Genomic DNA, 40,807 nt, shown 5'->3' on the forward strand with positions numbered 1-40,807 from the left:
GAGGCCGGCCGGGCGCAGGAGGCACTGACCACGCAGCAGGCGGCGCTGGCGGGTGCCGAGAGCCGGGCACAGGCTCTTCGCGACATGATCGCGGCCGCCGAGGCCGAGCTTGCGGCGCGTCAGAATGCCATAGCTCAGGCAGATGCGCGGCTGGGTGAGGTGAACACCCGATTGGCCGCGGCGGAGCAAGGTGCGGCCGAGGCAGCCCGTCGCGCCACCGAGGTCGAGGGACGCGCGACGGCGCTGCGCACCCAGGTGAGCGAGGCCGAGGCGGCGCTGGCCGGTCGGCAGCAGGCGCTGGGCGAGGCGGAACAGCGGCTGGCATCGCTACGCGACGCGACGAGCGCTGCCGAGACCGAGCTTGCCGCCCGCCGCTCCGAAGCGGAGGCCGCGGTGACCCGCAGCGCCGAGGCAGGCCGCGGTGTCGAGGAAGCAACCGCCCGTGTCCGTGCCCTGGAGGGTCGTGCCACGGCGCTGGAGGCCGACGTCGCGAGCAGTGGGCTGGAGCGCCTGCGGGCCGAAGCGGCGGAACTGGAGCAGCAGGTCGCCCAGCGGCGTCAGGCGCTCGCTGCCCTGGAAGCCGAACTGGCCCGCCAGCGTGCCACGCCTGAAGGCCAGGGCGCGGCCGGCGCACAGAGCAGGTAGTCCTCCGCCAGGCGCTGCATTCGGCGGCGGTGAGGTGAAGGGCCTCTAGTGTCCTGATCGCGAAATTCCCAAGATCATGGGAATGGTGGTAGGAGGCAGCGATGGGCAAACCTGCGGTGTCGGCAGTGGGCTGGAACGCCTGCGGGCCGAAGCGGCGGAACTGGAGCAGCAGGTCGCCCAGCGGCGTCAGGCGCTCGCTGCCCTGGAGGCCGAACTGGCCCGCCTGCGTGCCACGCCCGAAGGTCAGGGCGCGGCTGGCGGCGCGCCCAACAGGTAGTCCTAGCCGGCAGTGCAGGCGGTGGCGGTGGGTGAAGAGCCTGTGGGTTCCAGCCCCGAGAACTAAGAACTTCGCTTCGGCGCCGAGGTCTTGACCAGGCGCCGCACCGTAAATTCGAATCTCACCCGCTCCGCCAGTTCCCTGCGGCGTCCCGCTCTCCTTCAGACCTACCGCCGCGCTGAGTGGCAGGTTTCCTGGGGTTTTCAGGCTGGACCTGTTGACCAGCCCGAGGCGGAGGCTGCCGAAAATTGCTCTCCGGAGGCCATTTCTCTCCGTACCTCCTGACTTCGCCGATCCAGTACGGCTCGAAAAACGTCGCTTTTGCAATGACTTATACATTCAACGTTGCCGGGCAGTCCGGATTTCGTGCGCCACCCAAGCAGAACTGCAAATCAAGCATCGATCGGTGTACGCCTGCCGATCGGAGTCACTTGCGACCGCCTTAGGCCCAGACGTTCTTGGAAGCGCGCGTCCAGGGCCTCCCGCACCGCGATGAAGTCGCGGGAGGAACGCTCCTCCGGCGTCAGCGCGATCCACAGGGTCATCTGTGCTACGAGCCGCTCCAGAATGGGAACGAGTGCTGATAGAGACGGCACGCAACGGGAAGCCGCTAGGGCCGTCTCACCGGCCCATATGCACGTCGCCCAAGTTTCCAGGACGTCGGTCGGCAGACGGTCATGGACCGCCTCGAGCTCCAACCGCCGCACCGCGGGTTCGCGTCCGCCAAAAAAGGCATTGAGCGCACGTCCCATAAGGCGCGGCCAGGCCTCTGCAGAGCCACTTGCCGCTGTAGGTAGCACTTGGACAGCAGTCGGTTTCCGCGTCGCCTCGCCGAAGCCGGCGATCGCGATTGCTGTCAGCAAAGCGCGCAGGCGAAGAAGATCCTTCGCGCCGATCTCCTTCGCGTCGACTATGCGCTTGCCGAAGGCGTTCACAGCATCGCCGAACGCCCGCGCGTCAGCCAAACGCCGCAGTGCCGGATGCGCGGTCTTGGCGCGTAGCCCCGCCGTCTGTCCGAGTTCCAGCCCACCTTCGATAGCGGAGGCGCCGTCGGAAACCTCGTCACCGGTATCGAGCGCCCTCAGGATTTCACGATCATCATCCGGGCGACTTTCTGCCTCGGCGCCGGCCAGCGTCACGCCAAGTGCGCGGTTCAGGAACGCGCGCACCCGGGAGGAAGCGCTCCCCGCCAAGCTGTTCCGCTCCCTTTCGCCCGGCTCGACCCGCCGCCGCCGTCCGGCCAGGAAGGCGGCGTAGTCCAGCATCTGCGGCTGCCCTGTCCCCCGATCCGGGACGCGAGGCCCACGCGGCACCATGGCGTCCGACGGCGGATGAGTTCCGGCACCGCGGTCGGCCGCTTCGAGATCGTCGAGGATCTCTAGCAGCCAGAGACCTTCCTCCTGCGCGTCGTCCAGCGCCGCAGCTGCCTTCTCGCCCCGGGAGCCCATCGGCTCGCGAGTCTCCGACCGCAGCTCGCCCACGCAGGCGACCACTGCCGCTCCGGAACGCCGGCCATCCTGGAAGCGGACGCGGGCAAGCCTGGGACGCGCCGCGCCGGCTGGTATTGAGAATGCGAGTGGAGACGTGTCCGGGGTAGCCGCAGCTTCGAGCGGTACATCGAAGATAGCGTCGTCGTTGGCAATCAGCTCGACAATGGCCGACCCGCGAGCGACGTCAGTCCCAAGCGCGGGCGAAGACGGCCACCAGCGCAACCGGTCGAACACGGCCTCGAAGGTCCCGGGGTCGCTGGCGCGCGCGTCGTCGAGCGGCAGCTCCTCCCCGGGGTCGTAGGCCGGGATGTCGGCAACATCCACCGTGCGCCCGCCATTTGCGACCACCGTTAGGCCCAGCTCGTCCAAGACCCGGCCGGCAGGCACACGCCGATAGAGGCACGCTTCCTCGTTGATGCCGGGCTCGTCTCCGCGCCCCAGAGCTGCCAGGGTGCAGTTCGCGCTGCCGACCAGCACGTGATCGGTATCTCCCGTGGTCGCGACGATCAGCTTCGCATGGACAAACCGCGAGTTGCGCTTCGGGAAGCGTCGCTCATCGAAGCCGGCAAGCTCGCCCACCCGGACCGCGCGCCCGTTCCGCAGCGCGTCCGTCGGGAACAGGCCCTGGGCGGTGTCGATCAGCGCCGCCGTGTCCGCTGCGTCGAGGCGTTCCTGGAGCTGCCTGAGCGCGGCGAGCCTCTCATCCCAGTAAGGCGAAAGCACGATCAACCGGTCCGCGGACACATCTCCGACCATCCGGCAAAAACGGGCGCCGATCCCCCCGGAGACGCCGGACGCGATAAATGCCGCTTGAGTGCCGTCCACTAGCGTCTCAAGGCCTTCTGCTGGGCGTGCACGCAAGAGCCAGGGCGTCCGGGCCCGAGCCCAGTCCATCTTGTCCGCCACAGCCTGCTGCCGCTCATCGAGGAAGCGCCTCAGGAACGCCCATCCAGCGGCGATGAGGCGTTGCTCGCCGGAATCCTCCCCTCCACACTCGATGAGGCTCGCAAGCTCCAGATTCCCTGCCAATCCAGCACCCGTTGCGTTAGCCGAGGCGACGATCATCCGCCCACCCTTGCGGCCTAGCTGGTGGAAAATCTTGGGATGAAACACGCCGCCGCTCGCCGACGCCTTCACAAGCAGGTAGTGCGCGCCAGCAGAGCGCGGCGGGGGCGAGCCGCCATTTAGCGCCAGTCCCACCATCGCCGCATCGGCGATGAGCACGACGTTGCGACAGCCTGCGCCGCGGAGCCTGCTCAGCGCGATCGTCTCGAACGCCTCGAAGTCGATCCCAAAGCTGCTGATGATCGCCGTGTGGTACCCTGTGTCTCCCAGGCGCTCGTAGAGCCTCATGTCGCCGCCGCCAGCTCGCGTCCGAGCTCGGTCAGCCCGGAAGGACCTAGGAGGTGGATGTCGCGCAGAAACGTAAGAGCATTGCCGAGCCTGGGATTCGTCAGCACCGGGCCGTCTTTTGCGCGCACGCGGATCTTCCCGTCGTCGGCCTCAAGCAGGAAGGTGTAGTCGCCCTGATGTCGCAGCTTTTGCATGGCGACCCAGAGATGCCGATCCAGCACGCGCTCTCGCATGAGCTGGACCAGAGTCTGGTCGAGGGGCGCATCCTGGCGGGCGTCTAGGAAGGCCAGCTCAGATGCGAGCGACCGGAAGGCCGCGCCATCGATCCCCTCGCCACCGAGCTCCGCCGCGAGCAAAGCGCGGCTCGGCGCGCAGCGCTGGTGCAATACAGCCAGCAACTCGATAGCAGCCCGAGCGCTGGCGACGTCTGCTCGCTCTTCGCTCCTCCCCGCATCCAAGACGGCCTCGGAAAGGGCGCGCTCCGATCTCCGTTCCGCGCGCGACTGTGAATTCGCGGCCGTCGGCAACGCAGCGACCAGCTGCCGCCACGTCCGCGGCCATCCCGCGCCCGCAGCATCGAGCGCGTCTACGGCCTCGGCAACCGCACGCCCCGGCTCAATCCCTGTGGTATGCGATTCGACGGTGTCGAGAAGCCACTTCAGCAGAGCCTCAAAGGCGATGCGGCCAAGATCGCCAGCCTGGTAGGCCCACCAGCGCCACCGATGCGCCTCTAGCTCGTCGCCAAGATGGGCAATCGGCTGTCCGCTGGGCGTAGCTCCTGCATAACATGCCCAGCGAAGGGCATCCGCGCTCGCTTCGCTGTCGATCGCGCCCGTGAGCCGGAGAGCAAGCCGGAGGGAGCGCTGGCGCGCGATGTCGCTGGGCGTCGGATCCTCGAAAGCGGCGAAGAGGAGCCGCTGATAGGCTTCTCGCTCAGCAGTGCTTTCTCCGATGCCCGACGGGAGAACCGGCCTCAGAGCCGCGAGATCGGTCTTGCTGACGCGGCCCTCCTGCGCGAAGGCAAAGAATACGTCGGCTAAGGGACCGATCGCCTCAGCGAATCCGTCTGCGAGCACGTCGCCAAGGCCCGGCGCCGGTACTGGAATTTCGTGCTGATCGGCTTCTCCGAAAACGCCTGCCTCGTAGAGCTGACTGGCATAGGCAGCCCCGTAGGCACCCCACGCCTGCTTCAGGTAAGGCGTGCCGGCGCCGCCCGGATCGGTGTCCGGCCTGAAGTCGATCAGGCCCTCGCCATGCTCGCCGAGACGGCGACCGGCCCAGAGAACACCCGCCACACCACCATTGCCATCTTCGTTGACGGCATTGGCGGCGACGAGCGCGAGCAAGGCCTCTGCTCGCCGGACCGTTTGCTTCCAGGTCTCCAGGCCTGTGTCACCGATCCGCTCCGCATAGGTGCGGCAGAGCCACGCATAGAACCCGTAGTAGCGGATACGGAGGGTGACATTACTGATGCCGGGAACGAGCCGCTGGTAGAGATTGATGGAAGCGGCCTGCATGCCGAGCGGATCGAGGCCACTCTTTTGCCGCAGGTCCGTCCATTCGGGCAGGGCCGCAAGCTGCGGCAGCGCCGCCGACATCGTTCAGGTCGCCTCGGGAGAAGCCGCGAGCGGGGCGCTAACCGACATCGCTATGCCGCCCTCGCAAACTGGCCATTCATTGCCTGTTGCCAGACGTGAGCATAGACATTGGTCGCGACCCGCTTCTTCTCCTCCGCCGTGAAGGGCGGCGTCGGCAGCTTCGCAAAGACATCGTCGAGGATGAAGACTTCGACCTCGGCCTTCGTCTGCTCCTTCTCCCAGAAGCGATCGAGTTCACTAAGCCGGGCCTTGATCGCCGCGAGCAGATCCCGGCTTGCCTGCTTCACCCGCTCGCGCGCGGCCTTGTCCAGGCCCTCCTTCTGCAGGAGATCGAAGAGAGCGAGCTCATCTTGCTGGAGGCCTTCGCGAGTCGCGCGCATCTGCTCCTCGTCCAGGTTGTTCACCAGCTCGACGAGTCGGCGGAACGTATCCTCGATCGTCGTGCGATCCTTCTCGCGATTGTAGTCCGCGACGATCTCCTCGTACTTTCGCTGGTAATCCATGCGCATGGGATTTCGTGCCAGCATTTCCGCGAGCTTCTGCTCGACGACATCCCTGATGTCCTGGAGTGCGGTTGCTTTGCGGCGAACCTTCTTCGCAAACTCATCCCGAAGACGCTCGAGGTCGATCTGGCTGAGGTCGAAGGTGAGGTGTTGATTGCCACTGAGAACCGGGTTCTCCCGCATTTCCCGTGCTGCTGGCTGGCAGGCACAGCGCCTGAGACGCAGATGAGGCGCCGTCGCCGCCAAGTGAAAACCGCCATGCCCAAGCATCTGCTGCCTCTTATCCCAACAGGCTTGCTGGTCCGGCAGATCCTGCCGGCAGCAGGCGGCCTCATCATCGTGGCTGCCTCTCGCGGCAGAACAGCGGCCTGTCCGGACTGTGGCGTTCCGTCGGCAGCGGTACACAGCCGGTATGACCGCCGCCTGCAGGACCTACCCTGGCAGGGTCACCCGGTGACCCTGCTGATCCAGGCGCGGCGCCTGCGATGCCGCAATCCAGAGTGTCGGCGTCAAACTTTTGCCGAACGCCTGGCTGAGGGCGCCGCCACTGCGGCACGCCGCACCCTGCGGCTGGCCGATCTGCAACGCCATCTCGGCCTCGCCCTGGGCGGTGAGGCCGGCGCACGGCTCGCGGCGCGGCTGGCCATCACCATCAGCGCCGACACGCTGATCCGCATGGCCCGCCGGCAAAGCCTGCCACCGGAGACCAGGCTGCCGGTGCGCGTACTCGGGGTGGATGACTGGGCGTGGCGCCGCGGCCACCGCTACGGAACCATCCTCGTCGACCTGGAGCGCAATCGGGTGCTCGATCTCCTGCCCGACCGGCAGGCAGAGACCCTGAGTGGCTGGCTGCGCCGGCATCCTGGCATCGAGGTCATCGCCCGCGACCGGGCCTGCGCCTATGCCGATGGCGCTCGCCAGGGCGCGCCCAGCGCTGTGCAGGTTGCCGACCGCTGGCATCTGCTCCGCAACCTCGGCGATGCCGTCCAGGCGGTGGTGGAGCGCCACCATGCTATCATTCGACGGGTCGGGAGGGACGTGGTGGCTGATGGCGTCATCAGAACGGCGGCAGCTGTTGCCACCCTGGCCATTCCCTCCGCGGCCCAGCAGCGCAAAGCGTCCGGACAGTCGTGGCGGCAGGCGCGCTACGAGGAAGCCGCCCGAATGCACGCGGCTGGCGCATCTATCAGCTACGTGGCCCGCCAGCTTGGCGCCGATCGCAAGACGCTCCGTCGCTGGCTGCGGGCCGGAGCTGCCCCAAGCTGGCGCATGCCGCGACGAGGCAGCATCCTTGACCGATACCACGCCACCCTTGAGCGGCGCTGGGCGGAGGGCTGCCGCAACGCGGCCCGGCTGTGGCGGGAACTGGTGCGCGCTGGCTTTGCAGGTCGTCCCTCCGTTGTCAGGGCCTGGGCTACCGAGCGGCGTCGGCACGAGCCTGCAGCATCGCCGGCCGGAGCAGCCGGAGGGCAGAGCTGGCAGCAGCCGCCATTTCGACGCACGACGCGCCTGCTCATGGCAGGCAGCGAGTTGCTAGCCGACCCAGACCGTACATTCGTCACACGCCTGCTGGAGAAAGCACCGGCGCTGCAGGCAACGATAGGTGCCGCAAAGCGCATCATCCGCCTGCTGCGGCGGCAAAGTGACGACAGGCTCGATGAGGCGCTGGACGACGCTGCCGCCACCCCTCTCGCAAGCTTCGTCGCCGAGTTGCGCAAAGACATCGCGGCTGTGCAAGCCGCACTTGATCTGCCCTGGAGTACCAGCCCTGTCGAAGGGCAGATCAACCGGCTCAAGATGATCAAGCGTACCATGTACGGCCACGCGGGCTTCGAACTCCTCCGCGCCCGCGTCCTCCATGCCACATGACATCGAACAGCAGCACGGGAAATGCGGGAGAACCCGGCTCTCAGTGGCAATCAACACCGAGACGCCGAACAGGCCATCGGCCGCTACATCGATGGTTTCTACAACCCTGTCCGGCGCCACTCCGCGCTCGACTTCACAAGCCCGGCCCAGTTCGAGAAGATGGCCACCAACTGATCCAACGCCTCTCCACTAAACCGAAGCAAGTCCATGTCGGGGATGGCCGCTTGGAAGGTCGGCGTAAAGACGGCCGAGCCAGTCTGCAAAACGAAGATCAGCTCATAGATCTGCCAGATCTCAGTCACGAAGGCAGCGCCAGCGCGACCGTGGCGCGCAGCAGGTCGTGTGCCACCAGCAGGCTGCGCCGCAGCACCAGGTGTACCCCGAGCTTGGCCTATTTGCCGCTGATCCAGGCGCCGACCTACAATGCCACCGAGGCGGCGCTCCACTCCTACACGGTCGCGCTGCGCGCGGTGCTGAAGGGCAAGGTCGAAGTCATCAAACCGGCGCCGCCGGTGGTGCAGACCGGCCTGACACCGGGCCAAGAAACGCGCGAGGGCTTTCTGCCTCTCGACGCCTTTGCCGATGAGGCGCTCGCGCTGCTGACGGCGGAGCCAACCCCGGCCGAGGTTATGGTAGAGCGGGTCCTGTTCCAGCGCATCGACGGGGAGGAGGGCCGGCTCGACACGGCCTTTGCGACGCTGAACGAGTTGTGACGCCGCTCGCCCACCCGGCCGTGAAGAATTAGATGGGCGACCGAATAGCGACGCTTTCGGCTCGGTCGGTGGGGCTCACCTAGGCCGCCTTATGCGCCCGACCATAGCGGGCCGGGGACAGACCGGTAGATCGGCCGAAGGCGACGCTGAAAGTGCTCGCCGAACTGTAGCCGACGCGTTCGGCAACCTGGTCCACCCCGAGTTCGCGATCGCATAGCAGGCGCTTGGCCAGCGCCATCCGCCAGGCCAGCAGATATTCCATCGGCGGCAGGCCGACGATCCGGCTGAACCGGGCGAAGAAGGCCGAGCGCGACAACGCGGCCTCATCGGCAAGGTCCGCGACCGTCCAGGCGCGTTCGGGGCACGCATGGAGGGCGCGCAGCGCAGCGGCGAGACGCTGGTCTGCAAGCCCTTGCACCAAGCCGGGCGCCGACATCGTCGCGTCCCCGCTTCGCACCGCTTCGATGAGCACCAGTTCGAGCAGCCGTTCGAGGACGACTTCGCGCGCCGGGCGCCGTGCGAGGGTCTCCTCCCCCACCAACTGCATCAGGGTCGCAAGCCGAGGCTCGCCGCGCGCAAGGATGACGCGGGGGAGCAGGTGCACGAGCAGATCCGCATCCGGCGAAGCGAAGCGACAATGTCCGATCCGCATCGTGAGGTCTGCCGGCACATCGACGCGGCCGACACGAAAGCGTCCCTCGGCGATCTCGACCGGCTCTGTGGTAGTCTCGACCGGAGGCGCGTCCAAGCTCTCGCTGATGATGGCGTGCATAGCGGGCACAAGCACGAAATCTCCTGCCTGCAGGAGCATCGACGCCCGACCGTCCACCGTCATGCGGCACCGTCCGTCCAGCACCGCGCAGTAGAAAGAATCGCCCGTACCCGCGCGATGGATTTTCCATCCGCCGGCACATTCCACAAGCTTTGAGAAACGGATCGACGGTTGGAGCAGCGTGACGACTTCGGCTAACGGATCAACGACCATAACAGGACTAATGCCAAAGTTTAAGGGACGCCCGAACGTACCACGTCTTGGGGATAGCGACTAGATCCACTGGGACGACAAGCAGTGGAGTAGTCATGCCAACCATCCTCATCACCGGCTCCTCGTCGGGCTTCGGTCTGGAGACCGCCCGACTGTTTCTCGATCGCGGCTGGGATGTCGTGGCGACGATGCGGTCACCCGACGGCAACGCCCTGCCGTCGTCGAAGCGTCTGCGCACGCTGCGGCTCGATGTGACCAATCCCACGAGCGTCATACGCGCCGTCGAGGAGGCGGGGCCGATCGACATCCTCTTAAACAATGCCGGCTTCGGAGTCCCATCACCGATCGAACTGACCGAGCCGGCAACGGCGCGCGCCTTGTTCGAGACCAACACCCTCGGCACGCTCCTGATGATCCAGGCCGTGCTCCCGGCCTTCCGGCAGCGTCGTTCGGGCGTCATCGTCAACGTCAGCTCGTCCGCGACGCTCAGGCCGCTGCCGCTTGTCGGTGTGTACCGCGCCAGCAAGGCCGCGGTGAACGCCCTTACCGAATCGCTTGCCGAGGAAGTGAAGCCCTTCGGCGTGCGCGTGCATCTGGTGTATCCCGGGCGGGCACCGGAGACCCGGTTCGGGAAAGATGCGTTCGCGCATCTGCGGGGTCGCGACGATCCCGCCTACGGACAGTTGGTCGAGCGGATCTTGACCGGCATGCAGGCCCATTCGGGTCCGATCACGCATGCCGCCGATGTCGCAGAGGCGATCTGGAGGGTTGCGAGCGATCCTACCGCGCCATTTCGGGTCGCTGCAGGCGCCGACGCCGAGGCCTGGCTGGCCGAGGCGGGTGCGGGTTCCGCAAGCGCGATCAACACCGATGCAGAAGGGTGACAGCGTGCGCGATTTCACCTCCGATGCCGCATCGACGGCCAGCCCTATTCGCTCGGTCTGCTGCAGACGATCCGCTATCATCGCGACGTCCACGTCCTGCACGAGTTGAAGCGGGCGGGTGCCGAAGTTGCGTTCGATGGCCGGACACTGTCCCACGACGACATCAACCTTCTTGGGGCTGACGAGGCTTTCGCCGTTTCGGTCGCCGTGCGCCGATCGCTCGCTGCCGACGACATCAGAATGTTGTTCAAGCAGCAATTGCTGGCGTCCGACCGGCGATGGCGCGACATGAACGCCGCATCGGACGGATTGCCGTTGCAAGCGTGCGTCGCCGAAATCGAGATCACCGGCATTTCTTTCGAAGCGTTTGTCGAAAACATGAAGACGCAGACGCCGTTCCTTGCGGACTATCCTGCGCTGCATCCCGACCATTTCTTCATCACGAAGCGTGGCGAGACACTGCAAGGTGTCGAGACCTTCGGTATGTATGGTGGGCCATCCGAGATGCGCCTCTCACCCGTTCCCGATCTCGTAGTGCCTATAGAGCGGGACGAGACATATACGTTCGCGTTTGGCGCGGTAGAAACCCTCGTCGACGGCACGAACGCCAACGCCCCTGCGTTCATGCAAATGAAGCCGATCGAAAGCGGCCTCGCCGTGAAGGCGGGCTGCTGTTTCCCTGCCACAGCACCCAAGGAAATGGTCGAGGGGCACAAGCTCCACCTCGCCATTGAGTTTCTTGGGTTCGCAACGACGGCCGCAGCGGCACGCTGATCGCCACCAGAAAAAAGGAGACGCAGGCATGTCAACAATTCTGATAACGGGCGGCCATGGCGGGATTGGGCTGGAGTGCAGCAAATATCTTGCCGCAAATTATCATACCAATCTCCTGCTCGCCGGGCGCAGCCTGGAACGTGTGGAACCGGTCGCGCTGGAACTGGCAAGGACATACGGCGTCAAGGTGAGTACCCTTGAGCTGGACACCTCTTCATTGGCGTCGGTCCGGGCGGCTGCTGCCAGATGTCATGCCTTGCTGGACGACGGGACGGTCGATTCTCTCCAGGCCATTCTCTGCAATGCTGGTGCCCGCGTACAAGGCCTCAACTACTCGCTGGACGGCTACGAGGAGACTTTTGCCACCAACCACCTGGGTCACTTCCTTCTGCTCGAACTGCTGATGGACCGGGTGGCCGAGCGCGGCCGCGTGGTGTTCACAGCCAGCGGCACGCATGACCCCGACACGGTGGACGGAAAGCTCGTCGGTGCCGCGATCGAGCCCGACGCGGTGATGCTCGCGAACGACGGCAAGGAAGGTCGCAAGCCCACCTCGGCTGGAAAACGGTATTCCACATCGAAGCTGTGCAATGTACTTACGGCATATGAGCTCCACAGGCGCCTGAGGCGGTCGGGAAGCGCGATCACTTCCATCGCGTTCGATCCCGGCAGCACCGCTGGCACTGGGTTCCTGCGTGCCATGCCCACACCGGTCCGCTGGCTGTCGAGAACGGCTTTCTTCAATCGATTTCAGAAACGCCTTGGGATAACCATGGGCAGTATTGAATTCTCAGGAGCCTCGCTTGCTCGTCTCGCTGCCGATCCCGCCTTCGCAGAACCATCAGGGAAATATCTTCAGTCAAACAACGGTCGACTGATCGAGACACGATCATCGGTAATTTCTTACGATGAGGAGCGAGCCTTAAAGCTCTGGGACGATTCTAAGCTACTTGTGCACCTACGGCCCCATGAGGAATCCACGCTGCTGCGGTGATGCTGAATCAACGGGAACCGAGGCTGACGTGGTCATTGTTGCTCGCTGAACGCGCTCGTGCATTAGCAAGCGATCTTCTGGCACTTAGCGAGCCGTTTGACATCCGCCAGCTTCGCGATTGCTGCGGCAGATCATGGGAGCTCTTACCAGGCGGCCCGCGCTCCCGACATCAAGCAAGCAACGCTCAGCAGGAACATCCCGAATTTAGAACGGCCGATTAGAACCCTGATTTTTGAACGCCCGTGTGCGGGCCTCACCATGACGCTGGCGGGAAAAAGCTATCTTCGTGCTGTTCGACCGAGATAGCGAGCGCTGCCCAACTCGTGGCGATGATGCGGGCAGCTGGTCAAGGGTTTGGATAGGCATGGAACACGGGCTCTGTCGCTGTTTCCGTGTTGACGCGTGTTCATGCTGGGACGAACAACCTAGCGCGCAGCAGATCAAGCTTACCGCGGTCCTACATCTGGCGCCGCACGAGCTTGAGCTTGGTGATGCTGCCCTCGGTGGTGCCGGGTCAAAACGCGGGTGGCAAGGCCGCAAGCAGCTTGTCCATGGTTATCGGGAAGTCGCGCACTCTTACACCCGTGGCGTTGAACACCGCATTGGCTACCGCAGCGCCGGTCCCGCAGACCCCAAGTTCGCCCACGCCCTTCATACCCAAGGGATTGGCCTTGTCGTCGATACCGTCCAGTAGCACCGCCTCAAGTGCTGCAGGGATATCCGCGTGGACGGGCACGACATACTCAGCCAAGTCGCCATTCACGACGTTGCCGTAGCGCGGGTCCACATGCGCCGCCTCGTGCAGCGCCGAGCTGACGCCCCAGATCATACCGCCAAGGAGTTGCGAGCGAGTGGTCTTTGAATTGATGATCCGGCCTGCCGCGAACACTCCAAGCATTCGACGCAACCGAACCTCGCCTGTGACGGTGTTGACGGCGACCTCGGCAAAGCTCGCCCCGTAGGTATGCTGCGAGAAGTTCCTGTAATTCGGGTCGTCGGCCATGCCGACGATCGAACCTTCGCCCTCCACACCATCCGGGAAGCGCCGGGACACCACGCTGGTGAGGTCAGCTCTCCCGAAACCGGAGGCATTGGACGAGCCGAACACCTTCTCCTTCAACGACTCGCAGGCTCGGTGGACCGCGTTGCTGCTGTTGGACGCCCCCCAGGAACCGCCTGAGCCCGGGCTCGGCGGCAGGTCCGACCGCGCGAGTTCGACGGTCACCCGGGCGAGCGGAACGCCGAGAGCGTCGGCGGCTACCTGGGCAAGAATGGTGTATGTGCCGGTGCCAATGTCGGTCATGTCAGAGCGGACCACGACACGTCCGTCCCGCCCCATATGGACCGCTGCGCGCGTTGCGCCCTGGAAGTGCATTCGGATGGCGGCCGCCATGCCGATCCCGATCAATTCATCTCCCTCCCGGCGTGAGCCTGGGCGCGCCGCGCGCGCAGACCACCCAAAGCGGGCGGCACCTTCACGCATGCATTCAACCAGGCGACGTTCAGAAAAAGGAACATTTCGCTCCGGGTCGCGCTCAGGCTCGTTCAGGATCCGCAGCTCTATCGGGTCCAGGCCCAGCTCGTGGGCCAGTTCATCCATTGCCGACTCGACGGCGAGCAGGCCCGGCAGTTCACCCGGTCCGCGCACGGCCTCACCCAATCCGACGTCCAGGTCGGTCACGCGATGGCGGGTCAGGCGGTTGGGCGCTGCGTAGAGCGACCGTAGCACCGTCGCCGTCTGCTCGACGAACTCCTCGCGGCTGGTGCCCTGCATGTTGACGTCGTGCCCGACGCCGGTGAGCCTGCCATCGCGGCTGGCAGCCAGGCGGACCCGCTGGATCGTCTCCGGCCGTCGCCCGGTGATGGTGAATACCTGACGTCGCGTCTGCGCCACCTTGACTGCCCTGGCAATCACGCGCGCCGCAAGCGCAGCAAACACCGCCTCCTCGTGCACCCGCAGCTTGGAGCCGAAGCCACCACCGACGAAGGCGGTGTCGACGTGAACCCGCTCGCGCGGGATGCGGATGGTGCGCGCGAGAGCCATGCGGGCGCCCGCTACGCCCTGCGCTGACGGCCGCACATGGAGGTCGTCGCCGACCCAGTGCGCCAGGCAGGACTGCGGCTCCATCGGTTGCGCGAAATGGGCGGGCGTTGTGTAGTTTTGGTCGATGGTGACGTCAGCCGATGCCATTGCGGCGTCGAGGTCACCCAGAACGGAGTCCGTCGCCAGCCCAACGGCGGCTGTGCGCGGCGCGTAGGCGAGGTGGGCGTGAGAGGCCAGGTCGAAGGCGCCCGCCTCGGTTTCATAGGCAGCGTCGATGAGCGCGGCGGCGCTGCGGGCCTGCTCGAACGTCTCGGCCACCACGAGCGCCACAGGCTGGCCGAACCATGACACCCGCTCGCCTTGCAGGACCGGCCAGGGCCGGCCGAATTGGTCCGGCAGGCTACCGTCGCGCGGCCCCTGGGCTGGTGCGTTCCAGTGGGTCATCACGTGCAGGACTCCAGGCGCCCGCTCAGCCGCAGCCGTGTCCAGGCGTACTATTCGGCCCTTGGCGACCGAGGCACCCAGGATGAAGCCCACGGCCGCCCGACCGAAGTCCTGGCGCTCGTAGGCATAGCGCGCGCCTCCCGTCACCTTGAGAGGCCCGTCCACGCGGCTGACTGCCCGTCCGATCATCGTATTCACTCCTTCGCGGCTTCGGCCATCGCGGCTGCCAACAGGCGGCGCGCCAGGGTCGGCTTGAACGCGTTGTGACTGGTGGTCCTGGCGCCAGCCAGGACGAGGTCGGACACGGCAGCCGGACCCCTGGCGACCTCGCGTTCCGCGGCCTCCACCCGCCACGGCTTGTGGGCGAGCCCGCCAAAGGCAAATCGGCCGGTCTCGACCTGCCCGTCGCGGCCGCGCACCAGCACGGCCGCAAGCGACACCGTGGCGAAGGCGTATGAGGCGCGCTCGCGCACCTTGCGGTAAAGGTGGAGACCCTGGATTGGCGGCGGCAGCGCGACGGCGGTGATGAGCTCGCCCTGCTGCAGAACGGTCTCTTGGGCAGGCTCGTCACCAGGCAGCCGGTGCAGGTCGGCAATGGGAACGGTGCGCGACGATCCGTCGGGGGACACGGTTTCCACCCTCGCGTCGAGCGCCCGCATGGCCACGGCCATGTCAGACGGGTGGGTGGCAATGCAGGCGTCGCTCGCACCCAGCACGGCGTTGGAGCGGCTGAACCCTTCCAACGCCGCACAGCCGGAGCCGGGTCGCCGCTTGTTGCAAGGCATCGCCGTCTCATAGAAGTAGGGGCAGCGCGTACGCTGCAGCAGGTTTCCGGCAGTGGTGGCGCGGTTGCGGAGTTGGCCTGAGGCGCCTGCCAGCAATGCCCGGGCGAGCACCCCATAGTCGCGCCTGATCCGTGGATCGGCCGCAAGATCCGCGTTGCGCACCAGGGCGCCGATCCGGAGGCCGCCGTCGGATGTTGGAGCGATGGCATCCAGCCCGATCCGGTTCACGTCCACCAGGTGGGTCGGTGTCTCGATACCGAGCTTCATCAGGTCGAGGAGGTTGGTGCCGCCGGCGATAAATCTGGCGCCTGGCCGCTCGGCAACCGCCTTCGCGGCAGCAGCCGGGCTCGCGGCGCGCTCGTAGCTGAAGGCCCTCATGCTGCTCCTCCTTCAGCCGCATCACGGATGGCGGCCACAATGTTCGGGTAGGCCGCGCAGCGGCAAATGTTCCCGCTCATGCGCTCGCTTATCTCGGCGTCGGTAAGCGACAAGACCGCCGTCAGGTCCGCTGTCGCGTGGCTCGGCGCGCCGCGCCGCGCCTCCTCCAGCATGGCCGCCGCCGCCATGATCTGGCCCGGCGTGCAGTAGCCGCATTGGAACCCATCGCGCTCGATGAAGGCGCGCTGAAGCGGATGCAGGCCGGACGGCGATGCCAGTCCCTCGATGGTCGTGACCGTATCGCCATCGTGCATGGCCGCGAGCGTGAGGCAGCTGTTCACACGACGCCCGTTGACATGAACCGTGCAGGCTCCGCACTGCCCCTGATCACAGCCCTTTTTGGTTCCGGTAAGGTCGAGGTGCTCCCGCAGCACGTCGAGCAGCGTTGTGCGGGCGTCGAGGTCGAACGCGACCTCCTGGCCGTTGACCGTCAAACGCGTGGCAATGGACGGCGGTCCAAGTTGAGGCGCGACCTGAACTTGCGCTTCCGCACGGCCCGGCTGCCCCACCGCCGCGACCGACATCGCGAGCACGCCGCATGACTTCAATATGGTTCGGCGATCAATATCCTTCGGAGCCATTGCTGCTGTCCTCGATGTTTGGCCAGGATTTCCATGGCACTGGGAACGCTGCGGTCTCACTGACCGCGCCTTCGCCAAGCGGTTCGCCGCTCACCGTTCGCGGTGGAAGACCATCCCGCCGTGATGCAGCTCGTTCTCCGTGACGAACACGCCGTTGGCGGTGAAGCCGGTGTCGTCCCAGTATTCGATGCGGACGCCACGCACTTCGTAGCGGCCCTGGTAGGCGCTCCTGCGCGTGCGTCTTGCCTCGTCGTATCTCCCGTTCGGCAGGAGCTCCTGGCGAATGTGTCCGTCGGCTGTAACCCACATGCCTGAGTACGGATGTTCGGCCATGGCACTTCCTTTCTGCGTTGCTGCCGTCTCTATGCTCGAAGGGCTGTTCGGCGCCGCGGCGACCACCCGTACGGAGGTTGTAAGGGCGGCAAAGACCCTCGCGCGAAGCATCATTCCAGTTGTCATGGCGCAATTCCTTCGAGAGATGCCGTCGCGGCAGCGGCTTTCGTCCGACGTGCGGGGAGCCGCCCTGTGCAGGACACGCCTGCATCGGTCGCGAGGGCCGTCTCACCCTCCCGCATTCGGCGCTCAGACCGCCCGACCATCAGCGCACTCCGGTATCGATCACGGGTGGCAGATACGGGCGCTGCAGAAGCGCGACAACTTGCTGTCGGATGACGAAGGCAGTAATCGTCACTTACCAATGATTTCTGAACTGAACACGGTTTCGGTCTTCCTCGCCGTCGCAGAAACGCGAAGTTTCCGTGCTGCGTCCGAGCGTCTGGGTGTCACACGGCCTGCGATCAGCCAGGCGCTTCGGCGACTGGAGAACGCATTGGGCGTGGCGCTGGTCCATCGAACCACGCGCAGCGTCGCCCTGACTGAGGCGGGAGCACTTTTTTACAGTGAAGTTGCCCCGGCGATGACGGAGATTGCCGCGGCAATCGGGAGGGCGGCCGATCGCGATGCGGCGCCGAGTGGCCTCCTGCGGCTGGCCGTCTCCTCAATTGCAGACGACTTCCTGTCTGGGCCGCTGCTCTCCGGGTTCGTGGAGGCCTACCCCGGCGTCCGGATCGACGTTGTGGTGACGGACGACGAATTCGACATCGTCGCCGAAGGCTACGACGCAGGTGTGCGACTTGGCGAAGTCATCGCGCAGGACATGATTGCAGTGGCGGTGTCCGGCGATCAGCGGCAGTTGGTGGTCGCCGCGCCCGACTACCTGCGCCGGTTCGGTACGCCAGCTCATCCGCACGAGTTGGTCGCGCACGCCTGCATCGGCTGGCGCCCCGCGCCTGGCGTCGCGCCCTATCGCTGGGAGTTCGAGGAGGACGGGCGCCCTTTCAGCGTGACCGTGGACCCGCGCGTGACCACCAACGAGATGCGCCTGATGGTCAATGCGGCACGCGCAGGGGGCGGGTTTACCTTCGGGCTGGAGGAGACCTTCCGACCGCACCTTGTCAGCGGCGAGTTGGTCGCGGTGCTGGAGCATTACTGCCCCTGGTTCCCAGGCTTCTTTCTTTACTTCCCCGATCGCAGGAACCTGGCGCCGAAGCTGCGCGCGCTGATCGAGCACGTCCGGAAGCGACGCATGAGTAGCACCGCGGCGTAGCGATTGGTCCGCCACGTGTGGTGGAAGCGACCGGCAATGCTACGGCGGTGGCCGCCGTGCTGGCGCCGCATGGCGAGCGTGTGGTGATCGCCAACCCGCGCCAGGTGCGGCTGATCGACGAGGCGAAGCCGCGGACTACATCAGATGCTCGATCCGGATCGGCAGATCGCGCAGCCGGATGCCAGTGGCATGATGCACGGCATTGGCGATGGCGGCGGCGACACCGACCATGGCGACCTCGCCCAGCCCCTTGATGCCCATGGCATTCACCAGCGGGTCGGCGCGATCGATGAACTCGACCTCGATGTCGCCGATATCCGCATTCACCGGCAGCACGTAATCCGCCAGATCGGCATTGAGGAAGCCGCCGTAGCGCGGGTCCACTTCGCTCGCCTCGCGCAGCGCTGCGCCGATGCCCCAGACCACACCACCCCGCACTTGGCTGGCGGCGGTTCGCGGGCTGATGACCCTTCCGCAATCGGCCACGCTGACGACGCGGGGCACGCGGATGCGCCGCGTCGTCGGCTCCACCCGTACTTCAACGAAATGCGCGATGTAGCTGAAGCTGACGAAGTCGGGGTAGTTCGGGCCAAGCGGCGCCGGCAGGCCCGTGGCGAGCCGGGTGAAGACCGCATCCGGCTGGCCGGGCGCCTTGCGGCGGATGGCGACGTCGAGCGAGCGGCGGCCGGCGGCACGGAGAATCTCCGCCGGAGACCGACCCGCAGCATCGCCCGGCAGCAACTCGGCCAGCGCCGACAGCATCGCATCCGCCGCCTCAACGGCGGCGGGGACTGCGGTGGCTGTGCCCCAGGATCCGACGGTGATGTGCTGCGGGGTGGAGTTGGTGTCGCCGATGTCCAGCGTGATCTGATCAGGTTCGATCCCCAGCTTGCGCGACAATGCGGCGGCCAGCGCCGTGCGGATGCCCTGGCCCATCTCATGCACGCCCACGCTGGCCAGCGCGGTGCCATCGTCATACACGCGCAGTCGGGCGACCGCGGGCGCGGTGGCCGCCTTATACGCGCCAGCGGCGACGCCCCAGCCGATCAGCTGGCCCTCCGCGTCTTGCATCGAGCCCGGCGCCATGCTCCGGCGCGCCCAGCCGAACCGGGCCGCACCGCGCCGCAGGCATTCGGCAAGATGGCGCGACGACAGCGGCTTGCCCGTGACCGGATCACGCTGCGTGTCATTGGCCAGGCGCAAAGCCACGGGATCCTGGCCCAATGCCTGGGCGAGTTCATCGACGGCGGATTCGAAGGCGAAGCATGCCATGTGTTCGAACGGCGCACGCATGTAGCCCGGCGTCTGGGTATCGGTGCGGACCAGCCGTTCCCGCGCGCGGAAATTCGCGATCCCATGCAGCCGCGCGGAGACCTCCGCATTGACGGACGGGAACAGGTCGTGGCGTGACGTTTGCGCGTCCGTCTCGTGAATGGCCGCCAGCATCGTCCCGCCGTGGTCCGCTCCCAGGCGGATGCGATGCCGGGTGGCAGCACGGAAACTGCTGGCGTGGAACAGCTGCGACCGGCGCACCACGAGCTTGACCGAATGGCCCAGGGCACGGGCCGCGAAGGCTGCGAGCACAGTCTGCCCCTGCAGCGAGTTCTTCTGCCCGAAGCCGCCGCCCACCTGCGGCGAGATGACGCGCACCTGCTCGGCCGGGATCCCGAGCTGCCGTGCCACGCCATGGCGCACGCCTTCGGCATTCTGAGTCCCTTCGTGAATGGTCAGGCGGCCTTCCGACCACTCCGCCACTGTTGCCAGCAGCTCCATCGGGTTGTGGTGCTGCACCGCACTTGCGTAGGTGGCGTCGATCTGCACGGCCGCCTGCGCGAAGACGGCATCGGCATCGCCCACGTGCACATCCTCGAACATCGGCTTCGGCAAAGGACTTTCCTGCTGTGCCACGATGTCGGCTTCCGGCGCATCCAGCCCCATCTGGTGCGGCTCCACCGCATAGGCGGTGCGGATCAGCGCCGCTGCCTGGAGCGCGACTTCCAGGGTCTCCGCCACGACCAGTGCGATCGGCTGGCCGAAATAGGCGATGTTGGGGGAGGTGAGCGGCTGCAGGCTCTGCACCCCATAGCCACCGGCCAACAGAAAGCCCGCGGGTTGAAGGCGCGAGAGCTCGGCATGCGTCAGCACCAGGCGGACGCCGCGCAGGGCGCGCGCCGCGGATGTGTCGATGGACTGGATGCTGCCGCGGCCGATGGTGGCGCAGGCCAGCGTGGCGTGCAGCATGCCCGGCCGGCTGTCATCGGAAGCATAGCGCGTGGCGCCGCGCACCTTGTCATGGGCATCGATGCGGGCGACATCGGGAAAGGTATTCGTGGTCATCGTCTCAAACCCTTTCCTGGGCGATCAGCAGCGCATCGGCGACGGTGCGGATGCCGAGTTCGATCCGGAAGCCATTGTGGTGCCCGGCCCGCGCGCCGCGCAGCGCAGCCTCACCGGCAGCGCGAGCCGTAGCGGCGTTGAGCACCTGCCCGACCAGTCCCTGTTCCGCCACGCTGGCGCGCCACGGGCGCGTTGCCAGGCCACCGAGGGCGATACGGGCTTCGCGCACTCTCGTGCCGTCCATCCGCAGCGCCACGGCGGCGGATGCCAGCGCGAAGGCATAGGATTCACGGTCGCGGATCTTGTGGTAGGTCGAGGCGCGGCCGAGCGGCGTCTTCGGCACGCGGATGCGCAGGATCAGCTCGTCGCGCGCCAGGCTGGTTTCGGTCTCCGGCGTGCTGCCAGGCTCGCGGTGGAGCTGGGCGAGCGGGATGGTCCTTGGACCGGCGGTGCCTTGCACATCCACCACCGCATCGAAGGCGGCCAGTGCCACGGCCCAGTCGCCCGGATAGACGGCGATGCAGGAATCACTGCCGCCCAGCACGGCATGACCGCGATCCAACCCGTTAAGCGCGGCGCAGCCGCTGCCGGGGCTGCGCTTGTTGCAGGCATAGGCCGCGCCGCCACGAAAATAGTTGCAGCGGGTGCGCTGCAGCAGATTGCCGCCGAGGCTGGCCATGTTGCGGAGCTGCTGCGATGCGGCCTTGTCCAGCGCCTCCACCAGGGCCGGATAGTCGGCCCGCAAACCGGCATGCGTCGCAGCCGCGACCATCTTGGCGCCGGCGCCGAACACCAGCTCGCGCGGATTGGCGGTGTCGATCGTGGCGATGCCGGGGAGTGTGGAAACATCGAGGATCTGCCTCGGCGCCTCCACATCGAGCTTCATCAGATCGTACAGCGTTGTGCCGCCGGCGATGAAGCGGGTACCGGCATCGCCCGCGGCGATGGCACGAATGGCGTCCTGCGCGGTGCGAGGCTTGGTGTAGGTGAAGGGGTGCATGGTCTCAGCCGGCCTGCATCTTGGGCGCGGCATCGGCGATGGCTGCGACGATGCCGACATAGGCGCCGCAACGGCAGATGTTTCCGCTCATGTATTCGCGGATCTGCTCGGGGCTGGTCGCATGGCCTTCCTGCACGCAGGCGATGGCGGCCATGATCTGGCCGGGCGTGCAGTAGCCGCATTGCAGTGCGTCATGGTCGATGAAGGCCTGCTGCATCGGGTGCAGCGCGCCAGTGGCGGCCGAGACACCTTCGATGGTGCCGACACGCCGCCCAACGGCCTGTACCGCCATGGTCAAACAGGAAGCAACCCGGGCGCCATCCAGATGCACCGTGCAGGCGCCGCATTGGCCGTGGTCGCAGCCCTTCTTGGCGCCGGTGAGGTCAAGCCGCTCGCGCAGCAGGTCCAGGAGCGAGGTGCGCGGGTCCAGCAGCAGATCATGCTGGGTGCCGTTGACCGAGATGCGCACGGCGACCGCATCGGCGCCGAGCGCGCCCGGTGCCTGCCCTGATGCTTCGCCGGCTGCGCCAATGATGATCGGCGCGGCCACTGCGCCAATCATGATCCCGCGGCGAGTCGGCTGCAGTTGCTTGGCGGGATCGGTCGCCGCGGCATGGTGGATTGTGTCGTGCATCGGTAACCTTCCTTCCGAATTCAAGGTAAGCGGAGCGAGATTGGCGCTTCCCGCCGCAGTCGCTCCATGTTGAGCAGCGGGTCGCAAGCCGCGTCCGAGGCGACGAGCAGCTGGTCCCCGCCGGAATGGATCAGCAGCGCCGCCATGCCGGGCCTATGGCCGGCCTCCGCAATGGTGGTACTGCCCGGGAGGATCTTGCTGCCGGCGCGGTACAGGATCGCGGTGCGGGCGATCGGCTCCACGCGGCGCTTGATGGCGGCCATGAAGCGCTGGCGGGACTCCGGCGGCATCGGCAGGCGGGACAGGTCGGGCTCGTCGCGGATGCGGGCGTTGCGCGCTGCGGCGACGGTCTGCGCCGCAACGGACGGAGCGTGCAGCAACAAGGACACAATCGCGGTACGGCCCGCCCAGAGAATGCTTCTGCGGTTCAGTGGGAGAACCAAAGCCCTGCCTGCCAGCCAAAGCCAGTCACGCAGGATCAGAATGAATACGCTGCCGGCCGGCGCGCCGGTGCGCAGCGGGCTTCCAGCCCAGAACAGGTCCGCAATGCAGTTTAATCCCACCATGGCAGGACCCTCCGGGGTTCGTGCCTGAACATGCCGGATGCTGCGCTGAATCATAATGTTGGCTTTTCTGCCCGCCCTCATTAGCCTGACTTAACAATGAAGCGCCCTAGCCTGGATGACCTGGAGACCTTCGCCGTCGTTGCGCGTACGCGCAGCTTCAGGAAAGCAGCGCTTGAACGCGGCGTGACCAGCTCGTCGATCAGCCAGGTGGTGCGCAATCTGGAAGAGCGCTTGGGCATCCGGCTGCTGAACCGAACGACACGCAGCGTGTCGGTCACGGAGGCCGGAGCACAGCTTCTCAGCCGCCTCCAGCCGGTCTTCGCCGAAGTTGCCGTCGCCCTCGAGGATATCGACAGTTTTCGAGGGAAGCCGTCGGGTTCGGTCCGCATCAACGCACCGGCCCCTGCGATTGAGTTCGTCCTGGCCCCGCTGGCCGAGCGGTTCCTGGGTGCCTACCCGAACGTCACGCTGGAGCTCGTCAGCGACGCCGCGAATGTCGACATCGTCGACAGCCGTTTTGATGCCGGCGTTCGCTTTGGCGAGAGTATCGCGCTCGACATGATCGCGGTGCCGCTTGGTCCACCGCTGCGCTACATCGTGGTTGGATCGCCCCGGTACCTGGAACAGCGCGGTACGCCCTCCGAGCCCGAAGAATTGCTGAAGCATGATGGCGTCCGGCTCAGGTTTCCCAGCGGCAGGCTTTTCCCCTGGGACTTCGAGAAGGGTGGCCGCGCAGTGACGATCTCGCCGGAGGGTCGGCTGGTCGTCAGCGATTCGCGGTACATGATCCGCGGCGCCGTTGCCGGACTGGGTCTGGCCTACCTGCTCGACGACTATGCACGGCAGCCGCTGGCGAATGGCGACCTCGTCCAGGTGCTCGATGATTGGTGCCCGCGCATCCCCAGCTGGTTCCTGTATTACCCAAGCCGGCGCCTGCCACCTCCGGCCATGCGTGCGTTCCTAGATTTCCTTGCTGCGCAGCGCAGCATTGATAAGCAGATCTAAACACCTCGTGCCTGAGAGTGCCCATAATCTTTTGGAGGGAGTGCGACCAACTTCGGTCGGTGCCTAGGCACCCGAAATCTCGGGTCCGGCACCACATGAAGGAGCTCCCCCAATGTCCAACCGCAATACATCCTGGCTGCTGGCCGGCGCCGCCATCGCCGCGCTCGCAACGACGACCCCGGCGCTGTCGCAGGACGGCATCTCCTATCCCCGCATGACCGGATCCGGTGAGAACAGCGAGATCGACTACGGGCCAGGCCCACACGGCAATGTCGTTGGTGGCGGCGCCGCCATCGCCACTGGCAGCGGCGAGAACACGGAGATCCGTCACCTCGACCCGAGCTTCGCCCAGGTGCCGGATCGGCGCGTGATGGCGGTGACGGTCGGGTCTGGGGAAAACAGCTCGATCGTCTTCGTCCCCGCCGATACGGATCGCATCCGTCTCGCGCTGATTGGTCATGATGGCTCGCTTCCCGCCGAAACCATGGCCGGTCGCGGGCTGCTCGCCTGGTTGTTCGGTCAACCGAGGCGCGGGTGACTCTGACGGTGGTCTGCTTGGCGGGTGTCGGTGTTTGCCATTGCGGCGGCACCCCCCGCCGGGCCACCAGGGTCGCTAGCCACTCGGAGCGACGAGAGATCAGTGCATGAAGTATCGCGATCCGCAGGTTACAGCGCCCGTCGCTTCGCATTGTGCCGACCATGTCGTTCGACGACACCGCCGCATCGAGTTCGATGAAGCGGGTAGACGTCGCGATTTCCGAGTTGATCAGGAACTACTCGGCTCCGCGGCATCGGCACCCGCTCGCCCGCGCGCGGCAAGCCGGTCGCTCCTCGGAGTCAGGCCGAACTCACGCCTGAAGGCAACACCAAAGGCGTTGTCGGAGGCGTAGCCGAGCTCTGCCGCGACCGCCGTGACAGATGCATCGCCTCGGCGCAGGGCAGCGCGAGCCCGCTCCATGCGCCAGCGCAGCAGGTACTCGAGCGGCGGCGTGCCCACCCGCTCGCGGAAGCGCAGCGCGAAGGCGGAGCGCGACATCCCGACCGCGGCGGCGAGCGCGCCGACCGTCCAGCGATGCCCGACGTCGCGGTGTATGAGCTGCAGCGCCGCGCCGATCTGCCGATCGACCAGCGCGCCGATCCAGCCCAGGGTCGCGCCTTCCGCCGTCACGCGCGCGTCCGACGCCCAGGCCCTGAGCGCCTGCACTAGGAGGATCTCGGCCAGACGCTTGGTCATCAGCGAGGCGCCGACGGCCTCCCGGCCAAGCTCGTCGTCCAGGAGCCCCAGGATGCTGCGAAGCGCCTCCGCCTCGGCAGTGCCGGCGGGAACGCGCAGGAACCGTGGCAGTGCCCCCAGGAGAGGGCCCAGGGCCTCTCCCTTCACCAGGTATCGGCCCCCCAGGAGGACGACCTCGGCACCGCCAAGGCGGATGACGGCGACGCCGGGTGTGGCAAAGAGGCGCTCGCCGTCGTCGGTCCTCAGGGCCGGATGGCTCGAGACCACGTAGGCAGGCGCGTCGACCAGGAGGAAGGTGTCGTTCGCCTCCACCTGATGGGGCGCCTCGCCCTCCAGGGCGATCCAGCACGTCCCGCGGAGCACTGCCACGAACTTGAGGAGCGGCCTTGCCTCGAACCGGAGCGACCACGGGCCAGTGGCCTCCAGGCGGCTGCACCCGAGGCCCTGCACCTCCAGGAGCGACAGCACATCGGATAATGGATCGGTCATCCTGGACGATCTCGCCCTAAATGCGGACGATCCAGCATAGAACGTCCCAGACGTCGCGCCAACATGCCTGTCGTAAAGGAGACCATCATGGCAGGCATTGAAGGCAAGGTTATCGCCATCACCGGCGCAAGCAGCGGCATCGGCCGCGCGGCGGCGGTGCTGCTGGCATCGCGCGGCGCGACGCTGGTGTTGGGCGCGCGGGGGATCGACGAGCTGGACGGGGTGGCGCGCGAGGTCGCGGGCCTTGGCGGCAAGGTTGCCCACCGGCCAATCGGCGTGACAAAGCGGGATGACGTGGCCGCGCTGACTGCGCTGGCGGTCGAGCGGTTCGGGCAGCTCGACGTGCTGATCAGCAACGCCGGCATCGGCCCGATCTCCAAGCTCGAGGACGGGCGTCTCGACGATTGGATTTCGATGGTCGACGTCAACTTCAAGGGGCTTCTGCACGGCATCGCGGCCGCGCTCCCGATCTTCCGGCGCCAGCGCTTCGGCCACTTCGTCAACACGATCTCCACCGCAGGCCTCCAGGTCAGCCCGACGATGGCGGTCTACGCCGCGACCAAGAACGCGGCGCGCACACTCACCGAAGGCTTGCGTCTGGAGGCCGGTCCGCAGCTCCGCGTGACGGGAATATCGCCAGGCTTCGTTGGAACAGGCTTCGCCGCGTCGATGACCGATCCGGCAATCAGGGCGTCCATCCAAAAGAGCATGGACGAGATGGCGCTCCCACCCGAGGCCATCGCGCGCGCAATGGCCTTCGCGATCGAGCAGCCGGACGAAGTGGACGTGAACAACATCGTCGTGCGCCCGACGGCGCAGGCGTGACCCAGGTCCCACAACCAGGAGACGTCGGCTGGCACAGGCACTGAAGGGCAAGGTCGCGGTGGTGACGGGGGGCTCCTCCGGGATCGGCCGGGCGATCTGCGAGGCGTTCTTGGCTGAGGGCGCCTTAGTGACCTTCACCGGCCATCGGGACCAAGCCGAGATCGAGGCGATCGCAACCGAGATGGGCCTGGGCGCTGATGGACGGCGCGTCGACGCTGGCAACTCGAGGGAGATGGACCGGCTGCTACGCGACGTGCGGGAGCGCCACAAGCGGCTCGACGTGCTGGTCGCCAACGCCGGCATCGGCAGGCATGCGAGGTTGGGCACGATCACGGAGGCGCAGTTCGACGAGACAATCCCCACGAACCTGAAGGGCGTGCTCTTTGCCACCAAGTCGGCCGTCCCGCTGATGGACGGCGAGGGGTCGATCATCTGGATCGGCTCTACTGGCGGGGACGCGCCCCCGCCCGGCATGAGCGTCTACAGCGGGGCCGAGACCGCACTCAGGACTATGATGGAGTCAATTTCGCCCGCCCTCGATCCACGCCCCGGTCGAAGGCCGCGCGCAAGGCGGCATCGGCTGCTTCCCCAAGCGGAATCCGTGTGTCGAGGTCGAGCGCGTCCAGCCGATGCCGGTTGCGGCCGACGCCGATGATGTGGCGCGCACCGAAATGCCGCGCGGTCTGGACCGCCATGCCGCCGGCAGCGCCTGTCACGCCGTTGATGAGGATGGTCGAACCCGGCTGAAGCGGCGCACGGCGCGTCAGCGCGATCCAGGCGGCGAGGCCGCCGGAGACGACCGCAACGGCTCGCCCGTCGGCGATGTCGTCCGGGATGGGAACGACCATGTCCTGAGCGACCTGCGAGACCTCGGCCATCGATCCGAACGGCGACTTCGGGAACAGGAAATAGACGCGCCGTCCGTCGGGATCGGTCCCGACGCCGTCGACGCCGGGCACGAAGCCGGCCTGCACGCCGCTCGCATAGTGCCGGCCCAGCGCCAGCCCCCTGACGATCGGGCTGAGTGGGGCGGCATGCACCTTGATGAGGATTTCGCCCGCACCCGCCACCGGGTCCCGGAAATCGGTGTATTCTGGGATCCTGCCGAACTCGCTGACCACCGCCGCTTTCATATCCTGATCCTTCGCTACGGCACTGCTTTGCCACAGCCGCAGATAGACGCGGGCAGCAGCACCATCTATGGGCGGAAATCCTGACTTTCTTCGTCATCGTCCCGAGACCGGCATGGACCCGCTTTCCGACATCCTGTCGCTGCTGAAGCCCCGCAGCTACATAACCGCCGGCTTCGACGCGGGGGGTGACCGGTCCCTGCGGCTCGACGACCTGGCCGGTCGCATCAAATGCTACGCGGTGATCCGCGGTCGCTGCTGGCTCGCGCTGGAAGGCCACGGTGCGTCGGTCGCACTGATGCAAGGCGATTGCTTCGTCCTGCCCAGCGGGAGTCCGGTCAGGATCGCGAGCGATCTTGCGCTCGAGCCAACACTCGCTAGCTCCGCGCTGAAGCCGGATCGGCACAGTGAAACCGTGACCTACAATGGCGGCGGAGACGTGCTGCTGGTCGGCAGCAGGTTCGAGGTGAATGGACACCCTGCGGAGGCGCTGCTCCAAACCCTGCCCCCGATCATCCATCTCAGGGCCGCGGGGGACCAGGCGGTGCTGCGGTGGCCGATCGAATTGATGATGCAGGAACTGCGCGACGAGCGGCCGGGCGCATCTCTCATGACGCAGCATCTGGCGCATACGATGCTTGTGCAGACGCTGCGGCTCTATCTGTCGCAACAGGCCGGCAGCGGGATCGGGCTGTTCGCTGCGCTGGGCGATCCGCAGATCGGCCGGGCGCTCGGCGCGATCCATGCGGACCCGACGCAGGACTGGACCCTGGAGGACCTGGCCGCCGAGGCCGGCATGTCACGCAGCGTTTTCGCCCGACGCTTCCGTGAAAGAGTGGGTGAGCCACCGATGGCCTACGTCACCCGCTGGCGCATGATGCGCGCCGCGGAGCGCCTGGTCACCAGCCGTGAGCCCCTGAGTCGAATTGCGACGTCGGTCGGCTATGGTTCGGAAAACGCGTTCAACACGGCATTCAGGCGGGTCATGGGAGTCGCGCCACGACGCTATGCGCGGGGCGCAGGCGTCCACGACATCTAGGCCGGCAGGACGACCCGCGCCCGCAGGCCGCGCGCATCCCGATTCTCCAGCTCCGCCGAGCCGCCATGCGCGATGGCAACGGAGCGCACCAGCGCGAGGCCGAGCCCGATGCCGCCCGTCGCACGGTTCCGGGATTTTTCGCCGCGATAGAAAGGCTCGAAGACGCGCTCCAGCTCCTCAGGCGGCAATCCGGGCCCATCATCGTCGATTTCGACGATCGCGGCACCCGACTGGTGATCCAATCGCACCCGCGCCGCACCGCCGTAGGTCACGGCGTTGTGGATCAGATTCGTGAACAGGCTGCGCAGCCCCATGTCGTCGGCGTGCAGGATGACGTCGGGGCCCTCCTCAAGGCGGACGTCGCTGCCGGTTTCGGCCATGTCGTCGGCGATGCTCGACAGCAGCGATCGCAATTCCTGCGGCTGGCGCGGGCGCTGCGCATGCGTCGCCTGCACGAAAGACAGCACGGCGGCCAGCATGTGCTGCATTTCGGCGATATCGGCCTCCGCACGGCTGCGGATCGGCTCTGGCACGCGCTCCAGCCGGAAGGCGAGGCGGGTCAGCGGGATGCGCAGGTCGTGCGCGATCGCGCTCATCATGTTCAGCCGGTCATCGACATAGCGGCCGAGGCGCCGCTTCATCTCGTTGAAAGCCAGCGCCGCGCCGCGCAGCTCCCGCGGGCCATCCGGCTCCAGGTCCGGCTCGCGCGGATTGCGGCCAAGCCGCTCAGCCGCCTCGGCGAAGTGCCGGATGGGCCGCGACAGCCAGCGGGCGACCACATAGGCAAAGGGGATCGCGAAGACGATGGTCCCCACCAGCCAGATCCCGGCGAGCGCCAGCCTGCCGCGGAACAGGGAACCCGAGGGGTTCACGACATGCCAGTTCCCGTCCGGCAGCAGGCGCGCCAGCGTGATACCGCCCGCGAAGTCGATCGGCGACACCAGCTGTACCGGAGGATCGGCCCCGCCATTCGCAAGCAGGCGCGCGGCCCAGCGCGTCCCCTTCCGCGCCTGCAGCACGGAGACGAACTCCACCCGCAGCTCATCCGCCGGCAGGCCGAGCCGTTCCGCCATCACGTCCCGCATCTGGGCCAGCAGCGGGTCCTGCGGCGGCACCTCCTGTGCTGGCATGTCCTGGATCTCGACGCCGCGAACAGGGTCCGACCCCATCAGCGCGCGCTGCATGGTCTCGAAGCTGACGGGACCGAGCGGTACGGGTGGCCATAGCGCGAAGACCGCCATGTTGAGCACCTGCACCAGCAGCACGCAGGCGATCAGCATGGCGGCACTGCGGACCATCAGCGGCATGGTGCGGAGCTTCACGGCGATATTCCTACAGGCGCTGGGTGGCGGGCACGAACATGTAGCCTTCGCTGCGTATGGTGCGGATCAACTCGTCGCCGCCGGCGCGCAGCTTCCGCCGCAGCCGGCTGACCTGCACGTCCACCGCCCGGTCGAAGGTGTCGCTGTCTGGCCCGCGCGCGGCATCCAGAAGCTGGTCGCGCGTCAGCACGCGGCGCGGGCGCTCGACGAAGGCCTTTAGCATGAACAGCTCGCCATCGGTCAGATGGACTAGCACGCCTGCGGGATCGCGCAGCTCATGCGCGCTGAAATCGGCGGTCCAGCCGAGGAAGCGGACGCGATAGGCGCGGAAATCCTGGTCCGGCGCATGCGCGCCGCGGCGCAGAGTCGCCTTGACCACGGCGAGCAATTCGGCCGGGCTGCTCGGCTTGCCGAGATAGTAATCCGCGCCGGCGTTCAGCCCGGCGATGCGGTCGGGCGGCGTGTCGAGGGCGGAGAGCATCACCACCGGCGGATGCGCGCCACTGGCCAGGCGCTGGCAGGCCGAGAGCCCATTTTCGCCGGGCATCAGCACGTCCAGCAGGATCAGGTCCACGCTTTGGGCTTCCAGCACGCGGCCCATGGCGCGCACATCGGCCGCGTCGAAGGTGCGGTAGCCGTGGCCACGCAGGCTTTCGGTGATGACGTCCCGGATCCCGGCATCGTCATCCACCACCAGTACCGTAGGCCTGCCGTCCTCCATCGCGCCGTCCCCGCACTGCCAAGAGCGACATCAGCCGCGAATGTTTCTGGTAGATGTCCACGCCCCGCTGCGGCGCCAGTTTAGCCTGCGGGGCGGCGTTGCACCAAGGTTCTGGCAGGGGCCGGTGCGTTAGACGCGGCGAGGATCGGTGCGGGTTCCCTGAAAGAGTATCTCGCTCGCGCCATGCCTATCCGCCCGGTCCCGTCTCCGGACTTCTCTCGGAGAATCAGGCAAGTTCTGGCTTCGACTTGGCAACTTCGGAGCTCCTTCGTCGGGCAGATTGGGCGGGCCATGAAGGAGATTTCCATGTCCAGCGCATCGCATCGTTCCATCCTGACCCTTGCCGCCGCAGGCCCCGCCGCTGCGATGGCGGGTTCTGCCAAGGCCGTACCGGCTTCCAGCGCCGGGTCGCTCCAGTCCCGCCCGGGCGAGGGCCGTGCAGCCGTCATCACCGGCTCCTCGCGCGGCATCGGGGCCGCCACGGCCCGGCGGCTCGGCGCCGAAGGCTATGCGGTCACGGTCAATTATTTGACCAATCGCGACCTTGCCGAGCAGGTCGTGAGGGATATCGAGTCCTCCGGCGGACGCGCCATCGCCCGTCAGGGGGACGTCGCCGATCCTGCCGCGGTCGCCGCCTTGTTCGACGCGAACGACCGGGCCTTCGGGGGTGTCGACGTGGTCGTGAACAACGCCGGGAGGATGAATGTCGGCCTGTTCGCCCAGATGACCGACGCCGCCTTCGACCGGATGATGGCCACCAACGTCAAGGGCAGCTTCAATGTGCTGCGCGAAGCGGCGCGGCGGACGCGTGAGGGGGGGCGCATCATCAGCCTGAGTTCCAGCATCACCCTCCAGCGCCCAGCAGGTGGCGGCGCCTACGCCGCCAGCAAGGCTGCGCAGGATTTCTACACGAGCGCCTTGGCCAAGGAGCTGGCGGGCCGCCAGATCTCCGTCAATGCAGTGGCTCCCGGGGCCGTCGACACTCAGCTTCTTCGCCAGCACGGCGACGCCGCCCTGGCCGGTATTCCCGCCATGACGCCGCACGGTCGCATCGGTCTGCCCGAGGACATCGCCAATGTCATCGCCGCGCTGTGCTCGAACGACGGCCAGTGGATTCACGGCCAGGTCGTGTTCGCCAACGGCGGCATCGGCTGAGGACCTTACCTTCTTGGGCAAGGCCGTAGGACGGCGGCGAAGGCACGCCGTCCCCCACCCGCGGTAGGCGCATTGTACAGACACGCGCCTCGGCCTTGCTCTGCAAGCTATCCGATTCAACGCATGAAGTTCCCGAACCTCCACCGACGTTGTCGCACGTGCACCGGCCTCTTAACTAAGAGCTTGTGCGGTACGGAGTCAGTCGATGAAGGGATCAGAACTCGGCGAGAGGATCTCACGAATTCTGGATGCCAGGTTCGTGGGTAACGGCCACTACCAGACGCCGATCCCCGGCCTGATCCTCATGCGATCCTATAGCCAGATGCCGCCACAGCACATGCTGTACCGTCCGACGCTCTGTGTTGTCGCGCAGGGTGCCAAGGAGATCATGGTCGCCGATCGGGCAGTCCGATACGGCAGCGGGCAGACCCTGGTCGTGACCATCGAGGCGCCGGTGCTCAGCCACCTGATCAAGGCGTCGGCGGGCAGCCCCTACCTCGGCGTCATCCTGGAGCTCGACCTGAGCGCCATACGGGAGGTGGTGACCCAGCTGGGCAAGGATGGTCCGAGGACTGGCGGCTCCGCCTTCGGTCTTGAGGTCCACGATCTGGATGCGCAGATCACCGGGTCTCTGGTGCGGCTGCTTGGGCTCATCGGCGAGCCGACCGCTCTCGACATCCTCTATCCATCGATCATGCGCGAGATCTCCTATTGGCTCGTGCGCGGACCCGCCGGTCGCAATGTCGCACGCATGGTCATTCCCGACGGCCAGCCGCACCGGATCGCCCAGGCCATCGCTCACCTGCGGGAAAATTATGAGGTGGCGATCAACGTCAAGGCGCTGGCGAAGTCGGTCGGGATGAGCTCGTCCTCCTTCCACCAGCACTTCAAGACAATGACCTCCATGTCGCCCCTGCAGTATCAGAAGCATCTTCGGCTTCTGGAGGCACGGCGACGGATGGTCAGCGACGGCGACCAGGCCGCAGTCGCCGCTGTCGCGGTCGGATACGAGAGCGTGTCCCAGTTCAGCCGGGAATACGCGCGGATGTTCGGAGCGCCCCCGCGGCGCGAAACACGCCGCGCGCTTGGCGAGCGTGACCCGGAGGGCATCAAGGCGTCCGATCGGGCCCACGCGCCCGGCTGATGCCAGGACAGCCCTGGACGTCCTGACAAGGAGCGGGCCAGGCGCGCCGCGTGTCTCGCCGCTTCTTTTCATGGATGATAGGCACGGCGGGCGATTTCGAGTGATTAGGAAACACGACAGACACGAAACGCCACCACGGTCCGCTCGGCTTACAAACCGAGAACCGAGGTTTTGACATGTTGGTCGATACCAGCGCCGAGCTGCGCCAGGATTCCGCGCCGGGCGAGCGCGACAACTGGCTGTTCTTCCAGTCCTGGATGCAGCACCCCCTGCGCGCCGGGGCCTTCAAGCCGAGCAGCCCCGACCTCGCCCGCGCCATGGCGGCGCAGGTCGATCCTTCCCTACCGGGCCCCGTGGTCGAACTCGGGCCGGGCACCGGCGCCATCACCCGCGCCCTGGTCGCGCGCGGCGTCGATCCCGCGCGGCTGGTGCTGGTGGAGGCCGATCCCGGTTTCTGCGCCTTGCTGCGGCAACGTTGGCCGATGGCGCAGGTCCTGCAGGCCGATGCCTGGGCCGTGCCGGATCTCATGCGGAGCTTCGATCGTCCGGCGGCGGCCGTGGTCGCCGGCCTGCCGCTGCTGATCCGCCCGCCTGCCCACCGGCTGCGGCTGGTGCTGGACAGCCTGCGCCATGCCAGGCCCGGCGCGCCCTTCGTGCAGTTCACCTACTTCGTCCGCTCGCCGGTGCCGGCGCCGCGGGCCGGGCTACGCGCGAAGGGCTCCGGCATGATCTGGCGGAACCTGTGGCCGGCGCGGGTCTGGACCTACCGCCTGCCAGGCCGGCCCATGGAGCAGACGTGGTGACGGCGCTCGACGCGCTGCTGGACGCAGCGAGCCTTCAGGCGGTGTTCCTCGCCGCGATGGTCGAGAAGTTCATCCCCATCCTGCCCTCCTACGTCCTGTATCCGGCGATCGGCATCGGCGCCGAGGATGCCTGGGCGCTGGCCGCGCGCTGCCTGGTGGCGACTCTGGGATCACTGGGTGGCGCGCTCGCCTGGTACGGGCTGGGGGCCTGGGTGGGGGAGCGGCGCATAGAGGCGCTGGTGGCGCGGCATGGGCGCTGGCTGCTGCTCTCGCCCAGGCTCTATGCGCGGCTGGTGGCAGGGTATCGGCAGCGCCCGGTGGGGCTGACCTTCCTCGGGCAGCTCATTCCCACGGTGCGGATCTTCCAGGCCCTGCCGGCGGGCGTGCTGCGGCTGCCCCTGGCCTCCTTCCTCGCGGCGACGGCGCTGGGCTCGCTGTGCTGGATCGCCCTGCTGGCCGGGGCCGGTCATGTGCTGCATCGGCAGGGCTGGGCGGCGGGCGAGGCCGGGCTGATCGTGCTGGGCGCCCTGATCGCGCTGGAACTCGGCGCGGCGCTGGCGGCGCGGATCTGGCGGCAGGTTCAGGCCACCAGGGTGGCCTGACGTGGCGGGATGGATCACGCCTGGCATGCCGCCAGAGGCGACGGCACTCAGCCCTCTCGGGGCTCGCCTACCAAGCTGCCCTGCCTGCGGGGCTGCGGCACCACCGGGTCATCGAAGACCACGCCGGTCAGCCCCTCGGAGACGTCCCAGAGCCTTCTCGCGACATGCGCCTCCAGCGATGGCTGCGGCGGCTTCGCCTCGCTTGGGTGGCCGCGGGTTTCGCCCAGCCTGTCGGGGCCATAATAGCGGCCGCCTCGCGCCTCGGGCGATGTCGCCGCGAAAAGGCCGGGCCAGGCGCCCTGCGCCGCCGGCTGGAACAGGAACCACAGCACCGACCGCGCAATGCCCGCGGAGCTGAACCGGCCCGGCGCATTGTGTAGCAGATCGGTGCGCGCAACGCCGGGATGCGCGGCGATGCTCGTGATGCCCCAGCCGGCCGCCTCGCTGCGGCGCTGGAGCTCGAAGGCGAACATCAGGCAGGCGAGCTTCGACTGGGCATAGGCGGGCATTGGCTTGTAGTCCCTTTCGGCCTGGAGGTCATCGAAGTCGATCCTGCCCTGCCGCGCCGCGATGCTGGACAGGGACACGACACGCGGGCTGATCGCCTCGCGGAGCAGCGGCAGCAGATGCGCGGTCAGCGCGAAATGCCCGAGATGGTTGACGCCGAACTGCATCTCGAAGCCATCGGCGGTGATCTTGCGGCGCGGCGGCGTCATCACGCCGGCATTGTTGATCAGGACATCGATGCTGTCGCGCTCCGCCCGCAGTCGCCGGGCAAAGGCGGCGATCGAATCCAGGCTGGCCAGATCGACGGCTCCGAAGCTCACCGCGGCACCGACGACGCTTCGGCGGATCCGGTCCACGGCCTCGGCGCCCTTTGCCGCATTGCGCCCGGCGATGATCACCTTGCCGCCGGCACGAGCCAGAGCGAGGGCCGATTCGAAGCCCAGGCCGCCGGTGCCGGTCACGACGATCGTGCGGCCGCGCTGCGAGGGGATGTCCTCGGTGGTCCATTTCAAGGTCATGATGGGGCTCCTGATTGTCGCGTTCTAGTTCCGGGCCGCCATATCGACGGCGGGCAGGACGGTGCGGAGCCGACGCTCGCCGAGAGTCTCCACGGTGGCGAATGGCAGCGACCGCAGGCGGCGGCCCGTGGCGGCATGGATTGCGTTGGCAATGGCCGCCGCGACCGGCACGATCCCCGGCTCCCCGGCGCCGCCCGGCGGCAGGTTGCTCGGCATGATCTCGACCACGATTTCGGGCGCGTTCGCGAGCCGCTGCATGGGGAAGTCATGAAAGTTCGATTCCATCACCGCGCCCGCCTCCAGCGTGATGCTGCTCATCAGCGCCGTCGTGACGCCAAACTGGATGCCGCCCTCCATCTGCGCGACCACCGCATCGGGGTTCACGACGATGCCCACATCAACCACGCAGAAGACGCGATCGACCGTGATCTCGCCATCCGCCGCCACGGTGATCTCCACGACCTCCGCGACGACGCTTTCATAGGCTTCCTCGATGGCGACGCCGCGCCCGCGTCCCGGCGCCAGGGGCGTGCCCCAGCCCGCCAGCGCCGCCACGCGATCGAGCACGGCGAGATGGCGCGGGCTGTCGCGCAGAAGTCGCCGGCGATAGGCCACCGGGTCCTGGCTGGCGGCCTGCGCGCATTCATCGACGAAGGATTCGGCGAAGAAAGTCCCGAAGGAGAAGCCGTTGGATCGCCAGGCGCCGATCGGCATGTGGCTCGGCACGTGATGGCTGCGCAGGCGGCGGTTCGGGACGGCGTAGTAGGACTTGTCCAAACCCTCCACCGTGAAGCGGTCGCCATGCGGGCTGGCGCCGTTGCCGAAGGGCAGCAGGCGGGCCGAGGCGGATTGCTGCATTGACTGGGCCGCGACCAGCGCGTCATAGGATACCGGCAGGCCGTCCGGCCCCAAGGCCGCGCGCATGCGTGCCGCCGCGTGGCTGCGGTAGATGCCGCGCCCGATATCCTCCTGCCGCGACCACATCAGCTTCACGGGCCGGTCCCTGTGCCGCGTTGCTAGGAAGGCGGCCTGCACCACCACATCGAGGTCGCTGCGGCGTCCGAAGGCACCGCCCGTCATGGTGACGTGGCAGGTGACGGAGGTGGGATCGACATCGGCCAGCGCCGCGCCCCGGTTGACGCCCCAGCGCATGCTCATCGGCGATTGCGTTGGGCACCAGGCTTCCGCCGTCCCGTCGCCACGGATGAGGACGGTCGCGTTCATCGGCTCCATGCAGGCATGGGTGACGAAGGGCGCCGTATAGGCGGCCGTGACGACCTGCCCGGCAGGCACCTCCACATCCCCCTCATGCAGGTAGAGATGGGGTTCGTCGCCATCGAGCGCCGACTGCAGGGCGCGGGCGAGGCCGGCGCTGGTCACGACCTCCGCTTCCGTCGCGGCCCACTGGATGTCCAGGCGCCAGGCCGCCGTCTCGGCCAGCCACCAGGAGGAGGCGACCACCGCCACGCTGCGGCCGTCGATCACCGCCACATCGACGATCCCGGGCTGAGCGCGGGTCTCGGCTTCGTTGACCACCCGCGCCACGCTGGCGCCAAAGACCGGCGCCTGGCGGATCGCCGCGTGCAGCATGTCCGGCAGGACGACGTCGGCGCCGAAGACCGGCTCGCCGCGGATCTTGGCAGGCAGGTCCACGCGCGGCTGGGCCCTGCCGATCAGGCGCCAGGCGGAGGCGGGCTTCAGCACCGGATCGGACGGCGGCGGCACCGCGGCCGCATCGCGCACGAGGTCGCCATAGGCGATGTTGCGGCCTGATGCTGCGTGCCGGACGAAGCCATCACTTGTGGTGACGTCGCCGACCTGCACGCCCAGGCGCGCGGCGCCCGCCGTGACCAGCATGTGGCGCGCGGCCGCACCCGCCTGGCGCATCGGAACCCACATCCCGACAATCGAGCGCGAGCCGGCGGTGTTGTTCAGCGGCAGCAGGCCCAGCAGGCGCTTGGCGGCCCACATCACCGGGCCTTGCGCACCCTCGGGCCTGGTGCGGAGCGGGCCCGAGAAGTTCGTGTAGGCGGCCAGCTGCTCCACCGGATGTTCCACGCGGATGCGCGCGTCGAAGGGGATGTCCAGCTCCTCGGCCACCAGCATGGCGAGACCGGTGTGGATGCCCTGGCCCATCTCGGTGCGCGGCGCCTGGATCACCACGCTGCCATCCTGGTGGATCGCGACGAAGGCGTTGAACACCAGGCGGTCGCCGTCGAGCAGCGGGTCCGGCCCATCCATGTCGACGGTGGCGAGGGTGCCGATGCCGCCCACGGCGGCGACCATCGCGGTGCCGCCGAGGACGGCGCCGGTTATCAGAAAGTTGCGGCGGGAGAAGATGCGGGGCATGGCGGTCTCCTCAGCCCTGTGCCTGCGCCGCGGCGGCGCGATGGATGGCGCGGCGGATGCGCGGGTAGGTGCCGCAGCGGCAGATGTTGTCGATGAATTCATCGATCTCGGCATTCGTGGGCTGCGGCACGCGATCGAGCAGCGCGGTGGCGGCCACCAGGAAGCCCGGCTGGCAGAACCCGCATTGCGGCACCTGCTCATCGAGCCAGGCCTGTTGCAGGACGGACAAGGTCCCGTCCGCCTGGGGCAGGCCCTCCACCGTCACGACGGAGGCGCCGGCGACGGTGCTGAGGGTCGTGACGCAGGAGGGGGTGGATACGCCATTGATGAGGACACGGCAGGCGCCGCATTGGGCAATGCCGCATCCATACTTGGCGCCGAGCAGGCCAAGGTCTTCGCGCAGGACCCAGAGCAGCGGCTTGTCATCCGGAGCGGACACGGTCACGGGCGCGCCGTTGACGTTGAGGGATACCATGGCGGCGACCTAGATCGCTGCCCGCGGGCGGTCGGCGCGCGGGGTGTCGTGCTTCGGGGGCATGATCTTGGACTCCATGGGTTGAGTTGCCCCAAGGATGTGCCGCGAATAATTCCCCCGTGTTTCCGTGCGAGCGTTCAGCGATTTGGCGTGCAGGATGCGGCGCGGCGGCGCAGGACCAGGCCGCCATGATGTGGGGCGTTGACATCGACGAAGTTGCCACCGGCGGTGAAGCCGGTTTCGTCCCCGTATTCGATATGCGTGCCGGCTACCTCGTCTTGTCTGAGACAGACGCGCGCAGGACGGCCGCGCGCCTCGACGTGTAGCTGATGATCCGCACGGCTCTCGCGCGCGGCCGCATCACCCGGTCTCCAGAAGCGTGAAAACCTGGCGCCGAAGCTGCGCGCCCTGCTCGACCACGTCAGGCTGGCACGATCAAAGTCCTGATCCTGTCGGCGTCCTCGCGGCGGTTCGGCGTGAAGACGAGCATCGTCAGATCAGGGCGGCCATCGACCGCGAAGGCGGAATATTCCAGTGCGATTTCACCATGGATCGGGCGGCGCAGGTGCTTGATGCCATCACCGAAACCGGCAACGCCGCCCTCGTCCCAGATTCGCACAAAGTCCGGACTGTCGCCACGCAACTCCCGCACCAGCGGCTCGACCGCGGCCTGAGCCCCGGCGCGTGGAATTCCCGCCCGGAAGACCGCCACGACGAAGCGGGCCACGGACTCCCAATCCTGGTTCATGGCGCGCGATCCCGGATCGAGAAAGACCAGGCGCAGGACGTTGCGCTTCGCTGCCGGCAGTTTTGCGTAGTCGGTCAGGACCGCAGCGGCAGCCGCATTCCAGGCAACGACGTCCCAGGTCACGGTGCTGAGAAGAGCGGGGCTCGACGCCATCGCATCCAGCACGCGTTGCAGCCGCGGCGTGACATCGTCCGACGGCCGGTAGCGCACCCCGGGCAGGCGGCCAAGGCCAAGCAGGAACAGATGCTCGCGCTCGACGTCGTTCAGCATCAGTGCGCGGGCCAGGCGGTCGAGCAGCTCCGCGGATGGGGCGCCGCCGCGTCCCTGATCCAGCCAGCTGGAGACCTCGAAGTACCCATCGCGGCGCAGCCTTCGCGCGCAGGATGGTCGCCTCAGATCGCGACGCGCCACTGCTGATGGAGCTGGGTGATCGGCTCAGGACGGCCGGTGCCGCTCTTCGTAGAAGCTACGGGGTTATGCGGGCGCAACTCGGGCGCTGAGCCAAGCCAGGCGAGTGAAGTTGTATGCCAAGTTGGCCATGCCGATCTTCACCTGCGCCCGGGCCAGGCCGATGGTGCGCACGAACAGCACCATGCGGTGCTTCTGGGCGGCAAAAACATGCTCGATGCCCGAGCGGATCCGGGCGCGTGACGCATTGGCCTTGGCCTGCTGTTCGGAAAGTGGGCGTTTCGGTGGCCTGCGGAACAGGATGCGCTCGCTCAGCCCGCGGCGTTCCAGAACCTCCAGATTGCGCTGGGTGCGATAGGCCGTGTCGGCCCAGACGCGGCTGGCCGTGTTTTCGTGATCCAGCAGGGCCGGAAAGCTGCGGCTGTCATGCTGAGCGGCATCGGTGACCGTCCAGCGGCGGATCAGCCCGTGCCGCCGGTCGATGCCGATGTGGCTCTTGTAGCCAAAGATTGGCACCGCGATCTGGATGGCTTGGCGCTGCGCCCCTTCCGGTTTGCGCTTGGCTCTGCCGCGCTTGAGCGTCCAGCGCGCGTCGCGATCCTTCTGCGCTCGCTGGGCCGGTGACCAGCCCTCTGGCGTGCCGCCCTCCCGGATGGTGGCCTTCTCCTCCTGGGTGAACTTCTGGCGCGGTGCGGCGATCAGAGTGGCGTCGATGATCTGGCCGCCCATGGCCAGATAACCCTGCTCGGCCAGCAACGCGTCGAAGCGGCGGAATAGCCCCTCGATAGCCCCTGCCTGCTTGAGCTGCTCGCGATAGAGCCAGATCGTCTTGGCGTCGGGCACCGCCTGGTGCAGGCCGAGGCCTGCAAAGCGCATGAACGACAACCGGTCACGGAGTTGGAACTCCGCCTGCTCGTCGGAGAGGCTGTAGAGCGCCTGCAGCACCAGCACGCGGAACATCAGCACCGCGTCATAGGGCGGGCGTCCGCCGCGGCTGCGGTCCGAGCGCGCCAGGGCTGCATCCAGCACCGGGCGGAAGACCTCGAAGTCGACCGCGGCCGCGAGACGTTCCAGCGGATCGCCGGCGGCAGAGAGTGCCGCATACCGCTCCTCGACATCAAAGAAGCCAGGATGACCTGTCATTGCCGCCGCCTCCAATGACCAAGGCCAGTGAATCAGTTCGGCGTCTCAACAGCGAGGTATTTCGAAGTGTCCAGACGGTGAAAGCGCCATTTGCAGAGGTGTGCGGCTAGGACAGTGGCAAGCGGATCGTGGGCGCAAGCGCCACGTCGCCGTGGACTCGGCTGGGCGCCTGCTGATGGTGAAACTCACCCCTGCCGACGTGTCGGGCAGTGTGGGCGCGCAGACGATCCTCCGCGCCGTCCGCAAGCGCTGGCCGTGGCTGACGCACCTGTTTGCCGACGCGGGCTACGACCGCACGAAGCTCATGGACAAGGCCGCGGGTCGTCGAGGCAGGCGGGCAGCCGGTCCGCGATGCCGAGGCGGCGCGATCTCACGCAGCGCCAGCATGCCGCCATCACAGGACAGACGCCCGCCGTCGAAGCGGGCAACCAGCGGCTTGCCGCAACCGGTGACAGGCCGGGCAGCGGCGGCGTAGATTTAACCTCGGCGGGCGTGGTCTCCGCAAGCGGCTGGTTTGTGTGTCGCAGCCGAAATCTATGGCAGATCATCGGCTTGCACCACGCCCGTCAGCCCGCGTGAATAATCCGGGCTAACTGTCTGGTCGCGGAACATTGTTGGGATCCGGTTGGGCTGGCGATCGTAGAGTACCAGCGTCGGTTCGAGCGCCTGC

General features: G+C 67.2%; 40 protein-coding genes and 3 pseudogenes. 19 read left to right on the top strand and 24 right to left on the bottom strand.

Going from position 1 to position 40,807, the window contains the following annotated elements:
- Window positions 1-645 (top strand): hypothetical protein (locus tag D2K64_RS18380; protein ID WP_456316380.1); only part of this gene is annotated, 645 nt, incomplete at its 5' end.
- A gap of 82 nt (window positions 646-727) precedes the next feature.
- On the top strand, window positions 728-922 hold the full coding sequence (locus tag D2K64_RS18385; RefSeq protein WP_120009851.1) for a hypothetical protein: 195 nt from the start codon (window positions 728-730) through the stop codon (window positions 920-922).
- A gap of 392 nt (window positions 923-1,314) precedes the next feature.
- Here D2K64_RS18385 and D2K64_RS18390 read toward each other — a convergent pair whose 3' ends face one another.
- Genes D2K64_RS18390 through D2K64_RS18400 form a run of 3 tightly spaced genes read right to left on the bottom strand, consistent with a single transcriptional unit; the run spans window position 1,315 to window position 6,049 of the window.
- A complete protein-coding gene (locus D2K64_RS18390; protein ID WP_120009852.1) occupies window positions 1,315-3,765 on the bottom strand; it encodes a phospholipase D-like domain-containing protein in 2,451 nt (816 codons plus the stop codon).
- Window positions 3,762-5,363 carry a hypothetical protein gene (locus D2K64_RS18395; protein WP_120009853.1) on the bottom strand — a complete coding sequence of 534 codons (1,602 nt, stop codon included), beginning with the start codon at window positions 5,361-5,363 and terminating at the stop codon, window positions 3,762-3,764. The genes D2K64_RS18390 and D2K64_RS18395 overlap by 4 nt, the downstream gene beginning before the upstream one ends.
- A gap of 50 nt (window positions 5,364-5,413) precedes the next feature.
- Window positions 5,414-6,049 carry a type I restriction enzyme endonuclease domain-containing protein gene (locus D2K64_RS18400; protein WP_202910736.1) on the bottom strand — a complete coding sequence of 212 codons (636 nt, stop codon included), beginning with the start codon at window positions 6,047-6,049 and terminating at the stop codon, window positions 5,414-5,416.
- A 75-nt stretch (window positions 6,050-6,124) separates the two neighbouring features.
- On the opposite strand from D2K64_RS18400, the gene D2K64_RS18405 reads away from it, so the two are divergent.
- Complete coding sequence (locus tag D2K64_RS18405; RefSeq protein WP_238384274.1) at window positions 6,125-7,735, top strand: ISL3 family transposase; 1,611 nt, start codon at window positions 6,125-6,127, stop codon at window positions 7,733-7,735.
- A gap of 98 nt (window positions 7,736-7,833) precedes the next feature.
- Here D2K64_RS18405 and D2K64_RS26455 read toward each other — a convergent pair whose 3' ends face one another.
- Window positions 7,834-8,037 (bottom strand): hypothetical protein, encoded by a 204-nt coding sequence (locus D2K64_RS26455; RefSeq protein ID WP_274379313.1) that lies wholly within the window; start codon window positions 8,035-8,037, stop codon window positions 7,834-7,836.
- An 84-nt stretch (window positions 8,038-8,121) separates the two neighbouring features.
- Between D2K64_RS26455 and D2K64_RS18415 the strand changes: the two genes are divergently transcribed.
- Window positions 8,122-8,448, top strand: a complete 327-nt coding sequence (locus D2K64_RS18415) for a hypothetical protein (RefSeq protein ID WP_238384275.1) — start codon at window positions 8,122-8,124, stop codon at window positions 8,446-8,448.
- 79 nt (window positions 8,449-8,527) lie between these two features.
- Here the strand turns inward: D2K64_RS18415 and D2K64_RS18420 are convergent, their stop codons facing one another.
- Window positions 8,528-9,433 (bottom strand): AraC family transcriptional regulator, encoded by a 906-nt coding sequence (locus D2K64_RS18420; protein ID WP_120009854.1) that lies wholly within the window; start codon window positions 9,431-9,433, stop codon window positions 8,528-8,530.
- Between the two features lie 95 nt (window positions 9,434-9,528).
- On the opposite strand from D2K64_RS18420, the gene D2K64_RS18425 reads away from it, so the two are divergent.
- The 4 genes from D2K64_RS18425 (at window position 9,529) to D2K64_RS26225 (ending at window position 12,391) form a co-directional block, all read left to right on the top strand.
- Window positions 9,529-10,317: an SDR family oxidoreductase gene (locus D2K64_RS18425; RefSeq protein ID WP_120009855.1), complete on the top strand. Its 789-nt coding sequence runs from the start codon at window positions 9,529-9,531 to the stop codon at window positions 10,315-10,317.
- A 105-nt stretch (window positions 10,318-10,422) separates the two neighbouring features.
- Complete coding sequence (locus tag D2K64_RS18430) at window positions 10,423-11,091, top strand: hypothetical protein (protein WP_120009856.1); 669 nt, start codon at window positions 10,423-10,425, stop codon at window positions 11,089-11,091.
- 28 nt (window positions 11,092-11,119) lie between these two features.
- Window positions 11,120-12,085 (top strand): SDR family NAD(P)-dependent oxidoreductase, encoded by a 966-nt coding sequence (locus D2K64_RS18435; RefSeq protein ID WP_120009857.1) that lies wholly within the window; start codon window positions 11,120-11,122, stop codon window positions 12,083-12,085.
- Window positions 12,086-12,181: 96 nt separating this feature from the next.
- On the top strand, window positions 12,182-12,391 hold the full coding sequence (locus D2K64_RS26225; RefSeq protein ID WP_157985928.1) for a helix-turn-helix domain-containing protein: 210 nt from the start codon (window positions 12,182-12,184) through the stop codon (window positions 12,389-12,391).
- 208 nt (window positions 12,392-12,599) lie between these two features.
- Here the strand turns inward: D2K64_RS26225 and D2K64_RS18445 are convergent, their stop codons facing one another.
- The 4 genes from D2K64_RS18445 to D2K64_RS25135 form a co-directional block, all read right to left on the bottom strand.
- Window positions 12,600-14,762, bottom strand: a complete 2,163-nt coding sequence (locus D2K64_RS18445; protein WP_120009859.1) for a xanthine dehydrogenase family protein molybdopterin-binding subunit — start codon at window positions 14,760-14,762, stop codon at window positions 12,600-12,602.
- Window positions 14,763-14,767: 5 nt separating this feature from the next.
- Window positions 14,768-15,736: an FAD binding domain-containing protein gene (locus tag D2K64_RS18450; RefSeq protein ID WP_120009860.1), complete on the bottom strand. Its 969-nt coding sequence runs from the start codon at window positions 15,734-15,736 to the stop codon at window positions 14,768-14,770.
- Window positions 15,733-16,377 (bottom strand): 2Fe-2S iron-sulfur cluster-binding protein, encoded by a 645-nt coding sequence (locus tag D2K64_RS18455; RefSeq protein ID WP_120009861.1) that lies wholly within the window; start codon window positions 16,375-16,377, stop codon window positions 15,733-15,735. Before D2K64_RS18455 ends, D2K64_RS18450 begins: the two co-directional genes overlap by 4 nt.
- Window positions 16,378-16,467: 90 nt before the next feature.
- Window positions 16,468-16,710, bottom strand: coding sequence for an Atu4866 domain-containing protein (locus D2K64_RS25135; RefSeq protein WP_238384276.1), 243 nt, complete (start codon window positions 16,708-16,710; stop codon window positions 16,468-16,470).
- On the opposite strand from D2K64_RS25135, the gene D2K64_RS18465 reads away from it, so the two are divergent.
- Window positions 16,709-17,983 carry a LysR family transcriptional regulator gene (locus D2K64_RS18465; protein WP_238384277.1) on the top strand — a complete coding sequence of 425 codons (1,275 nt, stop codon included), beginning with the start codon at window positions 16,709-16,711 and terminating at the stop codon, window positions 17,981-17,983. The genes D2K64_RS25135 and D2K64_RS18465 overlap by 2 nt on opposite strands.
- A gap of 135 nt (window positions 17,984-18,118) precedes the next feature.
- Here the strand turns inward: D2K64_RS18465 and D2K64_RS18470 are convergent, their stop codons facing one another.
- The 4 genes from D2K64_RS18470 to D2K64_RS24540 form a co-directional block, all read right to left on the bottom strand.
- Entirely contained in the window at window positions 18,119-20,320 is a 2,202-nt protein-coding gene (locus D2K64_RS18470) for a xanthine dehydrogenase family protein molybdopterin-binding subunit (RefSeq protein ID WP_120009864.1), read from the bottom strand.
- Window positions 20,321-20,324: 4 nt separating this feature from the next.
- The gene (locus D2K64_RS18475; protein ID WP_120009865.1) at window positions 20,325-21,320 is read right to left on the bottom strand and encodes an FAD binding domain-containing protein; all 996 of its coding nucleotides are present in this window, start codon (window positions 21,318-21,320) and stop codon (window positions 20,325-20,327) included.
- A 4-nt stretch (window positions 21,321-21,324) separates the two neighbouring features.
- Window positions 21,325-21,789: a (2Fe-2S)-binding protein gene (locus tag D2K64_RS18480; RefSeq protein ID WP_456316381.1), complete on the bottom strand. Its 465-nt coding sequence runs from the start codon at window positions 21,787-21,789 to the stop codon at window positions 21,325-21,327.
- 185 nt (window positions 21,790-21,974) lie between these two features.
- A complete protein-coding gene (locus D2K64_RS24540) occupies window positions 21,975-22,337 on the bottom strand; it encodes an MBL fold metallo-hydrolase (protein WP_157985929.1) in 363 nt (120 codons plus the stop codon).
- Between the two features lie 279 nt (window positions 22,338-22,616).
- Between D2K64_RS24540 and D2K64_RS18490 the strand changes: the two genes are divergently transcribed.
- Window positions 22,617-23,525, top strand: coding sequence for a LysR family transcriptional regulator (locus D2K64_RS18490; protein WP_120009868.1), 909 nt, complete (start codon window positions 22,617-22,619; stop codon window positions 23,523-23,525).
- Between the two features lie 112 nt (window positions 23,526-23,637).
- Window positions 23,638-24,063, top strand: coding sequence for a hypothetical protein (locus D2K64_RS18495; protein WP_120009869.1), 426 nt, complete (start codon window positions 23,638-23,640; stop codon window positions 24,061-24,063).
- 228 nt (window positions 24,064-24,291) lie between these two features.
- On the opposite strand, the gene D2K64_RS18500 is transcribed toward D2K64_RS18495, so the two are convergent.
- Complete coding sequence (locus tag D2K64_RS18500) at window positions 24,292-25,248, bottom strand: AraC family transcriptional regulator (protein WP_120009870.1); 957 nt, start codon at window positions 25,246-25,248, stop codon at window positions 24,292-24,294.
- Between the two features lie 87 nt (window positions 25,249-25,335).
- Here D2K64_RS18500 and D2K64_RS18505 point away from each other — a divergent pair, with 87 nt between their 5' ends.
- Together D2K64_RS18505 and D2K64_RS26230 are read left to right on the top strand one after the other, a co-directional pair.
- A complete protein-coding gene (locus tag D2K64_RS18505) occupies window positions 25,336-26,073 on the top strand; it encodes an SDR family oxidoreductase (protein WP_120009871.1) in 738 nt (245 codons plus the stop codon).
- A 61-nt stretch (window positions 26,074-26,134) separates the two neighbouring features.
- A pseudogene (locus D2K64_RS26230) lies at window positions 26,135-26,557 on the top strand (SDR family oxidoreductase); the annotation flags it as partial.
- A 25-nt stretch (window positions 26,558-26,582) separates the two neighbouring features.
- On the opposite strand, the gene D2K64_RS25590 reads toward D2K64_RS26230, so the two are convergent.
- Entirely contained in the window at window positions 26,583-27,206 is a 624-nt protein-coding gene (locus tag D2K64_RS25590) for a quinone oxidoreductase family protein (protein ID WP_238384278.1), read from the bottom strand.
- 112 nt (window positions 27,207-27,318) lie between these two features.
- Between D2K64_RS25590 and D2K64_RS18520 the strand changes: the two genes are divergently transcribed.
- Entirely contained in the window at window positions 27,319-28,242 is a 924-nt protein-coding gene (locus D2K64_RS18520) for an AraC family transcriptional regulator (protein ID WP_120009873.1), read from the top strand.
- On the opposite strand, the gene D2K64_RS18525 is transcribed toward D2K64_RS18520, so the two are convergent.
- Window positions 28,239-29,564 carry a sensor histidine kinase gene (locus D2K64_RS18525; protein WP_120009874.1) on the bottom strand — a complete coding sequence of 442 codons (1,326 nt, stop codon included), beginning with the start codon at window positions 29,562-29,564 and terminating at the stop codon, window positions 28,239-28,241. The two genes, D2K64_RS18520 and D2K64_RS18525, sit on opposite strands and share 4 nt — an antisense overlap.
- Window positions 29,565-29,574: 10 nt before the next feature.
- Complete coding sequence (locus D2K64_RS18530) at window positions 29,575-30,285, bottom strand: response regulator (protein ID WP_120009875.1); 711 nt, start codon at window positions 30,283-30,285, stop codon at window positions 29,575-29,577.
- Window positions 30,286-30,576: 291 nt separating this feature from the next.
- Between D2K64_RS18530 and D2K64_RS18535 the strand changes: the two genes are divergently transcribed.
- The 4 genes from D2K64_RS18535 (at window position 30,577) to D2K64_RS18550 (ending at window position 33,989) form a co-directional block, all read left to right on the top strand.
- Entirely contained in the window at window positions 30,577-31,440 is an 864-nt protein-coding gene (locus D2K64_RS18535; RefSeq protein ID WP_238384279.1) for an SDR family oxidoreductase, read from the top strand.
- Between the two features lie 205 nt (window positions 31,441-31,645).
- Window positions 31,646-32,584 (top strand): AraC family transcriptional regulator, encoded by a 939-nt coding sequence (locus tag D2K64_RS18540; RefSeq protein ID WP_120009876.1) that lies wholly within the window; start codon window positions 31,646-31,648, stop codon window positions 32,582-32,584.
- 176 nt (window positions 32,585-32,760) lie between these two features.
- Complete coding sequence (locus D2K64_RS18545) at window positions 32,761-33,387, top strand: class I SAM-dependent methyltransferase (RefSeq protein ID WP_120009877.1); 627 nt, start codon at window positions 32,761-32,763, stop codon at window positions 33,385-33,387.
- The gene (locus D2K64_RS18550) at window positions 33,381-33,989 is read left to right on the top strand and encodes a DedA family protein (RefSeq protein ID WP_120009878.1); all 609 of its coding nucleotides are present in this window, start codon (window positions 33,381-33,383) and stop codon (window positions 33,987-33,989) included. Before D2K64_RS18545 ends, D2K64_RS18550 begins: the two co-directional genes overlap by 7 nt.
- A 47-nt stretch (window positions 33,990-34,036) precedes the next feature.
- Here the strand turns inward: D2K64_RS18550 and D2K64_RS18555 are convergent, their stop codons facing one another.
- The 6 genes from D2K64_RS18555 to D2K64_RS18580 form a co-directional block, all read right to left on the bottom strand.
- A complete protein-coding gene (locus D2K64_RS18555) occupies window positions 34,037-35,014 on the bottom strand; it encodes an SDR family oxidoreductase (RefSeq protein ID WP_120009879.1) in 978 nt (325 codons plus the stop codon).
- Between the two features lie 24 nt (window positions 35,015-35,038).
- Complete coding sequence (locus D2K64_RS18560; protein ID WP_120009880.1) at window positions 35,039-37,363, bottom strand: xanthine dehydrogenase family protein molybdopterin-binding subunit; 2,325 nt, start codon at window positions 37,361-37,363, stop codon at window positions 35,039-35,041.
- A gap of 10 nt (window positions 37,364-37,373) precedes the next feature.
- Complete coding sequence (locus D2K64_RS18565) at window positions 37,374-37,838, bottom strand: (2Fe-2S)-binding protein (protein WP_120009881.1); 465 nt, start codon at window positions 37,836-37,838, stop codon at window positions 37,374-37,376.
- A gap of 137 nt (window positions 37,839-37,975) precedes the next feature.
- Window positions 37,976-38,263, bottom strand: coding sequence for an Atu4866 domain-containing protein (locus D2K64_RS26235; protein WP_120009887.1), 288 nt, complete (start codon window positions 38,261-38,263; stop codon window positions 37,976-37,978).
- Complete coding sequence (locus D2K64_RS18575) at window positions 38,260-38,856, bottom strand: MmyB family transcriptional regulator (RefSeq protein ID WP_157985931.1); 597 nt, start codon at window positions 38,854-38,856, stop codon at window positions 38,260-38,262. Before D2K64_RS18575 ends, D2K64_RS26235 begins: the two co-directional genes overlap by 4 nt.
- 204 nt (window positions 38,857-39,060) lie before the next feature.
- On the bottom strand, window positions 39,061-40,137 hold the full coding sequence (locus D2K64_RS18580) for an IS5 family transposase (protein ID WP_120009883.1): 1,077 nt from the start codon (window positions 40,135-40,137) through the stop codon (window positions 39,061-39,063).
- A gap of 71 nt (window positions 40,138-40,208) precedes the next feature.
- On the opposite strand from D2K64_RS18580, the pseudogene D2K64_RS25145 reads away from it, so the two are divergent.
- Window positions 40,209-40,456 (top strand): annotated as a pseudogene (locus D2K64_RS25145) (transposase); the annotation flags it as partial.
- Here D2K64_RS25145 and D2K64_RS25150 read toward each other — a convergent pair.
- Window positions 40,452-40,685 (bottom strand): annotated as a pseudogene (locus D2K64_RS25150) (transposase); the annotation flags it as partial. The pseudogenes D2K64_RS25145 and D2K64_RS25150 overlap by 5 nt on opposite strands.
- Window positions 40,686-40,807: the final 122 nt, after the last annotated feature.

The sequence above is a fragment of the Teichococcus vastitatis genome, assembly GCF_003604215.1.
Taxonomy (GTDB): domain Bacteria; phylum Pseudomonadota; class Alphaproteobacteria; order Acetobacterales; family Acetobacteraceae; genus Pseudoroseomonas; species Pseudoroseomonas vastitatis.

Bases quoted from the DNA above. Each gene is read 5' to 3' on its own strand.
- D2K64_RS18445 (WP_120009859.1), bottom strand. From the start codon at position 14,762: ATGATCGGACGGGCAGTCAGCCGCGTGGACGGGCCTCTCAAGGTGACG.
- D2K64_RS18500 (WP_120009870.1), bottom strand. From the start codon at position 25,248: ATGACCGATCCATTATCCGATGTGCTGTCGCTCCTGGAGGTGCAGGGC.
- D2K64_RS18435 (WP_120009857.1), top strand. From the start codon at position 11,120: ATGTCAACAATTCTGATAACGGGCGGCCATGGCGGGATTGGGCTGGAG.
- D2K64_RS18490 (WP_120009868.1), top strand. From the start codon at position 22,617: ATGAAGCGCCCTAGCCTGGATGACCTGGAGACCTTCGCCGTCGTTGCG.
- D2K64_RS18450 (WP_120009860.1), bottom strand. From the start codon at position 15,736: ATGAGGGCCTTCAGCTACGAGCGCGCCGCGAGCCCGGCTGCTGCCGCG.
- D2K64_RS18530 (WP_120009875.1), bottom strand. From the start codon at position 30,285: ATGGAGGACGGCAGGCCTACGGTACTGGTGGTGGATGACGATGCCGGG.
- D2K64_RS18475 (WP_120009865.1), bottom strand. From the start codon at position 21,320: ATGCACCCCTTCACCTACACCAAGCCTCGCACCGCGCAGGACGCCATT.
- D2K64_RS18540 (WP_120009876.1), top strand. From the start codon at position 31,646: ATGAAGGGATCAGAACTCGGCGAGAGGATCTCACGAATTCTGGATGCC.
- D2K64_RS18420 (WP_120009854.1), bottom strand. From the start codon at position 9,433: ATGGTCGTTGATCCGTTAGCCGAAGTCGTCACGCTGCTCCAACCGTCG.
- D2K64_RS18470 (WP_120009864.1), bottom strand. From the start codon at position 20,320: ATGACCACGAATACCTTTCCCGATGTCGCCCGCATCGATGCCCATGAC.
- D2K64_RS18395 (WP_120009853.1), bottom strand. From the start codon at position 5,363: ATGTCGGCGGCGCTGCCGCAGCTTGCGGCCCTGCCCGAATGGACGGAC.
- D2K64_RS18425 (WP_120009855.1), top strand. From the start codon at position 9,529: ATGCCAACCATCCTCATCACCGGCTCCTCGTCGGGCTTCGGTCTGGAG.
- D2K64_RS18555 (WP_120009879.1), bottom strand. From the start codon at position 35,014: ATGACCTTGAAATGGACCACCGAGGACATCCCCTCGCAGCGCGGCCGC.
- D2K64_RS25135 (WP_238384276.1), bottom strand. From the start codon at position 16,710: ATGGCCGAACATCCGTACTCAGGCATGTGGGTTACAGCCGACGGACAC.
- D2K64_RS18400 (WP_202910736.1), bottom strand. From the start codon at position 6,049: ATGCGGGAGAACCCGGTTCTCAGTGGCAATCAACACCTCACCTTCGAC.
- D2K64_RS18535 (WP_238384279.1), top strand. From the start codon at position 30,577: ATGAAGGAGATTTCCATGTCCAGCGCATCGCATCGTTCCATCCTGACC.
- D2K64_RS18405 (WP_238384274.1), top strand. From the start codon at position 6,125: ATGCCCAAGCATCTGCTGCCTCTTATCCCAACAGGCTTGCTGGTCCGG.
- D2K64_RS18505 (WP_120009871.1), top strand. From the start codon at position 25,336: ATGGCAGGCATTGAAGGCAAGGTTATCGCCATCACCGGCGCAAGCAGC.
- D2K64_RS25590 (WP_238384278.1), bottom strand. From the start codon at position 27,206: ATGAAAGCGGCGGTGGTCAGCGAGTTCGGCAGGATCCCAGAATACACC.
- D2K64_RS18565 (WP_120009881.1), bottom strand. From the start codon at position 37,838: ATGGTATCCCTCAACGTCAACGGCGCGCCCGTGACCGTGTCCGCTCCG.
- D2K64_RS18545 (WP_120009877.1), top strand. From the start codon at position 32,761: ATGTTGGTCGATACCAGCGCCGAGCTGCGCCAGGATTCCGCGCCGGGC.
- D2K64_RS18390 (WP_120009852.1), bottom strand. From the start codon at position 3,765: ATGAGGCTCTACGAGCGCCTGGGAGACACAGGGTACCACACGGCGATC.
- D2K64_RS18495 (WP_120009869.1), top strand. From the start codon at position 23,638: ATGTCCAACCGCAATACATCCTGGCTGCTGGCCGGCGCCGCCATCGCC.
- D2K64_RS18575 (WP_157985931.1), bottom strand. From the start codon at position 38,856: ATGCTGAACGACGTCGAGCGCGAGCATCTGTTCCTGCTTGGCCTTGGC.
- D2K64_RS18520 (WP_120009873.1), top strand. From the start codon at position 27,319: ATGGACCCGCTTTCCGACATCCTGTCGCTGCTGAAGCCCCGCAGCTAC.
- D2K64_RS18455 (WP_120009861.1), bottom strand. From the start codon at position 16,377: ATGGCTCCGAAGGATATTGATCGCCGAACCATATTGAAGTCATGCGGC.
- D2K64_RS18385 (WP_120009851.1), top strand. From the start codon at position 728: ATGGTGGTAGGAGGCAGCGATGGGCAAACCTGCGGTGTCGGCAGTGGG.
- D2K64_RS18560 (WP_120009880.1), bottom strand. From the start codon at position 37,363: ATGCCCCGCATCTTCTCCCGCCGCAACTTTCTGATAACCGGCGCCGTC.
- D2K64_RS18465 (WP_238384277.1), top strand. From the start codon at position 16,709: ATGGCACTTCCTTTCTGCGTTGCTGCCGTCTCTATGCTCGAAGGGCTG.
- D2K64_RS18580 (WP_120009883.1), bottom strand. From the start codon at position 40,137: ATGACAGGTCATCCTGGCTTCTTTGATGTCGAGGAGCGGTATGCGGCA.